At 72.4% G+C, this 57,671-nt stretch carries 40 protein-coding genes and 1 pseudogene (2 of these 41 cut by a window edge); 21 read left to right on the top strand and 20 right to left on the bottom strand.

Annotation, left to right across the window (positions count from 1 at the left end; all coding sequences use genetic code 11):
- The 5 genes in view from WME95_RS40575 to WME95_RS40555 are tightly spaced (each overlapping or abutting the next) and all read right to left on the bottom strand, a layout consistent with a single transcriptional unit that may run on beyond the window.
- Positions 1 to 2,080 carry the 5' portion of a hypothetical protein gene (locus WME95_RS40575; protein WP_437904623.1) on the bottom strand. It extends 380 nt beyond the left edge of the window, so only the first 2,080 of its 2,460 coding nucleotides appear in the window; its start codon is at positions 2,078 to 2,080; the stop codon falls past the left edge of the window.
- Entirely contained in the window at positions 2,077 to 4,617 is a 2,541-nt protein-coding gene (locus WME95_RS40570; protein WP_437904622.1) for a type VI secretion system Vgr family protein, read from the bottom strand. Before WME95_RS40570 ends, WME95_RS40575 begins: the two co-directional genes overlap by 4 nt.
- A complete protein-coding gene (locus tag WME95_RS40565) occupies positions 4,614 to 5,114 on the bottom strand; it encodes a hypothetical protein (RefSeq protein WP_437904621.1) in 501 nt (166 codons plus the stop codon). Before WME95_RS40565 ends, WME95_RS40570 begins: the two co-directional genes overlap by 4 nt.
- A complete protein-coding gene (locus WME95_RS40560) occupies positions 5,107 to 7,281 on the bottom strand; it encodes a type VI secretion system Vgr family protein (RefSeq protein WP_437904620.1) in 2,175 nt (724 codons plus the stop codon). The genes WME95_RS40565 and WME95_RS40560 overlap by 8 nt, the downstream gene beginning before the upstream one ends.
- Positions 7,278 to 9,482 carry a type VI secretion system Vgr family protein gene (locus WME95_RS40555; protein ID WP_437904619.1) on the bottom strand — a complete coding sequence of 735 codons (2,205 nt, stop codon included), beginning with the start codon at positions 9,480 to 9,482 and terminating at the stop codon, positions 7,278 to 7,280. Before WME95_RS40555 ends, WME95_RS40560 begins: the two co-directional genes overlap by 4 nt.
- Before the next feature lie 409 nt (positions 9,483 to 9,891).
- On the opposite strand from WME95_RS40555, the gene WME95_RS40550 reads away from it, so the two are divergent.
- The 5 genes from WME95_RS40550 (at position 9,892) to WME95_RS40530 (ending at position 18,773) form a co-directional block, all read left to right on the top strand.
- Positions 9,892 to 10,785, top strand: coding sequence for a hypothetical protein (locus WME95_RS40550; protein WP_437904618.1), 894 nt, complete (start codon positions 9,892 to 9,894; stop codon positions 10,783 to 10,785).
- An 859-nt stretch (positions 10,786 to 11,644) separates the two neighbouring features.
- Positions 11,645 to 12,034, top strand: coding sequence for a nuclear transport factor 2 family protein (locus tag WME95_RS40545; protein ID WP_437904617.1), 390 nt, complete (start codon positions 11,645 to 11,647; stop codon positions 12,032 to 12,034).
- Positions 12,035 to 12,128: 94 nt separating this feature from the next.
- Positions 12,129 to 16,199, top strand: a complete 4,071-nt coding sequence (locus tag WME95_RS40540) for an nSTAND1 domain-containing NTPase (protein ID WP_437904616.1) — start codon at positions 12,129 to 12,131, stop codon at positions 16,197 to 16,199.
- A 130-nt stretch (positions 16,200 to 16,329) separates the two neighbouring features.
- A complete protein-coding gene (locus WME95_RS40535) occupies positions 16,330 to 17,328 on the top strand; it encodes an ADYC domain-containing protein (RefSeq protein ID WP_437904615.1) in 999 nt (332 codons plus the stop codon).
- A 245-nt stretch (positions 17,329 to 17,573) separates the two neighbouring features.
- Complete coding sequence (locus WME95_RS40530) at positions 17,574 to 18,773, top strand: ferritin-like domain-containing protein (protein ID WP_437904614.1); 1,200 nt, start codon at positions 17,574 to 17,576, stop codon at positions 18,771 to 18,773.
- Positions 18,774 to 18,855: 82 nt separating this feature from the next.
- Here the strand turns inward: WME95_RS40530 and WME95_RS40525 are convergent, their stop codons facing one another.
- On the bottom strand, positions 18,856 to 20,250 hold the full coding sequence (locus WME95_RS40525; protein ID WP_437904613.1) for an IS1380 family transposase: 1,395 nt from the start codon (positions 20,248 to 20,250) through the stop codon (positions 18,856 to 18,858).
- Positions 20,251 to 20,557: 307 nt separating this feature from the next.
- Between WME95_RS40525 and WME95_RS40520 the strand changes: the two genes are divergently transcribed.
- Positions 20,558 to 20,992, top strand: a complete 435-nt coding sequence (locus WME95_RS40520) for a hypothetical protein (protein WP_437904612.1) — start codon at positions 20,558 to 20,560, stop codon at positions 20,990 to 20,992.
- Here the strand turns inward: WME95_RS40520 and WME95_RS40515 are convergent.
- A pseudogene (locus WME95_RS40515) lies at positions 20,955 to 21,572 on the bottom strand (IS5 family transposase); the annotation flags it as partial. The gene WME95_RS40520 and the pseudogene WME95_RS40515 sit on opposite strands and share 38 nt — an antisense overlap.
- Before the next feature lie 306 nt (positions 21,573 to 21,878).
- On the opposite strand from WME95_RS40515, the gene WME95_RS40510 reads away from it, so the two are divergent.
- The 6 genes from WME95_RS40510 (at position 21,879) to WME95_RS40485 (ending at position 30,244) form a co-directional block, all read left to right on the top strand.
- Positions 21,879 to 22,346: a hypothetical protein gene (locus WME95_RS40510; protein ID WP_437904611.1), complete on the top strand. Its 468-nt coding sequence runs from the start codon at positions 21,879 to 21,881 to the stop codon at positions 22,344 to 22,346.
- Between the two features lie 127 nt (positions 22,347 to 22,473).
- Positions 22,474 to 22,971: a hypothetical protein gene (locus WME95_RS40505; protein ID WP_437904610.1), complete on the top strand. Its 498-nt coding sequence runs from the start codon at positions 22,474 to 22,476 to the stop codon at positions 22,969 to 22,971.
- A 188-nt stretch (positions 22,972 to 23,159) separates the two neighbouring features.
- A complete protein-coding gene (ypfJ, locus tag WME95_RS40500; protein WP_437904609.1) occupies positions 23,160 to 23,993 on the top strand; it encodes a KPN_02809 family neutral zinc metallopeptidase in 834 nt (277 codons plus the stop codon).
- A 201-nt stretch (positions 23,994 to 24,194) separates the two neighbouring features.
- A complete protein-coding gene (locus WME95_RS40495; protein WP_437904608.1) occupies positions 24,195 to 28,823 on the top strand; it encodes a capsule biosynthesis protein CapB in 4,629 nt (1,542 codons plus the stop codon).
- Positions 28,824 to 28,928: 105 nt separating this feature from the next.
- Positions 28,929 to 29,516 carry a Uma2 family endonuclease gene (locus tag WME95_RS40490; RefSeq protein WP_437904607.1) on the top strand — a complete coding sequence of 196 codons (588 nt, stop codon included), beginning with the start codon at positions 28,929 to 28,931 and terminating at the stop codon, positions 29,514 to 29,516.
- Positions 29,517 to 29,638: 122 nt separating this feature from the next.
- Positions 29,639 to 30,244 (top strand): Uma2 family endonuclease, encoded by a 606-nt coding sequence (locus WME95_RS40485; RefSeq protein WP_437904606.1) that lies wholly within the window; start codon positions 29,639 to 29,641, stop codon positions 30,242 to 30,244.
- Positions 30,245 to 30,389: 145 nt separating this feature from the next.
- Here the strand turns inward: WME95_RS40485 and WME95_RS40480 are convergent, their stop codons facing one another.
- The 3 genes from WME95_RS40480 to WME95_RS40470 form a co-directional block, all read right to left on the bottom strand.
- Entirely contained in the window at positions 30,390 to 31,148 is a 759-nt protein-coding gene (locus WME95_RS40480) for an NAD-dependent deacylase (protein ID WP_437904605.1), read from the bottom strand.
- Between the two features lie 178 nt (positions 31,149 to 31,326).
- The gene (locus WME95_RS40475; protein WP_437904604.1) at positions 31,327 to 31,689 is read right to left on the bottom strand and encodes a GFA family protein; all 363 of its coding nucleotides are present in this window, start codon (positions 31,687 to 31,689) and stop codon (positions 31,327 to 31,329) included.
- A gap of 240 nt (positions 31,690 to 31,929) precedes the next feature.
- Positions 31,930 to 32,697: an SDR family NAD(P)-dependent oxidoreductase gene (locus tag WME95_RS40470; RefSeq protein ID WP_437904603.1), complete on the bottom strand. Its 768-nt coding sequence runs from the start codon at positions 32,695 to 32,697 to the stop codon at positions 31,930 to 31,932.
- A gap of 91 nt (positions 32,698 to 32,788) precedes the next feature.
- Here WME95_RS40470 and WME95_RS40465 point away from each other — a divergent pair, with 91 nt between their 5' ends.
- Entirely contained in the window at positions 32,789 to 33,742 is a 954-nt protein-coding gene (locus WME95_RS40465; protein WP_437904602.1) for an ABC transporter substrate-binding protein, read from the top strand.
- Between the two features lie 38 nt (positions 33,743 to 33,780).
- Here WME95_RS40465 and WME95_RS40460 read toward each other — a convergent pair whose 3' ends face one another.
- Entirely contained in the window at positions 33,781 to 34,620 is an 840-nt protein-coding gene (locus WME95_RS40460; protein ID WP_437904601.1) for a hypothetical protein, read from the bottom strand.
- Positions 34,621 to 34,759: 139 nt separating this feature from the next.
- Between WME95_RS40460 and WME95_RS40455 the strand changes: the two genes are divergently transcribed.
- Positions 34,760 to 35,173, top strand: coding sequence for a hypothetical protein (locus WME95_RS40455; protein WP_437904600.1), 414 nt, complete (start codon positions 34,760 to 34,762; stop codon positions 35,171 to 35,173).
- Between the two features lie 67 nt (positions 35,174 to 35,240).
- On the opposite strand, the gene WME95_RS40450 is transcribed toward WME95_RS40455, so the two are convergent.
- The 3 genes from WME95_RS40450 to WME95_RS40440 form a co-directional block, all read right to left on the bottom strand.
- The gene (locus WME95_RS40450) at positions 35,241 to 36,425 is read right to left on the bottom strand and encodes an aldo/keto reductase (protein WP_437904599.1); all 1,185 of its coding nucleotides are present in this window, start codon (positions 36,423 to 36,425) and stop codon (positions 35,241 to 35,243) included.
- A gap of 30 nt (positions 36,426 to 36,455) precedes the next feature.
- Positions 36,456 to 37,736 (bottom strand): putative metal-binding motif-containing protein, encoded by a 1,281-nt coding sequence (locus WME95_RS40445; protein WP_437904598.1) that lies wholly within the window; start codon positions 37,734 to 37,736, stop codon positions 36,456 to 36,458.
- A gap of 259 nt (positions 37,737 to 37,995) precedes the next feature.
- Positions 37,996 to 38,457, bottom strand: a complete 462-nt coding sequence (locus WME95_RS40440) for a PIN domain-containing protein (RefSeq protein WP_437904597.1) — start codon at positions 38,455 to 38,457, stop codon at positions 37,996 to 37,998.
- Between the two features lie 239 nt (positions 38,458 to 38,696).
- Between WME95_RS40440 and WME95_RS40435 the strand changes: the two genes are divergently transcribed.
- The 3 genes from WME95_RS40435 (at position 38,697) to WME95_RS40425 (ending at position 41,239) form a co-directional block, all read left to right on the top strand.
- Positions 38,697 to 40,091 (top strand): hypothetical protein, encoded by a 1,395-nt coding sequence (locus WME95_RS40435; RefSeq protein WP_437904596.1) that lies wholly within the window; start codon positions 38,697 to 38,699, stop codon positions 40,089 to 40,091.
- A 162-nt stretch (positions 40,092 to 40,253) separates the two neighbouring features.
- Positions 40,254 to 40,811, top strand: a complete 558-nt coding sequence (locus tag WME95_RS40430) for a hypothetical protein (protein ID WP_437545418.1) — start codon at positions 40,254 to 40,256, stop codon at positions 40,809 to 40,811.
- 119 nt (positions 40,812 to 40,930) lie between these two features.
- A complete protein-coding gene (locus WME95_RS40425; protein ID WP_437904595.1) occupies positions 40,931 to 41,239 on the top strand; it encodes a hypothetical protein in 309 nt (102 codons plus the stop codon).
- A gap of 54 nt (positions 41,240 to 41,293) precedes the next feature.
- Here the strand turns inward: WME95_RS40425 and WME95_RS40420 are convergent, their stop codons facing one another.
- Complete coding sequence (locus tag WME95_RS40420; protein ID WP_437904594.1) at positions 41,294 to 42,691, bottom strand: cytochrome-c peroxidase; 1,398 nt, start codon at positions 42,689 to 42,691, stop codon at positions 41,294 to 41,296.
- 473 nt (positions 42,692 to 43,164) lie between these two features.
- Here WME95_RS40420 and WME95_RS40415 point away from each other — a divergent pair, with 473 nt between their 5' ends.
- On the top strand, positions 43,165 to 45,975 hold the full coding sequence (locus WME95_RS40415; protein ID WP_437904593.1) for a protein kinase domain-containing protein: 2,811 nt from the start codon (positions 43,165 to 43,167) through the stop codon (positions 45,973 to 45,975).
- A gap of 5 nt (positions 45,976 to 45,980) precedes the next feature.
- Positions 45,981 to 47,828: a PEGA domain-containing protein gene (locus WME95_RS40410; RefSeq protein WP_437904592.1), complete on the top strand. Its 1,848-nt coding sequence runs from the start codon at positions 45,981 to 45,983 to the stop codon at positions 47,826 to 47,828.
- Positions 47,829 to 47,847: 19 nt separating this feature from the next.
- Here WME95_RS40410 and WME95_RS40405 read toward each other — a convergent pair whose 3' ends face one another.
- On the bottom strand, positions 47,848 to 48,339 hold the full coding sequence (locus WME95_RS40405; protein ID WP_437911076.1) for an FHA domain-containing protein: 492 nt from the start codon (positions 48,337 to 48,339) through the stop codon (positions 47,848 to 47,850).
- Positions 48,340 to 48,676: 337 nt separating this feature from the next.
- On the opposite strand from WME95_RS40405, the gene WME95_RS40400 reads away from it, so the two are divergent.
- Complete coding sequence (locus tag WME95_RS40400) at positions 48,677 to 50,623, top strand: ribonuclease R family protein (RefSeq protein ID WP_437904591.1); 1,947 nt, start codon at positions 48,677 to 48,679, stop codon at positions 50,621 to 50,623.
- A 19-nt stretch (positions 50,624 to 50,642) separates the two neighbouring features.
- Here WME95_RS40400 and WME95_RS40395 read toward each other — a convergent pair whose 3' ends face one another.
- The 4 genes from WME95_RS40395 to WME95_RS40380 form a co-directional block, all read right to left on the bottom strand.
- The gene (locus WME95_RS40395; protein ID WP_437904590.1) at positions 50,643 to 52,538 is read right to left on the bottom strand and encodes a hypothetical protein; all 1,896 of its coding nucleotides are present in this window, start codon (positions 52,536 to 52,538) and stop codon (positions 50,643 to 50,645) included.
- 16 nt (positions 52,539 to 52,554) lie between these two features.
- Positions 52,555 to 54,660: a protein kinase domain-containing protein gene (locus tag WME95_RS40390; protein WP_437904589.1), complete on the bottom strand. Its 2,106-nt coding sequence runs from the start codon at positions 54,658 to 54,660 to the stop codon at positions 52,555 to 52,557.
- Positions 54,661 to 54,768: 108 nt separating this feature from the next.
- Positions 54,769 to 56,160: an ABC1 kinase family protein gene (locus tag WME95_RS40385; RefSeq protein WP_437295225.1), complete on the bottom strand. Its 1,392-nt coding sequence runs from the start codon at positions 56,158 to 56,160 to the stop codon at positions 54,769 to 54,771.
- A gap of 40 nt (positions 56,161 to 56,200) precedes the next feature.
- Positions 56,201 to 56,539 carry a DUF3634 family protein gene (locus tag WME95_RS40380; protein WP_272102678.1) on the bottom strand — a complete coding sequence of 113 codons (339 nt, stop codon included), beginning with the start codon at positions 56,537 to 56,539 and terminating at the stop codon, positions 56,201 to 56,203.
- Positions 56,540 to 56,760: 221 nt separating this feature from the next.
- On the opposite strand from WME95_RS40380, the gene nadA reads away from it, so the two are divergent.
- Positions 56,761 to 57,671: the 5' portion of a quinolinate synthase NadA gene (nadA, locus tag WME95_RS40375; protein WP_012240033.1), read on the top strand. Its footprint extends 49 nt past the window's final position; the window shows 911 of its 960 coding nt (coding positions 1–911); its start codon is at positions 56,761 to 56,763; its stop codon lies off the right edge, out of view.

Below are 57,671 nucleotides of genomic sequence, written 5' to 3'. Positions count from 1 at the left end.
CGAAGCGCGCCACGGCGGAGAGCGCCGCGCGCGTCGGCCGGTGGCGGCCGAGCAGGCTCTCGAGCCGGGGCCAGTCGCCCGGCTCCCCGGCCAGCGCGAACAGCTCCGTCGCGTACGGCCCGAGCCGTGCGCACAGCGCCTCGTCGCGCACCAGCTCCACCTCGCCGCCGATCACGAGCACCCGCGCCGCCGACCAGGCCACGGCGGGAGATGCCCCTCCACACAGCTCCCGCAAGCGCTCGACGAAGCGCGCACGCTGCGCCGGCGGTACCCGCTCACAGCCCCAGATCCCGGCGCGCACCACCGCGTCGTGCTCGTCGGCGAGTGCGGCGCCGATCCCTTCGATCGGCAGCTCGCCGCGCATCGAGCGCAGGTTCACGCCGGCAGCCCGTGCGATCGGGTGCGCTGACGCCGACAGCGCCCGCGCCAGCCCCGCGAGCCCAGGCCGCTCGACCAGCGCGAGCGCCTCGGCCACGGCGATCGCATGGTCCTCGGCGTCCTGCGGGAGCAGGTGCGCCGCCCGGTGGATCGCGGCGAGCGCGTCGTCCCCCGCGAAGGCGGCGAGCGAGATCGCGCCCGCGAACGACTTCCACGGGTCGTCCATCCAGCGCTCCCAGAACGCGGCGACCTCGATCAGCGCCCGCGGCCCCGCGGCCACGATCGCGTCGATCTGCCGGAGCATCCGCGCCTCCGTCTCCGGCAGCCACGAGCGCCGCCCCTCGACGCGATCCCGAGCGAGCGCGGCCACGAGCTCCGCGCAATGGTCCACGACCGACGCGTAGAACCCCGCCAGCGTGACCTCGATCACGCGCCCCGCGTCGAGCCGCACCACCGGCGCGGGCGCGCTCTCGCGCGGCAGCTCAGGGAGCGCCGGCGCCACATCGTTCGCCGCCGCGATGCTCGCCGCCGCCGCGCCCGCCTCCCTGGCGCCCTCCTCGAGCCACGCCTCGTCTTCCGGCTCCTCCGCTTCGATCGGCGACGGGACGAACGCCTCCCGCTCCACCCCCCGCGCGATCACCGCCCCCGAGAGCGGCATCATCACCGGAAGCGCCCCCTCCGCTCCCGCCGCGACCTTGCCCGCTCCCGTGCGGTGCGCGGCGCCGAGCGCGATCCCGCGGGTGCCATCGCGGGAGATCGCCCAGGCCACGAACGACCTCCCGGCCTCGGCCGGCGCCGCGCCGTGCCGGAGCGTCGCGAAGGCGCAGGCGAGGCCCATCACGCCCGCCGCGGCGCCGAGCTCGCCGATCTCCGCCTCGAGGCAGCGATCGAAATAACTCGGCGAGAGCCGCTCCGCGCACCGCGCCGTCGTGAACTGCCACTCTCGGCACCGGAGCGCGCCAGCACGCCCCTGCCCGAAGACGGCCTGGATTGGCCCGGCAGCGGCGGGCAAGCTGCGGAGGAGCGCGGTCATCGCCGCCGCGTCAACGGGCTCGTCGTCCTCGTCGGTCGCGCGCCCCGGCGCGTGCCGGCTCGCGACGATCTCTCCCACGGCCGCCACCCCCCACCGCGACGCCTGCTCCGCGGAGGCCACGAGCAGCGCCCCCGCGCCCTCGGACGGCGGCGGCGGCGCGAGCAGCCACGGGCTCTCCGGCCGCCGCCGCCGCTCGGCGAGCGCGTCCACCCCGGCGTGCGAGTCGACGCCGACGAGGAGCGCGGCGCCGCCCGCGCCACTCGCCAGTAGCTCCGCGATCCGCGCCAGCGCCGCGAACGCGCCCGCCGCCCCGGTGAAGCGCTGCGCCGCGGGGCCGAGCGCGCGGGCCAGCTCCGAGAGCGCTCCTTCGGGCAACCCCGGCCGTGGCGCCGGCGTCACGACGAAGCGCGGGATCCCCGCAGCCTCGTTCCCGGGCACCACTGCGAGGGCCTCGCCGACGGCGCCCCGCGCGAGCGCGAGGAGGCGGCCCGCGTCGGCCTGCGAGGGCCTGATCCACGGGCAGTAGCGCGCGTCGATCCGGCGCCCGTCGGGCCCGACGAACGGCGACGGCGGGGGCGGCGGCGCCCCGGCGCGCGGGAAGAAGACGTGATCGCGCGCCGAGGCGCCGGCGGGCGAGACGAGGCCGAGGCCGAGCACGGTGAGCTTCATCGGTGCGTGAGCGAGCCCGACTGCTTCGAGCTCCCGGTGATGGTGATCGAGGGGGACTTGATCGTGACGCCCGCCGGCGTCGCCGAGATCTCGGACGCGCCGCACCGGAAGGTGATCGGGCTGCCGCCGAGCTTCAGATTCCCGCTCACCTCGAGCGTCAGCGCGCTCTTCGCGGTGAGCGTGTACGAGCCGCCCGCGCTGATCTTCAGCGCGCCCTTCACGTCCGAGGTCATGGCCCCCGCGACGCTCCGGGTGATCGCCCCCCGGCTGCCGATGTTCAGCGAGCCGAGCCACTCGCCGAGGCCGCCGCCCACCTGGAGGCCGGCGCTCGCCGCGCTGCTCGTGTGGCTCCCGTTCATCACGGTCGTCGCGGGGCCGGCGGTCACCCACGAGACGGGGCCCGGCGTGGTCAGCGCGTAGAGGGCGCCCACCGCCTCGGTGTACGAGCCGCTCGCGACGACGCTGCGGTGGCCCGGGCCGGGGCCCGCCGGGCCGCCGCCCGCGCCGCTGGCCCCCGCGGCCCCGCCGCCCGGCGCCGCCTCGCCCTGCGCGGGCCGGCCGTGATCCCACGGCATCGGGCTCGACGACCCCTTCACCGCCGCCAGGATCGCCTCGCCCCCCGGCAGCAGCGACATCGCGCTGCCCGCCGCGCTGTCCTTGATCGCGGCGAGCGCGCCCTCCGCGCCCTTCGCCTGGTAGCCCTCGTAGGCCGCGCGCGACGCGCCCATCGCGGACGCCGCGATCTGCCCGGCGGCGCCCCGCGCGCCCACCTTCGACAGCAGCGCGGACGCGGCGAGGTTGGCCGCGCCCTTCACGGGGTTGCCGGCCTGCTCCACGAGCATCCCCCCCACCACGGCCGTCTCGGCGCCGACCTCGCTCACGAAGTTGCCCCCCGCGCTCTGGCGCTGCACGGCGCCCACCGTCACGCTGCGGGAGCCGTAGCCGCCGATGTACCCGAGGTGCACCGAGGTCGACTCGTCGCCCCCGACCTCGGCCTGCAGGGCAGCGCCGACCTGGAGATCTTCGTTCTTCAGCGTCTGCGCCTCGTGATCGCCCCCGACCGTCGTCTCCTTGGCGAAGGGCGCGTGCACGAGGACGTGCTCGCGGCCGGCCGCGTCGTCCATCTGGAACACCGTCCGCGCCCCCCCGCCGGGCGAGCTGTCGGTCGCGATCGAGGTCACCGTCTTGTTCGCCGGCAGCGCGAGGGGCGGCCGCTGCTTCTCGTTGTACGAGCGCCCGAGCACCACGGGGCGATCCGGATCGCCGTCCTCGAACATCACGAAGACCTCCCAGCCCACGCGCGGCAGGAGCATCGGATCCGGCAGCTGCGGCTGCGCCACCCGCACGGGCAGGCTGCTCCGCTGGTCGCCCTCGCCGTGCAGATCCCAGTGGAAGCGGAGGTGGACGCGGCCGAGCGGGTCGGGGTGGATCTCCTGCCCGCGCTCCCCCGTGACCCAGGCCGACTGCACCCCGGCGATGCGCGGCCTCGGCGTGACCTTCGGCAGGCGGAACGGCACGCTGGCCGGGATCGCCCCGACGCTGGCGCGGAGGACCCCGTCGCCCGCGTCCCAGCGCAGCGCGACGTCGGTCACCACGCAGTCGCCCGCCGCCTGGACGACGCCGTGGTGGTCCGGCGCCTCCACGAGGCGGCAGCGCGCGCCGGGCGAGAGCGCCAGCGCGTTGCTGTCGAACGACAGGCGCGCGGCCTCGGCGCGCAGCGACTCGAGCCGGATCCGCGCGCGCGCCGCGCCCTCCGCCGGCGAGGCGAAGCCGCCGGGCGCCTCGTAGACCTCCACCTCCCGCTCCGCCTCGACGCCCCCCGAGGCCTCGGCCTCGAGCGAGAGCCGGGGCTGATCGGGGCTGTGATCGCGGACGACGACCTTGCCGGCCGCGCGCCGCAGCCGCCGCGCCGCGTCCACCGCGACGGGCCCCGGCTCGTCCAGCGTGCTGCGCGTGACCAGCGCGACGCCGCCCGGGTAGGCGTCCTCGGCGGAGGCGGAGTCGTCCTCGAGGACGAACACCTCGCCCTCGCCGTCGTCCTCGAACCGGAAATACAGCCCGTGCTCCTCGCAGATCCGCCGGACGAACGCCGCGTCGCTCTCCTGGTACTGCACGACGTAGCGGCGCTTCGGGTAGGACGCCGCGAGCCGCTTGCGCACGGTCCTGTAGCCGCCCCCTCGCACCACCTGCTCGACGATCTCCGGCGCCGTCATCTCCTGGAACGTGCGCGCCCTCCGCGTGAGCGCGAGCAACGCGAAGCGCGACGCGAGCGTGAGCCGGTAAGCCCGCAGGTGCTCGTGATCGCTCGCGATCACGGCGAACCGGGTGACGACGCCGAGGAACGTCCGGCTCCCCGTGGGCGCGTCGATGGCGAGCCGCCCCGCCTTGCGGAGCGCGCTCCCGGGCGCGACGAGCGCGTCCCTCGGTCCATGGAGATCGATCTCGAACGCCGAGGCCTCCCCGAGCCGCTCCACGCCGCGGACGCGCGACGGCGAGAGATCCGGATCGCCCTCGATCGTCAGCGCGACGCCGCTCACGGCAGCTCCACCCGCGCCGAGAAGATCCGCACGAGCGCCGCCATGTCGATCACCAGCCGGTCGCCCTCGATCCGCACAGCGCCGCCGGGCTCGATCCGGAGGCTCGATCCCGGCACCTCGAGCTCCAGCGTCTCCCTGGCGCGGAGCCGGAGGTGGCGGGCGTCGAGCGCCAGCGTGCCGTGCGCGTCCGGCGCCGGCGCCGAGGCCGTCTGGAGCGCGCCCAGGATGGCGACGCCCCCGGGCGCGTCCGCGAGCACGACGGTGCGGCCCTCGCGCATGCACTCCTCGATGAACGCGGGCGAGACGCCGGCGGCGAGCGTCGCGAGGAGCCGGCGCCCGTCGCTCGAGCGCACCTGGAACGCGGGGCGCGCGTCGCTCTCCTGGCCGCGCGCGGCGATCATCTCCACGACCCCCGGGTGGAGCCCGGGGCCGAGGGGCTTCGCCTCGCCCCGCGCGGGGCGGGCGGCCGATTGCTGGACCGTGCGCGACCTAGCCATAGCGATGAACCCCTTCCTCCACGCTCGAGGTCGGGCCCTCGAGCTTGCCCGAGATGGTGATGGATCCGGGGGTCATGGTGATCGTCACCCCCTGCGCCTTGATCGTCAGCTTCGCGGCCGCCTCGACGGCGATCTCGGCGCCGGCGATGTCGGCGGCGCCCCGCGAGGTGGTCGTGACCTTGCCGAAGCTCTCCGCGACGTCGCCTCCCGCGGTGACGCTGCGCGAGCCGAAGCTCTCCGCGTAGAGCCCCCGCACGGTGAGGCCGTAGGAGCCGGCGTCGATGGTCTGCGCGCCCGAGACCTTCACGATCGCCGCGCCGGCCACGCCCACCGACTCCGACGGGCCGGCGGTGGTGCTCACCGAGCCGCCGACGAGCAGCGTCGAGGCGCCCTTGACGAACACGCTCTGGTGCTCGACGCCGACCTCCTGCTTCGCGCCGCCCACCATCCGGACGAAGCTCGGCGTCACGGTGAGGTAGTCGCCGCCGGCGCGGATCACGCGGGCGCCCCCCACGGTGATCGCCTCGGAGGCCGCCTTCAGCCCGTAGTTCGAGTCGACCGCCACCTTGCGCTCGCCGCCTACCTCGAGCGACAGCGCGCCCGCCACCTTCTCGACCCGCCGCTCCTTGACCTCGACCGTCCGGGCGCCGCCGACCACGCGCTCGGATCGCCCGGCGATCTCGGTCCGCTTGTCGTTCTCGGTCCGCTCCCGGTAGTCGCCCGACGTGTCGAGCCCGAGGCGCTCGTCCCCGGCCTCGTCGCTGATCCCGACGCCGCTGCCGCCCGAGCCGCCGGGGGTCGCCCGCGTGCCAAGGCGGGTCTCGACCTTCTTCGCGGGCAGCGCGGCGGGCGGCGCCTGGACGGCGTTGTACAACCGGCCGAGGATCACGGGGATCTCCCCGCCCCGGTCGCTGAAGCCGACGAGCTCCTCCCAGCCGACCCGCGGGTTCAGCATCGCGCCCGAGAGCTGCGGCTGGGTCACGCGGGCGAAGCCGGAGCTCCGGTGGTCTGACGTCTCGCACGTCTCGCGCATGTCGCGGCGATCCCAGCGGAGCTGGAGGCGGCTGCGGCCGTGCTCGTCGAGGGCGATCTCCTTGCCCGGCGGCCCGGTGACCACCGCGGTCCCGGCGCCGCCGCGAGGCTCGGGGGCCCGGCGCGCCGGGCGGAAGCCGTCGTGCGCCGGGACCGCCTGGAAGCGAGCGCGGTAAGCGAGCTCCTCCAGACCCGGCTCGGCCCTCGCCTCGTGCGCGACGGCGAGCACGAGCCAGCGCGCGTCGCCGAGCTCCTCGGGCGGGTCGGTCACCTCGACGATCTCGCCGGCGCGGAGCTCCGGCGCCGTGGCCTCGCCCTCGAGCGAGATCGCCCCGGCCCGGCGCTCGGCGAGGCGGATCGCCGCGAGCTCGCGGCCCGCGTCCGGATCGTCGAGGCCGCCCGGGACCTCGTACCACTCGAGCGCGCCCTCGCCCGAGGCGCCGCTCAGATCGAGCATCGGCCGCGTGAAATCGTACGCCTTGAGCGCGACCTTCTCGACCGCCACCCGCCTGCGGATCCGCGCCGCGGTGAGGGCTCGCCCGGGGACGAGCCCCGCCTCGTCGCGCCACGGGATCGCCGCGCCCGTGTCGAGGAACGTCTCGGGCGCGTCGGCGACGTGGAGGAGCGCGGGATCGCCGTCGTCCGGGAACCAGCTCATGCCCTCCTCGGCGAGGAGGCGAGCGCAGAAGCCGAGGTCGCTCTCGAAGACCTGCGCGCAGTGGGGCCGCTTCGCCGCCGCGCGGCGGGCGCGGAGGTCGAGGCGGACGCCGTGATCGCCGAGGACGCGCGCCGCGATCTCGGTTGCGCTCTCGTCGACGAAGACCCGGTAGTCGCGCGTCTCGTCGAGCCGGGCGACCGGCGAGGCGAGGGTCACGCGCGCGTGGGCGTCGCGCTCCTCGACGGCCTCCACCGCGAGCGCGAAGCGCCGCTCGACGCCGTGGAAGCGCAGCGTGAGCGTCGCGGCGCGCCCGATCAGATCGAGCGCCGCGAGCTCGGCGGGCTCGCCGCCCACGAAGGCGGCGCAGCGCGCGTGGGCCACCGTCGGGGCGCAGGCGCGCTCCTCGACCTGGCACGCGTGGACGCGGAGCTCGGCGTCCACGCCGGGGATCTCGAGCAGGATCGGTCGCTCGCTCACTTGCCCGCCTTTCCGCTGGCGCGCCGGGTCGTGCCGCCGTCCACGTGGGTGACGCCGCCGGTCGTCTTCAGCTTGCCGCCGCCCAGGCTCATCGTGCCCGCCGCGATGCTGCCGCTGGCCTGGATCGTCACCACCGGCGCGCTGATCGACACCTTCCCGCCCGCGCCGATCGACACCTTCCCGGCCGTGATCGTCCCGATCGACGCCTTGACGCCGACGTTCCCCGCGGCCCGCTCGTGCACCGCGCCCGCCTGGCTCCGCTTGCCGCCGTTGATCGACTCGGCGTAGCTGCTGCAGCGGATCGTCCGGGAGCCGCGGCAGGCGTAGGTGCGCGCCCCCGCGACCGACTCCGTGACGCCGAGGCCGCTCGCGATCGACGTCGTCCCGAGCACCACCCGGGCGCAGCCGCCGCTCACGTTGACGTTCGACTGGTTGCAGAGCAGCGCGTAGCCGGCGCCCACGACCTCGACGCACGACCCGCTCGCCAGCACGGCGCGGTTGCCGGTGACGTCGACGAGCTCCGCCCCGCCGACGAGCTCGGAGCTCGCCCCCTCGACCGAGAGGAGCATCTCCTGCCCCACGTCGACGCGCTGGGTCGCCCCGACGCGCGCGGCGTGGCTCCCGAGCACGTTGCTGGTGAGCGACAGGCCGACGACCTGCGCGTCGTCGCCGTCGATCCGCGTCGTCTCCGGGCCGCCGACCTTGACCGAGAGATCCCGCGAGGCGTGGATCGAGAGCGCCTCCGCGCCCGCGTCGTCGACCATCGTGATCCCCTGGGTCTCGCCGCTCCTCGGCGTGGTCCACGACTGGAGCGCGGTCGTCGCCGACGCCGCGGGGAGCGGGAACGGCGCGACGGCGGTCGCGTTGTAGGCGCGCCCGAGGACGAAGGGGCGATCCGGCGAGCCGTCGAGGTAGCCGACGTGGACCTCCCAGCCCACGCGGGGCAGGAACATCGAGGCGCCGAGCGGGTGCTGGAGGCAGCGGATCCAGTGCGAGGCGCGGTCGTCCGCGATCCCGGAGCGATCCCAGAGGAAGCGCAGCTTGATCCGGCCGAGATCGTCGACGTGGATCTCCTCGCCGGGCGGCCCCGTGATCACCGCGCCGTCGATGTGCTCCACCGCGGGCGCCGGGCGGATCGCGGGTCGGAAGGGCGGGTGATCTCCGCCGTCCGCGGCCTTCGTCGGCCTGAGCGCGATCCGGTTTCCGTAGGGCGTGGCCGCGCCGCCGTCGCGGCTCGGCCTCGCGTAGCGGTGGGAGAGCTCGGCGACGAGCATCCGCTGCTCGAAGAGGTCCGCCCCCGCGCCCGTGATCTCCACGAGGCGCCCTGGCCCGAGGCGGATGCAGTCGCTCTCCCCCGTGACGGTGACCTTGTCGCGCTGCAGCTGCTCCAGCCGCCGCCTGGCCCGCGCCTTCGCGGCCTCGGCCGTGGGGACGCCGGCCGGCACCTCGAGCCACGCGAGCTCACCCTCGCCGGCGTGGCCGTCGACGTAAACGTCCGGGTGCCGCACGTCGAAGTCACGCACGGTGACCCGATCGACCACGGCCTGCTCCTCCCACTCGAGCGACGAGAGGGCGCGCGCGCCGAGCTTCGCCCCCCGGGCCCCGGCGTAGGGGAGCGCCGCGCCGCCCTCGATCCCGTCGTGGGAGCCGTTGCCGTCGCCGAGGACGATGCGGTGCTCGCCCTCGGCCGTCGTGTCGAACCAGTACGAGATCCCCTCGTCGGCCAGCAGGCGCTCGATGAACGCCCACTCCGCCTCGGCGTACTGGACGCACTGGGTCCGCACCGGGTACGCGCCCGCGAGCCGCGGCTCGATCGCCGCCGCCGGGATGCCCGCGCCCGCCATCACCTCGGTCACGACCTGCTCGGTGGTCTTCTCCACGAAGACCCGGTAGCCGCCGCGCAGCGTGAGGAGCCATGGCGGATCCGAGAGGCGGAGCGCGTAGATCCGCTCCCGGCCGCGGCGGAGATCGCAGCTCGCCTCGACGACGAGGAGGCGGACGAGCCGCTCGGAGCCCTCGGCGGGATCGACGAGCGCGAGCGTCGCCGGGGCGCGGAGGAGCGCCGCGAGATCCACCTCGCCGGGGACGGCGACGCGCACCTCCCAGGACGAGAGGGCATCCATGGCCTCGCGCCCCGCGAGCTCCAGCACGACGCACTCACCGAGCGGCTCGCAGGCGAGCCGGACGTCGACGTCGCTCATGGCTCCCAGGTCCGTGAGCCACGGGGGAGGCCGGCGTCGTTCCGCGGGGATCTGCGCATGTTCGCTGCCACCTCGAGATCGCTCCTGGCCACGCGAGGTCGCCGTGGCCGGTGTAGACAAGAGCCGCAACACCGTAACAGAGCAGATCTGCGCGCCCCTTGGCCAGCCCGTCGCGCGGCGTCGGGCGGCGGACCGCCCGGGGAACGCCCGGATCGGTTCGAGGATGCACGCGGAGCTCGTCCTCGGAGGGCGGCACGACCATGCCCGCCGGCCGTCCTGAGTCTCCGGGTCCCCGGCGCACCCAGGCTCACGCAATTACGCGTGTTCTGCCGGAATCATCTCTCTATTTCTGCCCTGCAGAGTGGTTATTTCAAGTGCGCTTGTGCCCGAGCATCGATATCAGAGCCATGTGGGAAAGCTGGACCGGTTCGCGAAGCAGACGTTCGCGGAGGAAGCGGCGCGGGTCACGGGCGGCGCCGCCGCGTGGCAGGAGGCGCCCGAGGTTCGCCTCGATCGGGTGCAGGCCGACGGCTACCTCCGGGTGCTGCGGCCCGACGGCCTGGCTCCCCTGGCTGCGCCATGGCCGGAGGCTCGGGGACATGAGGAAACGCTCGTCGAGCTGAAGATGCCCGGCGATCACGTGGACGTGGTGGAGCTCAAGCGGGCGCTGCTGCGCCGCCAGGCGCGGGAGGTCGAGCGGGTCGAGGAACGCATGCCGCCGTGGATGGGGGAGGAGCCGCTGTGGTTCGTCGCTCCCCACGTACCGTCGTGGCTGCACGGCGTGCGGGCGCTGGAGCGGTTTGCGCCAGGCTGTTACCGCATCGGCCCCTCGCCGTTTCAGTTTCTCTGGATCGCGGCCAACGAGCTGCCGTTGCGGGACGAGCTGGTGCCGTTCCTGGTGGCGCGCTCGGGACGGGCCCTGGACGAGTTCGCCCGGTGGGTAGCACCGCGGCGGGAAGTGGAATGGGTGCTCTCCATGCTACAGTACATGCCGATGTCACAGTGGACCCAGGAGGAATTGAAGCGGCGGTTCGCTCGCTCCGATGATCCGGAGATCGAGGCGCGCCGGCAGGGGATCCTGCGCACCTTGCTCGCGGATAGCCCGGAGGTGAAGGAGGAGCTCATCGAGGAGGGCCAGCTGACCGAGGCGCGCGCCGCGCTGCGCACGGTGCTGGCGCGGCGTGGGCTCGCGCTCCGTCCCGCGCTGGAGGCGCAGATCGACGGCTGCGTCGACATGCCCACGTTGCACCGATGGCTTGAGCAGGCCGTGACCGCGGCCGGTGCAGAGGAAGCGCTGACGTAGATCGCGAGACCTCGCGGCAGCCGCCTCCTCCAGCTTGGCGAGGGAAACACCGACTGCCCTGTGGCGCGGGACAGCAATTGGGCCTTGCGACGCAGCGCCGCGCCGTGGAACTTGTCGTCGGGGCGTTCACGAGAGGCGACGATCCGGAGAGACCTGGTCCGGCGGCTTCGGTTGACCAATCGATGGATAGTTCGGTGGGCGAGGCACCCATGAAGCGACGGTTTCGGGAGGAATACGACCACAGCCCGAGACCGATCACGCCGGGGTCGGTGACGATCCTCCTCGTCGCATGTCCGCGCTGCTGTGAACGTGCCGAGTTGGCCCGCCGCCACGAGCCGCCCCAGGAGGTGCTGAGCTGCTCGCGATGCGGGCACATCGAGCAGAACCCGAGCGGGTATCGGTACTGGCTCCGGGTCGCGTGCTGCGGCCACACCCTCTGTGCGATCAACAGCCACCACCTCGCCCTCCTGGAGACCTACATCGCCTGTCCCCTGCGCGAGCGCCTGCGGATGCATTGGGCCGACCGCGATTACCTGGCCACGCTACCCCGGTGGATGTGCCTTGCCAGGAACCGCAAGAGGGTTCTCCGCAGTCTACGGGTCTTGCGGAACAAAATCGTTGATTCATGATCGGGTCGATGGCCACGCGGTTGACGCGGCCTCATGGACCGAATTGAACGATGCGCCTGTTCGCGCGCTCCGCGATGCGCCCCAAGGCCTTCGGATCCCCCCAGGCCGCCGCCGTCCGATGCCCGCGATCCTGCCGGCGCCGTCCGCCACGCCACACCTCGTCGCGGCCTGACTTCGCCGTCGACGGCGTCGGGGCGCACGGGTAACACTGCGTGGAGCCGCGGACCTCCATGACCGACGAACACCCCGCCTTCGGGCAAGCCATCCGTGACGTCATGGAACGCCGCGCCCGCGCCCTGGTGACGCGCGACCTCGCCGAGCTCGCGCTTCTCCTCGCAGACGACTTCTCTTACGTCAATTCCCAGGGGGCCCTCTGGGGGAAGGCCGAGTACCTGGCGGCGGTCGAGGGGGGCGCGCTGCGCTGGAGCGCGCAGGCCGCGGAGGAGGTCAGCGCGCGCAGCTACGGCGAGCTCGCCGTTGTGACCTGCGTGGTGCGCGACGAAGGGACCTGGCGTGGCGAGCCGTTCAGCGCGCGGTTCCGCTCCACGCAGATCTATGCGCGCCGCGAGGGCGTGTGGCGCTACATAGCGGGCCAGTCGACGGGTCTGGGCCAGGGTTGAGCGCGGGTGGACTGCGCGGCGTCGGGCGGTGGACCCCACGGGGAACGCTCGGCTCGAGTATAGTCCCCGGGCGCTTGGCGCGAGGCGGGCCCTCGTGAAAGAGAAGATTGCTCCAACCCTCTCGCAGGCCATCCTGCGCCCCGGCGGCGCGGAGACGCGGCCGCAGGCGGGCGACCCCCTGCCGCCGTCGAGCGTAGGCCCGGAGAGCCTCGCCCCGTCGAGCTTCGGCCCGGACAGCCCCGGCCCGTCGAGCTTCCACCCGCCGAGACGGTTCGAGGAGTACCGGCTCCTCCAGAAGCTCGGCAGCGGCGGCATGGGCGACGTCTACCTCGCGCACGACACGCTGCTCGACCGCATGGTCGCGATGAAGTTCATCCGCGCGGCGACCGCGGACGCCGAGGTGCGCGCGCGGCTGCTCGCCGAGGCGCGCGCGGCCGCCCGCATCCAGCACCCGAACGTCGTCGCCATCTTCCGCGTGGGCGAGCTCCGGGGGCGGCTGTTCGTCGTCTCGGAGTTCGTCCGCGGCCAGAGCCTCGACCGCGTCGACATCCCGATGCCCTCGCGCCGCGTGCTCGAGCTCGGGGCGGGCCTTGCGCGGGGCCTCGCGGCCGCCCACCGCCGGGGGGTGCTGCACCTCGACATCAAGCCGGCCAACGCGGTGCTCACCGCGGAGGGCGAGGCGAAGCTCCTCGACTTCGGCCTCGCAAAGCTCCTCGAGCCGGCCGCGCGGCCCGACGCGCGCGGGGCGCGATCCGACATCCACGGAGGGCGATCCGACGTCCCTGGAGGGCGATCGGACATGCCCGGAGGGCGATCCGACGCGCTCGGCGCGGACGCGCTCTCCGGCGGCGAGGCGCTGCGAGGAGCGCAGGGCGACGCCGACGCGGCGATCGCGCCCGGCGATGAGCCGCTCGAGGGCGAGTTCCGCGAGGCGGCCGAGATGGCGGCGCGCCTCCTCGACGTGACGACGAGCGTCGGCGGCGGCACGCCCCACTACCTGCCGCCCGAGCTGTGGCGCGACGAGCTCGCGACGCGCCGCTCCGACGTGTACTCGCTCGGCGCGCTGCTCTTCGAGCTCTGCGCCGGCGTCCCGCCGCACGACGACGTGCCGATGACCGAGCTGCCGCTCGTCGTCCAGACCGAGGCGCCCCGGCCCCTCGCCGCCCTCGCGCCGGGCGTCGATCCGCGGCTCGCGGCCGTCATCGAGCGCTGCCTCGAGATCGACCCGGCCGACCGCTTCGCCTCGGGCGACGAGCTGCGCGACGCGCTCGAACAGCTGCTCGCCAGGAACCGCCACGCCTCCGTCGCCCCGGAGGGCAACCCCTACCGCGGGCTCCTCGTCTTCGATCTCGAGCACCGCGCGGTGTTCTACGGGCGCAGCTCCGAGACGGGGACGATCCTCGACCGGCTCCGCTCCGAGCCCATGATCGTCGTGGCCGGCGACTCGGGCTCGGGCAAGTCCTCGCTCTGCCGCGCCGGCGTGCTCTCGCTCGTGCTCGAGGGCGCCCTCGGCGGCGGGCGCGCGTTCCAGGCGGCCATGATGGTGCCCGGCCGGCACCCGCTCGCCGCGCTGGCCGCCGCGCTCGAGCCGGTCCTCGGCGCGCCCGCCGAGCGCATCGCCGAGGCCGTGCGCGCCGCGCCGGGCTCCCTCGCCCGCGACCTGCGCGCGCGGCTCGGCGAGCGCGGCGGGCTCGTGCTGTTCATCGACCAGATGGAGGAGCTCGCGACGCTGAGCAGCCCGGGCGAGGCGGCGCTCGTCGGCGAGGTGCTCAGCGCCTTCGCGGCGCGCTCGCCCTCCCTGCGCCTGCTCGCCACGGTGCGCGGCGACTTCCTCGCGCGCGTCGCCGGCATCTCCGGCCTGGGCGACGACATCGAGCGCGCGCTCTACCTGCTCCGCCCGATGTCGGCGGACAAGCTCCGCGAGGCCATCACCGGGCCGGCGCTGGCCAAGGGCGTCGCGTTCGAGTCCGACGCGGTCGTCGACGCGCTCGTCGAGTCCACCGCGCGCGCCGAGGGCGGGCTGCCGCTCCTCCAGTTCGCGCTCGCCGAGCTCTGGGACGCCCGCGCCGCGCCCGACGCGCCGCTCAGCAGCGCCGATCTCGCGCAGATCGGCGGGGTCGAGGGCGCGCTCGCCCGCCACGCCGATCGCGTGCTCGGCCGCATGCCGCCCGACGTCCACGCGGCCGCGCGGCGGCTGCTCGGCGCGCTCATCACCCCGCAGGGCACGCGGGCGCGGCGCGCCGAGGGCGAGCTCGCGGAGAAGGGCGGCGACGGGGCGGCGCGCGCGGCGCTCGACGCGCTCGTGCAGGGCCGCCTCCTGTTCGCCCGCGAAGGCGAGCAGGGGACGGTCTACGAGATCGCCCACGAGGCCCTGATCCACGGCTGGGGGACGCTGCGCCACTGGCTCGAGGAGCAGCGCGAGCAGCGCGCGACGCGCCAGCGCCTCGACGCCTCGGCCGCCGAGTGGGAGCGGCTCGGCCGGCGCCGCGACGCGCTCTTCAGCGCACGTCAGCTCAAGGAGGCGAAGGGCCTCGACCCGGCCGACCTGCCGCCGCGCGAGGCGGCGTTCCTGAGGGCGTCGCGGCGCGCCGTCCTGACGCAGCGCGCGGTCCGGTGGGCCCTCGTCGTGGGCGTCCCGCTCGTCGCCGCGCTGCTCTACGGCACGCTGGAGCTCAGGGCGGCGCGCCAGCTCGCCGCCCGGGCGGACAGGAAGATCCACGAGGCCGCGCTCACCTCGGCCGCCGCGGCGCTCGAGAGCGCCCAGGCCGACGTGCTCCGCGTGGAGGCGCTCTCGGCCTTCGATCGCCGGCGCCGCGACGAGGGGGAGGCGCTCTGGGAGCTCACGCGCAGGCGCGCCGCCGAGGCCGAGCGGCTGCAGCTGCAGGTGAGCCAGAAGCTGGAGGCGGCGCTCACGCTCGACGGCGCCCGCAACGACGCGCGCGAGCGGCTCGGCGACGTGCTCTACGAGCGCGCGCTCGCCGCGGACGCGCGCGGCCACGCCTCGCTGCGCGACGAGCTGCTCCAGCGCATGACGACGTACGATCCCGACGGCGCGCGCCGGCAGCGATGGAATGCGCCCGCGGAGGTCGCCATCGAGACCGATCCCCCCGGCGCGGACATCACGCTGGAGCGGTACGAGAGCGACGCGGAGGGGCGCCGGCAGCTGACCGGCCAGCGCCTCCTCGGGACGACGCCCTTCGCGAGCATCGCGCTCGCGCAGGGCTCCTACCTGCTCACCTGCGAGGCGCGGAATCGCACCATCGTGCGTTATCCGTTCCTGGTCCAACGCGGAGAGTCATTGAAGCTCTCCATCCCGCTGCCGCACGCCGGGGACGTTCCTCCCGGGTACATCTACATCCCGCCGGGCCGGTTCCTCTTCGGCGCCGCCCTCGACGACATGTACCGGTGGGCGTTCCTCTCCACCGTTCCTCTCCACGAGATCCGCACAGGCGCGTACCTGATTGCGCGGCACGAGACGACGTTCCAGGAGTGGCTCGACTACATCCAGGAGCTCCCCAAGGAGTCCCGCGGCAGCTCGTCCATCCAGGCGGGCAACGGCGCCATGACAGGCGCCCTGGGGCTGCGCCGCCTGCCAAACGGTGTGTGGCAGCTCACGATCCAGCCCACGATCCAGGCGTATACCGCGCGGGCGGGAGAGCCGCTCGTGTACCCATCGCGGGCGGTCCGCGCGCAGCAGGACTGGCTTCGTTTCCCTGTCACGGGCATCTCCTTCGCTCAGGCCACCGAGTATGCCGCGTGGCTCCACAGGACAGGCCGCGTGCGCGGAGCCCGCCTCTGCACCGACTACGAGTGGGAGCGCGCGGCGCGGGGCGCCGACAGCCGCATCTTCCCGCATGGGGACAGGCTGTCTCCCGGCGACGCCAACTTCGATGAGACCTACGGCAAGGAGAGCTCCACGATGGGGCCGGATGAGGTGGGCTCGCACCCCGCCTCACGTAGTCCGTTCGGGGTCGATGACATGGCGGGGAACGTGCTGGAGTGGGCCATTTCTTCGATCGAGACCGACAAAGTGCTGTTGCGAGGTGGTGCTTATATCTATGATCAAACCTCGGTCCGAAGTGACAACCGGACCGTCGTTGATGGCACCTTCCTCGACCCGGTGATCGGGCTCCGCATCTGCGCCTCGTTCCCTCCACCACCGTGAAGGCGACGAGGCCTGCGGCGCTCGCGCCGACGCGGGCTTCCTCGCTCGCGTGATCGGGGCCCGACCGCCCGAGGGAAGACCGTCGATGCGCAAGGCGTCACGGCTTTAGCGGCAGCGTTCGGAGGAGATCATGTTGAAGCGAGGGTTCCTGGTAGGGGCTATGGTCGGGCTCAACTCCCTCGGCGCCGGTTGCGCCGCGGAGATCGACGGCGGCGAGGACGAGGAAGCGGTGGCGGAGAGCTCGTTCGCGATGAGCAGGCTCAACGGCATGAACCTCAACGGGGTCCGCTTCAACGGGGTTCGCTTCAACGGGGTCCGCTTCAACGGGGTCCGCTTCAACGGCGTCTCGCTGGACGCGACGACGCTGGTCGGCACGCGCGAGGGCGACGGCGCGCCGGTCGCCGGGGCCGACTTCATCGGCGCGGACGTCGAGGCGGTCCTGGACGATGGGTCGTCGGTGTCCGTCCGCGTCACGAACGTCGTCGAGCGCGACGGGATCCAGTACTACACGGTGAAGTACAACGCCGGCCCCGGGGTCTGGGTGAACATCTGCGGCGAGGGCCTCGACGCGATCCCGGTGAAGGGGACGTGGGACGCGGTGACGGGGGCCCACTCGGACGACGGGGGCATGTTCACGTTCGCCTGTCAGGGCGCGGCGATCGGGAAGTGCGCCGAGTGGGGCTACAGGGAATGGGTGGCCGAGGCGGAGTGCAATGCGAGCGGCTGCGAGGACAGGGATCTCTCGTACTTCCATCAAGCGTGCATCCGCATGGTGCGCGCGGACTACTGCGGCGACGGCGTGCCGCACACCCAGAACGGGACGGCGATCGACGTCTGGGATGCGCTCGGCATCCAGACCGAAACGGTGGGCTCTGGCATGAGCCTCGAGGCCGAGTGGACGGTGGACGGCGCCGCCTGCATCAAGCACACCCGGTGGAACGGCCTCGGCGGCAGCAACTCGGATCGCGACTACATCCTGGCGCATTGCCCGGAGCGGTGGGCCGGGGACGATCCGAGCTGCGGCGGGAGCACCTCGACCTTCCACAAGGAGAACGGCTTCACGACGCCGCTCGGCCAGCGGCGCATCCTGCGGAACGCGTCGTTCACGACCAACGTGAGCCCCCTGTAGGCGGCGCCGTCGCGCAGGTCCGGGCGCGGTCACGCCCGCGCCGGGGAGTGCCGGAGTGTGTCAGCGCTGCGGCGCGACGATCGAGGGGGGGGGACCGCGCTCTCGGCAAGAACCGCGGGTCTCGACGCGATCGAGCCCTGGCCGGCGGTGGACCATGTCTTGCGACAGAGCAGGTCACAAGCCGCCCTGTTTCGAGCTCCTCGCCGCGCGCACGAGGCAGCAGGCATGGGCTGGAGGTGCACGTCATGCTGCTCGACCGATCCTTTCGACGAACGCTCATCGCCCGTCTCCTGCAGAGCGCTGGCCCCTCGGCGGCCGCGGCGCTCCTCGTCGCAGCGCAGGGCTGCGGGGAGGCCGCGGCCGAGGCCGAGGCTGGAAGCGCCCAGGAGCTCCGTTGCTTCGATTGGTTCGACGAGCTCGGGGCTTGCCTGGACCGCGACGCCGCGCTGGATGAGTTCAGGACCATCCACCAGCCCTGCGACGGCAAGGACGTGGAGCTGGAGAAAGTCACGATCGTGTCGGTGGAGAGCGACGCGACCCGCCGTGACGGCGCGTGCTGTTACGAGGTGATCGTCGAGGAGAACACCCTCGACTGCGCCGCGGTGGGACGGCCCTTTTCCCTGGAGGGGCACCACGTCACGGCCGCTCCGCGGCCGGCCGAGGCGGGGTGGCTCGCGCGTGCGACGGCGAGCGGCGCCGGTGGGCAGCAGCCTTCGCTGGCGGATCTGACGGACGAGGAGCGGGAGACGCTCGCCGGCGGCTGGCTGCGGAGCGCGCTGGAGGAGCACGCGTCGGTGGCGTCGTTCGCGCGCTTCGCGCTGGATCTCATGGCGCACGGCGCGCCGTCGTCGCTCGTCGAGGCCGCGCACATCGCCGCGCTCGACGAGGTCGGTCACGCCCGCCTCGGGTTCTCGCTCGCGGCAGCGTACCGGGGCGGCCCTGTCGGCCCGGCGGCCTTCCCCATGCCGCCGGCGGTGCCGATCGCCGCGGATCTCGCGGCGCTGGCGCGCGCCGCCGCGGAGGAGGGCTGCGTGGGCGAGACCGTTGCCGCGGTGATCGCGGCGGAGCAGCGCGCCCGAGCCGAGGACCCCGCGGTGCGGGCGGCGCTCGAGGTGATCGCGGAGGACGAGGCGCGGCATGCCGAGCTCGCCTGGCTGACGGTGGCGTGGGCGATCGGGGCCGGCGGCGAGCCGGTGCGCCGCGCCGTGGCCGAGGTGTTCGAGGCCGCCGCGGCGTCGCTCGGGCGCCCGCCCCCGCCGGGGGCCGAGCCGGGCGGCGGCCGCGCCGCGGCGCTCGCGGCGCACGGCCACCTCGGCGTGGCCGAGGCGCGCGCGCTGCAGGGCGCGGCGCTCGCCCAGGTGGTGCTGCCGAGTGCGCGCGCGCTGGGGCTGTGGAAGGCCTCGGCTGCTCAAGGGTCAGGTCGGCCGGCGGCGAGCGCGTCGTAGGAGCGCGCCGGCCAAGGTCGTGCCGGGCTCTAGTTCCGCGGATCAGAAATCCCGCCCGGGGATCGCAATGCTGGTCTGCCGATCAGTTGAGCCAGCGTGCGAGCAACGACAGCTCCGGTATGCGGAGGATGCGCTCACGCCCCGGGCTTCGTAGCAGGCGGCCTGGAACGAGGATCAGCTCGCGGCGAAGCCATGGCGCGGTCCAGCGCGAGAGCTCAGGGAAGCGCCGGAGCACGTAACGGCGCATCAGGTTGTGGGCGAGGAGCTTCAGCAGGAGCATCGCGTGGTTCGCGGCAAAGATGTGGCTCGGCACCTGACCACAGCCCCAGCCGTGCTTGAGGTCTCGGATCAGCCCCTCGATGCCAGCCCGAGGGTCGTAGCGGGCGGCGACGTCCTCCGGCGCTTCGACCCTCTCGTTGGTGAGGTAGACCTGCACGGTGTAGTCGAGCTCGTCCCAGAGATAGATGTGCTTGGCGTAGGTCCGGTCGAGCGTCCGGACGGCGATGACGCGAGCCTGGAGATCTCCCCATTCGCGGCGTCGAAAAGGGACTTCCGCGACCTGGCGGCGAGGCCGGCCGTCGGCGTCCCAGTCCACGGTCTTCCAGCGGGTGACCAGCGAGATCGCACCCGCGAGATCGCGCGTCAGCCTGGGCTTGGTCAGGAAGAAGGCCCCCTTGTCGGCGATGGCCCGGAGCATCTGGGTGCAATCGCCGGCGGCGTCGAAGCGCACATAGACGGCGGCCTCGGGCGCTGCCGCGCGGACGCGATCGATGCAGCGCTCGACGAACGGGACGTCATCGTTGCCGAAGCCCGTGTCGCCCGGGCGGAGAAGAGCGCCGATGACAGTGTTGGTTTCGGCGACGCGGGCGAGCAACGGGTGATAGCTGGGCCTGCCGTGGTAGCGAGGGTTGGGTCCCGGTCGGGCTCCTTGCTGCGAGCCGAACAGCGGCTCGACGGTGGTGTCCACGTCCAGATGGACGATCTCGGGCGGCGCTTGCGCCAGCGGAGCGAACCCGTGGTCGGCGAGCATCGTATCGAGCGCGGCGAGCGCCTTGTCGTCGAAGCGGCAGAGGTCACGGTAAACCGTGTCGATGCTGGGCACGACGCCGCCGGCCAGGTGCACGAAGAGCGGGTCGTTCGCCAGGGCCTCCAGGCCGAAGACCCGCGCTTCCCCGGCCGCGGCAGCGTCTAGGAGCAGCCGCATCTGAGCGGTCATGGAGTAGAGAACGCGGCTGTCCGGCTTGAGTCGACCGAAGGTGCGCCGGAGCTCGGCGTCGACATCGAGCTCGCGGAGGAACACACCGAAGCCGACCAACCTCGCCACGCCCGTGAGGGTCGTCTCCGTCGCGCGGAGGTGCACGGCGCGCGGGTCGGGGCGGCGGACGCGGGTGCGTCGCAGCGGGGTCGATTTGGACTTGATCCGGCGGGTGCGCTGTCGCACCTTCAAGGTGCTCGGTGTGCGCTTGCGTTGGGTCATAGCAAACGCAACGACTGCGCACGCCGGGCCTGCTTTTCAAGGCATTCCTTTTTGCGCCGTCAGTTTGCCACTATTTCTGAATGGCGCAGCACGCGCGAAATCCAGGTTTAATCTAGAAGGTCATAAAACCACGAACGAAGGACCGCGCGTTAAAGTGCAGGTTGCGGTGCCCGATCCGAAGGGCAAAGGTGGTTCGGAAACGGTGCAGAAGGCGTTTATTGAAGGGTGGGAGAATTATGAGCCTGATCATAGGTAGTGGCTCGGTGCTATGTAATGTATGTTAGCAGGCGTCGCGAAAGAGAGAGCAATGAACATAGTTGATTTGGGCGTGGTCGCGCGACAGATTGAGTCGATGATCGGAACGAGACTTCCGTCGATCGTTCCAGGTGCAATTGACGATGCGCTCGGTACTCTTCAGTGGACACGCATCCCAACGGGTATCGAAGATGATGACACCATGGCGAAGCTCCTCGGGCTCTCTTCGTTGTCACCGGACACCGAGCTGGTCGTGGTTACAGATGTTTCATTCAAAGAGGGAAGCGGCGCGTTTGCAATATCTGCGTCTCAATTTGAAGAGTTCCAGGCGTGGTACTCTGACCAATTCTCTGAGCGAGTCTTTTCGGGGTGCGATGTCATCATTTGCGCTCCGGTGGACAGGCGACTGTGGATCGTGCACCATGAGGGTGTATACGCTACGGCGCAGCTTAGAGCACCTGACAAAAGCCAGTCCGGACGTAACTGAGGCAGATCAGGCAGACGGAGAGCTTGAGGAACCCACGGTGGATGTCGGCCCGCCGCTCGTAGCGTACGGTCAGGCGCCGGAAGCGACGCAGCCATGCGATCGTCCGTTCGACGACCCATCGATAACGGCCGAGTTTCTCCGACGACTCGATACCCTTGCGATCAATGCGGGGTACGATGTGGCGCAGATGACAAACCAAGCGCAGGGCCGGGTCGTCGTATGTCGGCGTGCAGCTTCTTGGGGCGGCGACGCGGTCGGCCGCAAGGACGCGCGATCGGCGGCACCGCATCGACCATGGGGGTGAACATCTTCGAGTCATGGACGTTGGCCGGCGTCATCTCGACGGCGAGGGGGATGCCACTCTGATCGACCAGGAGGTGATATTTCGAGCCCGCCCGGCCGCGATCCGTGGGGTTCGGGCCGGTCTCTTGGCCCCCCTTTTTGCCGGAACCAACGAGGCATCCAGCGCAGCACGATTCCAGTTGATTTTGTCGGCCCCGCCGAGTTCATCAAGCAATGCCTCGTGGAGCCGATCCCACACGCCGGCCTGCTGCCAACAGCGAGGCCATCGCGTCGCACCCAGCGTCAGCGATGAAAATCGGATGTTACGCCCGTGATACACCGCGTTGCAGCGCGGAAACCCCGCTGCACAGGTCCCCCCGTCACAGGGTTGGGCGCCCCGCCGTTACGCCGCGCAGCTCGGCACCTCCCCTCCATGGGATCCCCGTCGAGGAGATCGCGCTCCTTTCAGGGGGCGGGCGCAGGTCCTGCTCGTCAGCGATGCCCCCGATCCGCGCCGGTGCGCGCAGGCCCGCGCCTTGCTGGATACGAGCGCGCGGCCCGATGGACGGCCGCGCTGACGAAACGAAAACGACAAGGCATCACCATGAAGACGATGAACAAGACCCTGGGCGCGATTGCATGTCTCTGCGCGGGCTCGCTCGTGATGCTCGACTCCGGCGACGCCTCGGCGGCGTTCCGGCGGCTCGGCGTCGGCTACTGCGGGTACGAGGGCCCGGCCGTGGTCAACTCCAGCCTCTCCGGCACCAACAAGATCACCTGCACGCTGCCGCCGGACAGCACGCTGGAGCACTCCGACATCGTGACCCTGAAGGTGTACGTCCTCAACCCCTTGGGGAGCCTCTCGAGCGCGAGCGCGTGCGTCAGGACCCCGACGGGCACGAGCTTCGTATGCGGCGGCGACGATGATTCGAACGACGCCAGCGCCATTCTGCAGCCCGCCGTCACCTCCAGCGTCCTGCTGAACCCGAGCTACGCGAGCTGGTTCCCCTACGTCAACGTGACCCTCGGCGCCATGAGCTCCCTCAACGGTATCAAGGTCACCGACTACTGAGCCGCGCGCCCGCATCCGCGGGCCGCGCCCGCTGGCCTCGCGGGCCGGCGGACGCGGCCCCGGCTGCGTCATTCCCTCTGCATCGATTCCAGCTCGCGACCTCCGGCACGAAGGGAGAGGAACGAAGATGAACGACGAACGAACCCGCCTGCGCTCCTCGCGGACGAGCCTCGCCGTGATGGGGATCTCCACGGCGGCGCTCTCCGAGGCCGCCCCGAGCGAGGGGCACGAGGGCGCGGAGCCGCTCGACCCCGAGGCGATGCGCCGCGAGGAGGCCGCCTGGTGGACGGGCGTCATCGACGCGCACGCGCAGCAGCGCCGCGACCCCGGATGGGCCGGGAGGGCGGAGGAGAGCTTCCAGGCGGACCTCGGCGCGATCGCGCCGGGCCGGACGCTCGAGGTCGTGGGCGTGGACTGCCGCTCGACCTCCTGCGCGGCCACGATAAGGTGGCCCGCCTACACACCCGAGGTGATGAAAGACGCGGGCTCCCTCGCCGGGCATCCCTATCGGGAGAGGTGCACGAAGAGCATCTCGGTGCCTCCCCCCGAGGACCCCTCCGCGCCCTATCTGGCGCAGATCGTGTTCGACTGCGCGACGCAGCGCGCCGGTCTCGCCCGCCGCTGAAGAAGTGTCTTCTCGGGAGACGCCGAGAGAGACCTCGTGTCCTTCGTGGCAAAGCGCGGGCGGCGATTCGCTCGCTCGCGCGCCGCGCGACCAGGCCGGCGCCATCACCAGGCGGGCAATACCCGCACGTCCCGACCGAAAGCTAAGGTACCACCCGATGCGCAGTCCACGCTATACATGCGCTGGCCATGCGCTGGACACCTGGGAAACGCAGTGAAAACCTCCGAGACCTCCGCGGCGCGTCCGGCGGAGCGAAGCTCGGTGTGGGCGGGACGGTGATCCTGCTCGTGCTCTCGCTGGTCTTCGGGAAGGATCTCCTCTCGGGGCTCGGTCAGGGGTCCGCGATCCCCGGCGCGCAGAGCGGGCGCGCGAGCTCGCCCGAGGAGGAGCGGCTCGTCGATTTCGTCTCCTTCGTCCTCGATGACACCGAGGCCGTGTGGACGCAGGTGTTCAGCCGGACGGGGCAGCGCTATCCGGCGCCCACGCTGACGGTGTTCACCGACTCCGTGAGGTCGGGCTGCGGTGTCGGCGAGGCGGCGATGGGCCCGTTCTACTGCCCCTCGGACCGGACGGCGTACATCGACCTCGGCTTCTACCGCGAGCTCAAGGCGCGGTTCGGCGCGCCGGGCGACTTCGCCCAGGCGTACGTGCTCGCCCACGAGATCGGCCACCACGTGCAGAACGTGCTCGGGACCGAGCGCCGCCTGCGCCAGCTGCAGGCCGCGCGTCCGGGCGAGAAGAACGCGCTCTCCGTGAAGATGGAGCTCCAGGCGGACTGCTTCGCCGGCGTGTGGGCCCACTCCACGCAGAAGCGCGACCTGCTCGAGGCGGGCGACGTCGAGGAGGCCCTCCGGGCCGCGTCCGCGATCGGCGACGACCGGCTGCAGAAGGCCGCGACCGGCAGGGTCAACCCGGAGACGTGGACGCACGGCTCGTCGGCGCAGCGGGTCGCCTGGTTCAAGCGCGGCATGCAGGGCGGCCGCGTCGAGGACTGCGACACGTTCGCGGACGCCTCGCCCTGAACAGGCGGCGCAGGCCGAGCCGTCCGCGCGCGGGAAGGCGAAGGGTCGCGCAGATCGCACGAGCGGCGGCTCGCGACAGCTCCGCGCGACGGTGTACGCTGCTCGCCCGCCGATGGTCTCGCCGCACGGTGCCCCTCGCTCCCCGACGCAAGGCCGCCTCCGCCCTCGTGCGCGTCATCTTCGCACGCCCGCGGAGGCGCCGTGAGCTCGCGCGAGTCGCCTGACTCCTGGACCGCCGCGCCGCGACCGATCGCGGAGGTCATCGAGGACAGCCTCCCCCAGATCGAGGTGCGCCTGCGCCCGCGCGCCATCGCCGCCGTCGTCGCGCGCGTCACGGCCGACCTGGGCGACGAGGAGCACCCGAGGCCCGCGCTGCTCGCCGCGCTCGCCCGGTGCGCCGACGGCGCGGCCGCCGAGGTCGACCGGCTGCGCAGCGCCGAGTCCGCGCTCGTGCTCGCCTACCAGTCGGCCGCCACCCCCGCCGAGCGGCGCGAGCTCCTCGCCCGGCAGCTCCGCGTCTGGGCGCGAGAGCGCGAGCAGCGCGAGAGGAGCGGCGCCGCCTCCCTGCTCGGCTGGGTCGCCGCGCGCTTCGAGCGGGCCGGCGACCTCTCGGCGCTCGGCCGCAACCTCGACCTCGAGGCGGCCCAGGAGCGCTTCGCCACCGCCATCGCCGACCGCCTCGACGAGATCGAGGTCGCCTACCACGCCCTCACCCACCTCGCGCAGCACCTCGACGACCCGTCCGACGCGGTGCACGTCGCCCGCGACGGCGGCGTCCTCCGGCTCGCCATGGCGCACGCCGAGCCGAGCCGCCCCGCGCCCGTCCGCCGGGCCGCGCTGCTCGCCGCCGTCGCCCTCCTGCACCGCCTCCCGGCGCGCGAGCGGCTCGGCCACCTCGGGCTCGACGCGGCCCGCTCCGTGCTGGCGTGGTCGCGCGGGGTCAACGCGTCCCGCTGGGTGCAGATCGCCGCCCTCGAGATCGGCGTCCTCCTGTTCCCCGACGAGGCGTTCTCCCTGCTGGCCGAGCGCCTCCGCGCGCGCGACGCCGCCGACAAGGACGGCCCCATCCTCCGCCGCAACGCCCTGCGCCTCCTCGGCGCGGCGGCGCGCCCGTCCGCCCCGGTGATCCCGCTCGACCGCGCGGCGCGCCTCGCCGGCGCCCCGCGGGACCCGCGCCGCTGGAACGGCGCGCAGGCCAGCCGCGCCAGCCGGTCGAGCATCGCGCCGGAGGCCGCCGCCGCCTCTGGAGGCGGCGGCGAGGGCGAAGGGCCGCCCGACACGCCCGCGCCCGACTCGGCGCCCCGGCTCAGCGCCGATCCCGCCGCCGGCGCGCCGCCTGCCCGTGTGGCGCCCGCGAGCGCGGACCCGCTCGCCATCGCGCTGCTCGCCCGCGACGACCCGAGCGAGCACGTCCGCCAAGAGCTCGTGCGCCAGCTCGTCGAGCTCGGCGGCGCGGAGGCCCTCACGGCGCTCGTCGAGCTCGCCGAGGGCGACGGGTCGCCCCGCGTCCGCGGGTACGCGCTGCGGGAGCTCTCGCGGCACGCGGCCGACCACGCGGACGCCGCCCCGTTCGCCGAGCGCGCCGTCCGGTTCGCCCTGGCGAAGCCAGGCCCGCCGCTCGCGTCCCGCGCGGCCCTCGAGGCGGTGCGCACGCTCTGCGCCGGGCCCTACGCCCCGCTGCCGCCGGGGACCTTCGTCGAGCTGCTCGCCGAGTTCGCGAGCCGCCCGGCGATCTCGCCGGACCTGTCGGACGACGCCGCCGCCGCGCTGCGGCTGCTCGAGGTCGAGAGCCGCCCGGTCGCCGAGCACATCCGCCAGGCGCTCCTCGCCGCGGCGTCGGAGCTCCTGGAGGGCGAGAGCGCGCCGGTCGAGCTCCCGGCCGACGCCGAGCCCAGGGACGTCGAGCGCGCGCTCGTCGTCGCGTCGCGCGGCGACATGACGTACACGCTGCGGCGCCGCGGCCGGGGACGGTACCTGCTCACGCGCGGCGAGCCGCGCGGCTTCCGCCTCTGGCGGCTCATCCACGAGATGCGCACGCCGATGCCGGACAAGCGCAAGGGGTGGATCCACACGAGCGGCCGCCTGTTCGCGGGCGAGCTCGTCGCGCCGCCGGTCGGCATGGCGGAGGTCACGCCGACGCGCGTGCCGGGAGAGCGCCACGTCTACCCGCCCGTCGGCGGCTGGGGGCAGTTCGTCCCGCGCATCGACGACCTGCTCGCCGCCGCCAGCCTGAGCCAGCGTGAGATCCGCCTCATCACGGCGCGCGGCACGGTCACGGTGCGCGGCCCGGCCAAGCTCGCGCACCGACTGCGCGCCCGCGCCCTGCTCACGCTGCGCTACGACCGCTACGCCCAGGCCCGCATGCGCGCGCTCGTGGCGCAGGAGCCGGCCGAGCAGAAGAAGTTCACGCTGATGACGGGCGAGCTCGGCTTCACGGTCGCGCTCGGCGACACCGGCGGCGAGGTCGAGGGCCGCCCGTACGCGATCGAGCCGCACCTGCCGGGCAAGTACCTCGCGGTCGCGCTGCCGCCTTTGCTCCAGAGCGGCCGCGACTGGCTCGCCGGCCCGTCGGTGCCCGTCTGGGTCGACGGCTTCTTCTCGTACCTCGTCTCGCCGGCGGGCAACGTCCCGACGCAGCTCGCGTGGATCGTGTTCCTCGTCCTCGCGTACATGGTGCTGCGGGCCGCGTGGATCGCGGCGCAGATCGAGCGCGCCCGCCGGGGCATCCCGCTCACGATCGGCGGCTGGGGGACGCGCGGCAAGAGCGGCTCGGAGCGGCTCAAGGCCGCGCTGTTCCACGCGCTCCGCTACGACGTCGTCGTGAAGACGACCGGCTGCGAGGCGATGTTCATCCACGCCATGCGCGACCTGCCGGCCCAGGAGATCTTCATCTACCGCCCGTACGACAAGGCCACGATCTGGGAGCAGCGGAACATCCTCACGGCCGGGCGCAACCTCCGCGCCCAGGTGTTCCTGTGGGAGTGCATGGCGCTCCAGCCGCTCTTCGTGGACACGCTCTGCTCCGAGTGGATGCGCGACGAGATCACGACCCTGACGAACGCCTACCCGGATCACGAGGACATCCAGGGCCCGGGGGGCGAGGACGTCGCCCGGGTGATCGCGCGCTTCATGCCCACGGACGGGCTGTCGTTCACGACGGAGGAGCAGATGCTCCCGCTGCTCAAGGACCAGGCGCAGCGGAAGGGGACGAACCTCGTCGCGATCCCGCCGATCGACGCGGACCTCCTGCCGGTCGATCTCCTCGATCGGCTCCCGTACCAGGAGCACCCGCGCAACGTGGCGCTGGTGCTGGCGCTCGCGGACCATTTCGGCGTCGATCGCGAGTTCGCGCTTGTCGAGATCGCGGATCACGTGATCCTCGATCTCGGCGTCCTGAAGACGTACCCGACGGTGCAGTACCGGGGGCGGAAGCTCACGTTCTCGAACGGGATGAGCGCGAACGAGCGCGCCGGGTTCATGTCGAACTGGACGCGGCTCGCGTTCGACAAGCACGACATGGACGCGACGCCCGGCAAGGCGACGGTGATGGTGGTGAACAACCGCGCGGACCGGGTCGCGCGGTCGCGCGTGTTCGCGCAGATCATCGTGGAGGACATCGGGGTCGATCACGTGGTGCTGATCAACTCGAACCTCGGCGGGATGATGCAGTTCATCACCGAGGGGCTCGACGCGCGGCTCCGGGACATGGTGATCACGGGCGACGGGGGCAAGGAGCGCGCGCTCGAGCGCTTCGACGAGCAGATGAAGAAGCTGGGCGTCCCGGCGCGGGTGGGCGCCTTCGAGGAGGATCTCACCCGGATGCTGCGCGCGCTGCCCGCGATCGACGAGGCCGCGGCGGCGGCGATCGTGGGCGGCCCCGGGGTCGCGGGGAAGAAGGGGGAGCCCGAGGCGATCGAGGCGGCGGTGAAGCAGGCGCTGGAGGCGCACGCGCCGCCGGCGGGCGAGGACGACATCCGCCCGGACATCGTCCACCACGCGGCGCGGCTGTCGCGGCGGCTCGCCCGCCGCGACAAGGCGCGCGCGGAGGTGGAGGCGGCGCTGTCGCGGGGCGCGGACGCCGAGGCCAACCAGGCGTTCCGCGCGGCGTTCCGCGAGCTGTGCCTCGATCGCATCGCGGTGCTGTGGAACGCCGACGCGAAGGGCGACAAGGTGATCGACTTCATCACGCGCGAGATCCCGCCGGGGTTCGACGCGCGGCTGATGGGGTCGCAGAACATCAAGGGGACCGGGCTCGACTTCGTCTACCGGTGGCTCTCGATGGATCGCGTGAGGACCGCGATCGAGCGGATGCAGAGCAACGCGTCGGCGCGGCGCGAGGTGCTGACGTTCTTCCTCTCGTACTCGGATTTCGGCCTGATCGATCTGCGCGAGGCGCTCGCCGCGACGCGCGCGGCGAAGGAGCAGGGCGGCGCCGGGTGGGCGGAGCACGCGAACCTGATCGACGGGGCGATCCGCAGGCTCGAGGCGCTCGACAAGGAGAAGACGGCGGCGCTCGTGGTGACGGGCAAGACGGGGGTCGGGACGAAGGTGCTGCTCCGGGTAGAGCAGTTCGTCGATCACATGGACTCGGTGCGCCGGACGCGGTGGGCGAAGATCGTGATGGACGACCTGTTCGCGATGCGCATCGGCCACGGCCAGGCCGCGCTGCTGCTGCGGGAGATCGTGGGGCGGCAGAAGGGCGGCTGGCTGGCGAAGGATCTCGCCAAGTGGGTGGAGAAGCGCAGGGCGTGGCTGGAGAGCCGCCGGAAGAAGCAGCCGAAGAAGGCCGAGCCGGCCGCGCCGCCGGGGGCGGCGGCGGAATCAGGATAGGGGGCGTAGGGGGGTAGGGGAGGGCGCGCCGGGGGCGCGTTGCGGGCGGCAGGCGGGGCGCCTCGCCCCCGGGGGGCGGATACCCTAAGCTGTCCGTCAGATCAGATGGGACATCCTGCCAGGCGCACCGGCCTCTCGCCCGCGGAGTACCTCGCGTTCGAGCGGGCTTCCGAGCAGAAGCACGAGTACGCGAACGGCGAGATCTTCGCGATGTCGGGCTGCACCCGGGCGCACAGCCTGCTGGCCGGGAACCTCCAACGCGAGCTTGGCAATGCGCTGCTCGAGCGCGCCTGCGAGGTCCACACCTCCGACATGCGCGTCAAGATCACGCCCACGGGGCGCTACGTGGTTCCCGATGCGTCCGTCGTCTGTGGCGATCCCGTGTTCGAGGACGCGGAGATCGACACGCTCCTCAACCCGAACGTCATCGTCGAGGTGCTCTCCGATTCGTCGGAGGCCTACGATCGCGGCGACAAGTTCGCGCAGTACCGGAGCGTCCCCTCGATCGCGGAGTATGTGCTCGTCTCCCAGAAGGAGGTGCGCATCGAGCACTTCCAGCGGCAGCCGGACGGCCGGTGGCTGCTGTCCATCCTGGGTCCCGGCACGCAGCTCGAGCTCGAGTCGGTCGGCGTCGTCATCGACGTCGATCGCGTCTACCTCAAGGTGCCGCTCGCGCCCTCCGCGAGCGATTGAGCTGTGCGCCTCGAGAGGCGCCGGGCGCATTCTCGATCTCCGCGAGGCGCTCGCCGCTGTGCGGGCGGCCAGGGAGCAGGGCGGCGCCGTGGGGTGGAAGCGTGCTATCCTCACAAGCCGTGATGGCTGGCGCCGCCGTTGCTCGGGACAGCTCGGACCGCCTCAGCGATGAGGCGTGGCTGGAGCTCGCCGAGGACGAGCCGGGCGAGCTCGTCGGCGGCGTGCTCGTGGAGGAAGAGGTGCCGGACTGGATCCACGAGACCGCCGTCATGTGGCTCATCCGGGTGCTCGGCGCGTGGGCGGCGGCCCGCGGCGGCTTCGTGGCCGGCTCGGAGCTCAAGTACCTCCTCTGCAAGGGCAGCGGGCGCAAGCCGGACGTCTCCATGGTGCTGCCCGGGCAGAGGCCCCCGCCGCGGCGCGGGCCCATGCGGCGCCCGCCGGACGTGATGATCGAGGTGGTCTCGCCGCGGCCGCGCGATGTCCACCGCGACCGCATCGAGAAGCTGCGCGAGTATGCGGCGTTCGGCGTGCGCTGGTACTGGCTGCTCGATCCGGCGACGAGGATGCTGGAGATCTACGAGCTCGGCCCGGACGGGCGCTACGTGTGGGCGCAGGGGGCCGCGAGCGGGCGCGTCGAGGCGGTGCCAGGGTGCGACGGGCTGGTGGTCGACCTGGATGAGCTCTGGGGCGAGCTCGACCGGCTGGGGGACGAGGAGCCGGCCGAGTGACCTCAGCCACCGGCCGGGTCGTTCCACGAACCAGGGACGAGTTCGGGCGAAACATCGACTCGACGGGCAATCCCAGCTGAACAATGCGGCCCTTGCCGTCGCCTGGTGGCAGGCCGAGCAGCTGCCATGCAGCGCGCGGAAAAGGTCAGCTGGCGGGCTCGATGCGGGACAGAATCCCCTCCAGCGCCTCGACAGCGAGCATCGGGAGCCGCACCGAAACGGCGGAGGAGATCGCGGTGAGCGCCGGGTTGATCTCGATGGTCGGAATCCCGGAGTGCGCGGCCTCCAGGACCGGCCTCGTGATGTAGGGGAACAGGCTCGATGTCCCGATCGAGACGACCACGTCGAAGCCCCGCGCGAGCTCCCGCCGGAGGATCTCGACCTTCTCCAGGGGGAGCATCTCCCCGAAGAGGACGACATCGGGCCTGAGCACCGCGGCGCATGCCGGGCAGCGCGGGCACGGGGCGAGCTCCGCGTAATCGTCGACGTGCGCCTCGTAGGGGCAGCGCGTGCAGAGGATGCGGTGGAGATCTCCGTGGATGTCGATGACGTTCGTGGAGCCTGCGCCGCGGTGAAACCCGTCGACGTTCTGGGTGAGCACCCAGCAGCGCGCGAGGCGGCGCTCGATCCGGGCGATCGCCGCGTGCGCTGCGTTGAGCCGCGCGCCGCGGCACGCGCGCTCGATCTGGTGGACGTACTTCCACGTGACCTCGGGGCGCCGCTGGAACATCTCGCCCGAGAGCGCCTCCTCGATGGCGAGCCCCTCGTCGGTCGCCTTCTCGCCGTAGAGCCCTCCGATCCCGCGGTAGGTGGGGATGCCAGAGGCCGCGGAGACCCCCGCGCCGGTGATGAAGAGGGCTGAGCGGGCCGAGGCCAGGAGCGCGCTTGCTCGTTCGATCGACATCGGGCGCCCAGTCTACCCGTGTCGCCCGGGCTCGCGCCTGCGGATTGGCCAGGGGCGCGAGCGGGGGGTGCGCGAGCGCGGGCGCGGGGCCGGCGGTGGTCGGCCGCGGCACCGCCCTCCGGCCCGTGGCCCGGTGCGCTGGCCGCGGCCGCCGCGGACCCGGCCAGCCGGGGCGCGACTACAGGCTCTTCCCGTCGACTTTCATGGTCTTGAGCGCGTCGATATCGACGTCGTCCAGACAGCGGACGTTGATGGCGCACATCTCCTGTCCGTTGGGAGCGACTCCCCGCGCGAACGACTCGACGCCGCAGACCGAGCAGAACACATGGTGAATGACCTTCTTGTTGAACTGATAGTCGGTGAGAACGTCGCCGCCCTGCTTGAGCGTGAGCTGGTCCACCGGCGCGAAGGCCAGCATCGCGCCCAGCTTCGAACAGCGCGAGCAGTTGCACATGATCACGGGACTGCTCAGGTCCACCTTGACCTCGTAGCGAACCTTCCCGCAGTGACAGCCACCTGTATAGGTCTTGAGCTCCGTCATGCGCGCATGGTGCCACAAGGAGCTGGCCGCGTGACGCAAAAATGCGATGTGTCGTGGCGGGCCACGCGGGTTACGCGGGTCACGCGGGCTACGTATGCGCAAAAGATGTTCCGCGCCGAGGCATCGCAGCGGCAGGTCGCCGGCGCCGGTCTCGGCCGCGCTGCATTGCATTCTGTCGGAAACTTTTCTCGGCTCAGGCTGTCCAACGACGCCGCTTCTCGGCGAAAGGCCGTGCCCCGCCTACTGCTCCTCGTAGTTCCACGTCAGCCCGCCATCGACGAAGTACGTCGAGCCGGTCACGTAATCGGCGTCTGCCGAGGCGAGGAACACGGCGAGCCCGGCCACGTCCTCCGGCTTTCCCAGGCGGCCCAGCGGGATCTGCTCGAGCAGCGCGCTCAGCTTGTCGCGATCCTTGAGCAGAGCGGCGTTGATCTCCGTCTCGATCGCGCCCGGCGCGATGGCATTCACGGTGATCCCGGTGCTGCGCAGCTCCACGGCGAGCGTGCGCGTGAGCATGCGGACACCGCCCTTGCTGGCGCAGTACGACGCGAAGTGGGGAAACGGGAGATCCTCGTGGACCGAGCTGATGTTGATGATCTTGCCGGGCCGCCCCGCCTCGCGCAGGTGACGGACCATCGCCTGGCTCCCGAAGAACACCGCTTTGAGGTTGGTGTTCATGACCGCATCGTAGTCCTCCTCGGTCACCTCCCAGAACGGCGCTCGCTTCTCCAGCCCGGCATTGTTGACCAGCACGTCCAGCCGGCCGAAGCGCTCGATGGCCTCCTGGATGAGCCCCTGCACGCTCTGGACGGAGGCGACGTCGACGGCGAACAGATGACCTCGCCTTCCTGCGGCCTCGACCTCTGCGAGGGCTTCCTCGGCGCCCTCTTTGCTTTTGTGGTACGTGAGCGCCACGTCGGCGCCTTCCCGGGCGAACCGGACAGCGATGCTGCGGCCGATGCCCCGGCTGCTCCCTGTGACCAGCGCGATCTTGCCTTGCAGTCTCATGGGGACCTCCTGTCTTCACGAGCATTGTGTCCACCACGAGCCGTGTGCGCATCGCGCCCCACGTGGATCGCAAGGAGATAGAATACCGCGCATGCGCATCGCCTCCCTGCTGCCGTCCGCGACCGAGATCGTCTGCGCGCTGGGCGCGCAGAGCGAGCTCGTCGGTGTCTCTCACGAGTGCGACTTCCCCGAGGGCCTGACCGGCCTCCCGGTGCTCACGCGCCCCCGGCTCAGGCCGGCGCGCTCCAGCCGGGAGATCGACGCCGCGGTCCGCGACGTCCTCCGGGACGCGCTCGCGGTCTACGACATCGACATGGACGCCCTCCGGGAGGCGCGGCCGGACGTGATCGTGACGCAGGACCTCTGCGACGTCTGCGCGGTCTCGTTCGATGACGTCCGCGCGGCCGTCGCCCGCCTTGCGCGGCAGGACGTGCGCATCATCAACCTGCACCCGACGCGGCTCGACGACATCTGGGCCGACATTCGCCGCGTCGCGGAGGGGATCGGCCGCGCGGCGGGCGGCGAGGCGCTCGTCGAGCGGCTGCGCGCGCGCGTCGCCGCCGTCGCCGCGCGCGCGGCCGTGGCGCCGGGCAGGCCGCGCGTGCTCGCGGTCGAGTGGATCGAGCCTGTCATGATCGGCGGCACGTGGATGCCGGAGCTCATCACCCTCGCGGGCGGGGAACCCCTCGTGACGCGACCCGGCGAGCACGCGCCCACGCTCTCGCCGGCTGCGCTCGCCGCGCTCGATCCCGACGTGGTGATGATCAAGCCGTGCGGCTTCACCCTCGAGCGCACGCTCGATGAACTCGAGCTCCTCCCCCGTGTGCTGCCCTGGGGGACGTACCGGGCCGTGGCGCAGGGCCGCGTGTACCTTGCTGACGGCAACGCGTTCTTCAATCGCCCTGGTCCCCGCATCGTGGAGTCGCTCGAGATCCTCGCGGCCTGCGCTCATCCGGCCCTGTTCGCCGACGCGCGCCGCGCGCATGCCCGGTCGGTGGTGCGGATCGACGCGGAGCTCCGGCGGCACGCCTTCGAAGACGAGTGACCCCGGAGCGCGACGCCTGCGGCTGCTCTACCGTGTTTCTATCGTGTGGCTCGACCGGCCGCCCTGGACGCCGGCGGGCGCGCCGCTTGCCGCGCCGAGTCGAGCTCCTTGCGGAGCGCCGCGAGCTCACGCTCGAGGGCGGCGATCTGCTTCTGCTGCATCTGGATCGCTGCCACGGCCATGCTCGTGTACCCGTACAGGTCGACGTGGTCGCCGTCGCTCGCGACCGCCGGGCTCGCCGGATTGTCGTCGATGATGAACCCGAGACGCTCGCGGCCGTGCTCGCCCTCGTGGTTGTAACGCCAGGTCGCGAGCGGCGTGGCGACGAGCTCATCGCGCACGCGCGCGAGCTCGGTCTCCTGCAGGTACTGGATATCGTGCTTGTACCGGGCGCGGGATCTCGGGCAACCCTCCGGCCGCTGCCTCGGATCGTCGCTCGTGCAGAGCAGCTGGGCGTTGCAATCGTTCGCGGGATCGCACGTCGCGTCCGGCGCGGCGCACGGCTCCCCCTCCTTCTCGTCGGTGCATGGCTTCACCCCGTCGCGGGGCCGGTGCCCGCTGCATACCGGATCGCCGCACGTGAGATACCACCTCAGCTCCTCCGCCCCGCCGCCGGTGCCAGCGCCTGCGCCGCCGCTGCCATCCCCCGTACCGCCGGTGCCGGCGCCCGCTCCGCCGCTGCCATCCCCCGCGCCGCCGGTGCCGGCGCCCGCTCCGCCGGTGCCAGCGCCCGAGCCGCCGGTGCCAGCGCCCGCGCCGCCGCTGCCCGCGTTCGCACCGCCGCTTCCGCTGTCCCCTCCGCCCGAATTGCAGCCCGCCGCTGCGGCGAACGCGAGCGCGCAGAGGAGCGCCATCGTCCCTGTACCGTGAATGCGCATGAGAGACCTCCTTGGAACGACTGTCCCTGACCCACCAGGGAGGATGTCGAACAAGGGCAGGAGGCGGCAAGAACCGTGCGCTGTCCGCCGTCTCCGCTTTCGCAGCGCGGGGGTTCGCTCCTCGGGTACCCTGGGCGGCATGTCTCCACGTCCCGCGCTGGCGTCTTTCGCTCTCGTGACGGGCATCGTGCTGCTCCTGGGCGGCACCGCGCACGCGGCCTGCGTCCTTGCCGGCGTCGCGAAGAAGGGCGATATTCCGCACGCGGATCGGGCTGCTCATCTCGCCTTCATCAGCCTCGCCCAGTGGACCGCAGGCGCGCTCGATGTGCTCGCCGCCCGCGGGCTGCGGCGAGGCGAGCCGTGGACGCGCGGGCCGCTGACGATCTCGGGGCTCCTCGTGATCGGCTGGGCAGGCGTAGCGCTTCCGCTGCTCCTCGATGCCTCGCTGACATTGCGGGCGATGCTCGCCCTCTACGCGGCAGCGCACCTCGGCATGCTGGTGGCTCTGTGGGGCTGGCGAGGAGCCCGCCTGGACGTCTGCGCGCCTCCGTGACCGACAGCGGCGCGCGCCCGGCTCACCCGCCGAGGCGCCGCTCGCCGGGCCGGCGCGAGGCCCAGACTCAGTGTTTGCCGAGGCGCCTCACCTCTTGCCCTGCGAGCAGCGCGTGCGCCTCCGCCAGCACCTCGGGGATGCGGTGCCGCTGCGGCGCGCCCGCGAGGGCCTGCGCGAGGTCGAGCTCCCGCACGCGATCGGCGCGGTTCCCAGGGAACCAGTGGTCGCCGCTGCCGAGGAGGTTGTACCGCATCTTGCCGTAAGCCGTCATGTCGAGCGCGCGGGCGAAGTTGTACAGCCGCAGGATCTCGCGGATGTTGACGTGCCCGGGGACGGCTTCCCAGTCGGGGAGGCCGACGTGCCATGTGTCGCGCCACGCGCGGCCGAGCACCCGCTCGAGCTCTTCGTCGATCCTGCGCAGGATCGGCGCCAGCGCGGCCTGCGCGGCGCCCTCGCGGTCGAGCAGCGGCAAGACCTTCATGTGCTCGTCGAAGTCGGACGGGCGCGCCGCCCCGACGCTGATCGTGTGGACCTCGGGGCGAGCGAGGCAGAAGAGGTCGTTGAACACGATGGGCGAGAGCGGGTCGCAGAGCCGCACGAGCTTGTCGCTCGGCTCGTACAGCTTGCCCCCCTTGTCGGTGGGGCTGATGATGAAGACCCCCATGTCCTGCTCTGCCGCAGCCTGGATGGCAGGCCAGGCGAGCTGATTCACGTAGTACCAGTGCAGGTTGACGTAATCGCAGCGGCCGTCCTGCACCATGGCGGTGATCACGCGCGGCGCCGCGTGCGTCGAGAACCCCACCGCGCGCACGCGGCCTTGCCGCTTCAGCTCGAGCGCGGCGTCCAGGCAGCCACCTTTGCGCAGCGACCACGAGAGGCGCGTCTCGTCGTTGACGCCGTGGAGGGCGAACAGGTCGACGTGATCGAGGCGGAGGAGCTTCATCGACCGCTCGAACGTCGCAAGGAACTTCGCTGGATCCGCCTCGGGGCTGACCTTCGTCTGGACGATGAGCCGCTCGCGCGGCAGCGTCGGCAGGATCTTCCCGAGCTGCTCCTCGCTCGTGCCGTACCCTCGCGCGGTCTCGATATGATAGATGCCGAGCTCGAGCGCCCGCTCGATGCACGCCTCGAGGTTGCGCTGGCTCGCGGGCGAGACGGGGTCCTTGTCGTTCCAGGATTGCTGGTACCGCATCCCTCCGCACGAAAGGACAGGCATCTTGATCTCGGTGCGACCGAAGCGGCGGTAGAGCATGCGTGCTGACCTCAGGCCTGGAAGGAAGGCTTACCGTAAGGTGCCACTCTTCCAGAGGCGCCGCAACGCGAGGAGGGCGAACGGCGAGGCGAGCGTCAGCAGCCGCCACGGAGACCCGCCGCGGTGGTCGCCGGCGTCGACGGCGCAACCGCCGCTGTCCGCTCCTCCCTCGTCCGGCGCGCCGCCGCCCGCGGATCCCGCGGAGGCAACGGCGCCGCCGGCGCTTCCCGCGCTTGCCGCGCTGCCAGCGCTCACGGCCGTGCCGGCGCCCGTCCCGCTGCTGCACGTGCCGCTCGGGCAGCCCTCGCCGGGCGCGCAGAGGCCTGGGTCCTCGTCGACCTCGCCGTCGCAGTCGTCGTCGAGCGCGTTGCACACCTCGGCGCTCGGCTCACCGGGCGTGCACGACCCGGGGGCGCACGCGGTCGCTTCGCGCGCGCACATCCCGACGCCGCACACCTCCCGCACGCCCTCGTCGATGCGGCCATCGCAGTCGTCGTCGGCGAGATTGCATGTCTCGGTCGCGTCCGGGTGGACGTCAGGGGACCTGTCGTTGCAGTCGTTGGAGCTCGGCGCGTACCCCTCGGGGGGGCACTTCGCCGTGACCGTCGCGCCGAAGAACGAGCCATAGCCGTCGCCGTCGGCGTCTTCATACTGCGTGGTGATCTCGAGCTCCTCGTCGATCTCTCCATCGCAGTCGTCGTCGGTCTCGTTGCAGGCTTCATCCTGATCGGGATGGATGTTGACGCTGTAGTCGTCGCAATCGCCGCCTCGCTCGGCGTGATCGGCCGGCCGGGTGCAATCGACCCTGGGCACGCTGGAGTCGCCGTATCCGTCGGCGTCGCGATCGAGGTAATACGTCGTCCCGGCGCATCCGTAGGCAAACGCCGTGTCGGCGGACGAAGCGCCGTCTCCGCGCGGGCCGTTGTCGCCGTTGGCCGCGAGGGCCCACACCCGGACGACGACCCCGCCCGGCGCGCCCGGCGCGATCCACTGCGCGTCGAAGCGGACGGCCCCGCCGCTCGCCCGCTTCGGCGCGTCGTGGACGAGCTGGTGCTCGTCGATGAGCTTGGTGCCTTGACCGTTGATGGGCGAGAGCCGACCTGTCTCGGTGAGGAGATAGATGCCCCCGGCGTTGATGTTGGCAGACCGGATCTGCACCTGCAGAGTCACCGTCTCGCCGGCCGCCGGGTTCTTGGGGCTATAGTCGATGGTGATATCTGGCTCCGCGCCGCCGGTGTGGCAGCCGTTGCACCCCTCCACCGCGAGCCCGGCGCGGCGGGCGTGGGCCTGCGGCGCAGCCAGGGTGGTCAAGAGGGCCAAGCTCACCGGGAGGACCGGTGAAATAAGCGATGTACTTCGCATGCGCCTCGCCGCGCAGCCCAGGCTCGCGAGCTCCGCGCGCTCCGCTGCGACGCTCAGGGATAGCTGCCCTCGCCGGGTGCGACAAGTGCATTTGCACGGAGTGTAAACTTGCGCCGTGACCATCCAGAGATGCTGTTTTTCGACGTTTCTCGGACGGCGGTTGTCGCAAAGCGCGTCGCGAAGTGCATTCGCCGCTCGCTGCGGCGCGTTATCCGGATTCGAGCCGAACGTGCTGCGGCCTTGTCACATCGCAGACGACACCGTGGTACTTGAGGAGCCCTTCGTCGAGCGTCACCACGGTCGCATCCGCGCGGCGGGCGGCCCACAGATACACGAGGTCGGTCGCGTTGGCGAAGGGCCTGCGGCCGCGCATGCGCCTCGTCAGCTGGTCGAGGAACTCCGTGATGGCGCCGGCGTCCTCGGGCGCGACCAGCTCGATCTCGAGGCCTCCCAGCGGGCTCGCGGCCGCGGGCGCGGCCCGCCGCGACATCGCGAGCCGTTGCTCGGCGACGTACACCTCCAGCCATAGCTCGGGCGGCGCGAGCACGCGCGCCGCGCCCGCGGCCACGGCGGCGCGAGCGCGCTCGAGAAAGGCGTGCGCGTCCGCGTGCCCGGGCTCTTGGGGCTTCATCGAGGCGATGGCGACGGAGCTATCGAGAACGATCCGCATGAGGCCTCCTCGGGACGGACGCACCATCGCACCGCTCCAGATCTGCCCGGCGGTCCGGGTGCTTTGGTGACATCGAGACCCGGTATCCAGGGCCGCGGCCGGAGGGAAGGTCCACCGGCAGCATCGGCCGATGCCGCGTGGAGGACGGCAGGGCGATGGCACATGCTGGCACGGCGCTGCTCTCCCGGCGGCCGGAAACACGTGTGTTTGCCCGGTACATGCCTTGCTTGTCGCCGTCCATGCGAAACTTCCTGCTTCGAATCCTGGTCGCATCCCAGTGGGGCGCGAGCCTTGCGCTGGTGTCGGGCTGCGGCACGCACATCGAGTCCGGCTCCAGCTCGAGCTCGCCTGAAGGCGCGACGTCGGGGCCGGGCTCCAGCTCGAGCTCGACGGCAGGCGCGACATCGGGGCCGAGCTCGAGCTCGACGGCAGGCGCGACATCGGGGGCCGGCGGAGGCGGCGAGGTCGATCCTCCCGACGCCTCTGCGCCGCTCGATCCCTATCCGGATCCGACCTGCGTCGGGCCGTTTCATGACGGCGGGTATTACGGCCAGTGTTGCTACGAGGTGCACTGCACGGCGCCGGTCGGCGGCGCCTGCCCTGCGGCCTCCGAGGCCGCGCCGCACCTCGATGACCTGCCGCCCGGCTCGGGGACGTGTACATGCAGCGCCGAGGGCGAGGGCGCGGCCGGGTGGATCCAGGGCCCCTACGCGAACCGGACGGCGTCGGATCCGGCGAGCTGCTGCTACCTCGTCGGTTCCATCTCCTGTGAAGGGCGCCCCCTCCTGGTCCGGGGCGAGCCCCGCGTCGCGCCGCTCGCGCGCGCCCCGAGCGCGTGGTCGCAGACCGACGTGCGGCGCTTCGAGCGCGCGCTCGCCGACACCGATCTGAGCGCGCTCGCGCCCGCGGAGCGCCGCGAGCTCGCCCGGCGCTGGGCCGAGCGTGGCCAGAACGAGCACGCCTCGGTCGCCTCCTTCGGCCGCTTCGCGCTCGCGCTGATGGCGCAGGGCGCGCCTCCCCAGCTGCTCGAAGCGGCGCACCGCGCGGCGCTCGACGAGGTGCGGCACGCGCGCCTCGCGCTCGCGATCGCCTCGGCGTACGCGGGGGAGCCGGTGGGCGTCGGCCCGCTGCCGCTGCACGGCGCGCTCGACGACCTCGGCTCGCTCGAGGCCCTCACCCTGGCGACCGTCGTGGAGGGCTGTGTCGGAGAGACCCTCTCGGCCATCGAAGCGGAGGTCGCCGCGCAGGCGGCGGAGCCGCCGGCGGTGCGCATGGCGCTCCAGGCGATCGCGCGCGACGAGGCCCGCCACGCGGAGCTCGCCTGGGCGTTCGTCCGCTGGGCCGTCACGACGGGCGGCGCGCGCCTTCGAGAGCGCGTCGCCGCGGCCTTCGCGCGCGCGCTCGACCAGGTGGGCAGCGGAGCGCCGGGCATGGCGGACCGCGATCTCCCGACCTCCCACGGGTTCCTCGCCGAAGGCGAGCTCCACCGGCTGCGGCAGCAGGCCGTGGCCGACGTGCTCCGCCCCGCCGCCGCCGCGCTCGTCGACGAGCGTGGTTCGTCCGCAGGACGAGAGTTCAGCGGCGCTCGCGGGAATGCCGTGCTGCGCGGCGGCCCGGCGTACCTCTCGACGTGACCTGGCGCCCGGCAAACGCCGTTCTCGTCGGGGTCGCGCCGGGCCCGACCTCGCCGTCGCAGGCGCGCTGCCGAGGCGGCGCGCCTGCGACGGCCTGGTTCCTGGCGCGCAGTCAAGCCCTGGGCACGATCTTGCTTGTGCGTCGCGGCGAGGTGGAACGACATGGCTACACTCTCGACGTCTGCATGGGTGCTGCATGAGCTCGGTCTGGCCGCGGGGTTCGGTGGCCCCCTCTTTGGCCGGCTGGCGTTGCGCCAGGCGGTCAAGGACATCCATTCCGAGGCCGAGCGGGGCAAGGTGCTCTCTGACGCGTGGCAGCGGTACAACCTCGTCAGCGCGATCTCGCTCGGCACCGCCGCGGCCACCTGGTTCATCGGGCGGACGGTGATCTCGGGGCGATCAATCGACCGTGAGACCCGCGATCTGGTGCGCTTGAAGGACATCCTCCTGGGCGCGACGCTCGCCACGAGCGTCGCCAGCATGCTGGGCGGACAGCAGATGCGCGAAGAGGCGCCCGACGGCGGGGTGCCCCTCCTCAAGGAGGGTGAAGCGCCGGCGCCGCGCCCGCCCGCGAAGGCCGCGGCGCTGCACCGGCTCCTCGGCGTCATGGGGCCGCTCAACATCGCCCTCACGGCGGGGGTGATCGGCGTGACCACGGTCCTCGCCATGAAGTCCGGTCGTTCGGCGAAGTGGAGCCTCCTCTCCCGGCTGCTGCCTTGAGCTGCGCCCTCCCGGGAGCGGTCGCCGCAGAGAGCCGGCGCGCCGCCCTCGGTGCTGCCCACTGGCGCCGACCTGGGCCGCGCCGGCGCGCGGCGTCGCGCTCGTGATACGGTGGGCCGATGAAGGTGATGACAATCCTGGTGATCGCCCTCGTCGCCCTGGGCTGCGGCGACGAGCACGGCGAGGAGGGGTGCCCCGAGCTCTGCGAGCGAGCCGTGGAGTGCCCGGGGGACGCCGCGACGGAGCAGAGCTGCCTCGCGATGTGCAGCGCCGATACGGAGGCCGCCGAGGAGGCCGGTTGTCACGACGCGTGGGAGTCGTACCTGGAGTGTCGCAACCACGCCGAGGACAACTGCGATCCCGCGAAGTACGACGAGGAGTGCAGCATCCAGAAGGAATCGCTCAGCAGCTGCCTGGACCGCAGCTGAGCCGGGGTGCCGGCGGGCGCTCGACCGCGTGAGCGCCGCCCGCCCGGCCCGCGGCTACTCGAAGCGGTGGACCTCGCGCCCGCTCGGGAGCTCCTCCGGGATGAGCGCCTCGAGCCGCTCCGGCGTCGCGCGCGGGTCGAGCAGCGCCTCTCCCACGAAGGCGCAGAGCCAGCTGATCTCCTCCTCCGTGAGGTCGATCGGCTCCTGCAGCAGCGGGTCGACGGCGGCGAGGACCGGCGCGAGCGGGCCCATCTCACCCCGCAGATCGCGATCGAGGTGCTTGTTCGTGTACTCCGTGGCCGACGTGGTGACGTCGAGGTGGTGGCGGATGGCGCCTTCCAGCGACGTGAACGAGCCGTTGTGGAAGAACGTGGGCTGGAGGGCGACGTTGCGCAGCGGCGAGGTCCTGAACTTGTACCGATCGGCCGGATCGCCCGTGACCTGCTCCAGGCCGAAGTCCTCATCGGCGTTCGGGCCGTCGAAGACCACGTTCGAGTATGCCGGATCGTCGGTCGGCGCGATCTGCGGCACGCCGATCGCGTGCTGCTGGAAGTCGCTGAACATCTCGTTCGACTCCCCCGACACCGCGTGGCACCTGACGCACCCCGCCTCGCCGAAGAAGAGCAGCGCGCCGCGCTTCTGCTCCAGCGTCATCGCGTGCCGGCGGCCGCGGGCGAACCTGTCGATGGGCGCGTCGGCGAACGTGAGCGACATCTCGAACTCGGCGATGGCGGCCGCGATCATCTCGTAGGTGACGTCGTCCCCTCGCTTCACCGCCCGGAAGCTCTTGGCGAACCGCTTCCGGTACGCCTTCACGTCGTTCACGCGCTCCGCGACCTCCTCCCGCACGACATCGTGCGATGACGGCGCCTCGTACCCGGTCATCTCCGTGATCTCGGTCGGCGGGATGAAGGCCTGGGCGTTGAGCAGGTGCGGCAGGGAAGAGAGCGACATCCCCTCCGGCGCGGTGAACGAGAACCCCTGGCTGTTGTCGAAGGGGTCGCCGGACACGGCGAAGAACCGAGAGTTCCACATCAGCGTGGGATAGAAGGCCGTGTTGATGATGGTGGGCGTGCGGCGCTGGTTGCGCGGCCCGGTGCGGCGCGGCCCGACGACGCCGTTGTTGTCGATGCCGATGGCGATCGACTGCGTGTCGGCGAAGCCCGCGGTCGGCGCGTGGCAGCCCGAGCACGAGTTGTCGTCGTTCAGGCCGAGGAGGCTGTCGAAGAAGAGGTCACGCCCGAGCTTCGCGAGCTTCTTGTCGAGCTTCCGCCCGAGCCGCGACTCCAGCGTCGACTCGATCTCTCCGGTGAACCCGTGTCGTGCGAGCACCTTGGCGAGCCGCTCATCGACGGAAGAGCCCTTGGCGCGCGCCGGCCGCGCCAGGACGAGCGTGAGGACGAGAAAGGCCGTCAGGGCGGCGAGCGCGCGCCCGAGGGATCGCAGGGTCATGGTGCCTCCAGGTCCCCCGGCGGGGGAGGCGCACATCGGGGTGCGCGCTTGAGATCAACCAGTCCTGCCCAGATCCTGACCGAGCGGCGGTGAATGGGATGATGGGAATCTAATGCCGTGAGCTTTCGGTCGGCAAGACAAATGAGACAAATATTCCATGATTCAAAGGGCTTACTGCGTGTCCTCGCGTATCACCGCGTATTCATGCGTATCCCCTCGTATCCTGCCGTGCTATTCCGTGTCCCCGCGTATCCGCTCGTATCCAGCCGTGCTCTTGCGTATACGGCGGTCCGTTCACCGCGTTATCTGCGGTTGTCGCGCCTACATTCGGCGGGCGCGCCGCGCCGCGGTGCGGCGGGCTTGGCGTCGTTGTAGGTGCGTGGCCGGCGCTCCGCGACGGTGCGGCGCCCGCGCGCAGCGCGCCTCCGAGGTCGCGTGACACTCATGCTTTGTGGGGCGCGAGGGGCCGTCGTATGCTTGAGGACATGGGCCGGACAGCACCTCTGGCGGATCCGACGGCGCTCGTGGGGGGCGCGCTCACCGGCGGATATCGGATCGTCCGCGTCCTCTCCGCGCAGGGCTTCGGTGTCGTGTTCGAGGCCCGGGGCCCCTCGGGTCGCCGCGTCGCGCTCAAGGTCTTGCGGCCCGAGGTCGTCACCGAGGACACGCTGTCACGGCTCACCCGCGAGGCGAGCGTCACCGCGAAGCTCGACAACGCGCATGTCGTCCCGATCGTCGATGCCGGCCACGACCTCGAGCGCGATCTCGCCTACCTCGTGATGCCGCTGCTCGACGGGACCGACGTCGCCGCCCTGCTCGCCGAGACGGGGCCGCTCGCGCCCGAGGTCGCCGTGCGGATCGCGCTCCAGGTCGCCGCGGGGCTCTCGGCGGTGCACGCCGCGGGCCTCGTCTACCGCGACGTGCGGCCGCCGCGCATCTTCCTGGAGCACCTCGCGGGCGGAGAGATCCTCGTCCGCGTCTTTGGCTTCGGGCTCTCGAAGGGCTGTGACACGGCCACCTCCGCCCCTGGCAAGGCGGCGAGGAGCACCGATCCTCTGCGCGACGAGTCGGGGCCGCGGGACCGCACGGCGGACGTGCGGGGTGACGTGTTCGGCCTGGCGGCGACGCTCTACGAGATGCTCTGCGGCGTCTCGCCGTGGGCCGAGCTCGACGTCACGGCGGACACGGCCGAGCTCGGCCCCGCGGACACGGCGGCGGACGCGCCGGCGTCGTCCCTTGCGCCTCTTGCGCAGCTCCCGTCGATCCAGGATCGCGCCCCGTGGATCGAGGCGCGCCTCGCGGCCGCGCTCTCGCTCGCGCTGCACAGCGACGTGGACCGGCGCTATCCGTCGATCGAGGCGTTCGCCGAGGCGCTGCGCGCCGCGTCGGGCAGCGAGGAGCGCATCACCATCGACATGCTGAGGCCGCTCGATCCCGAGCTGCGCGAGGCCATCGCCGAGCGCGCCGGCGCCGAGACCGATCCGCTGGTCGGCCGCGAGCTCGGCGGCCGGTACGCGGTGCGCCGGCTGATCGGGCGCGGCGGGATGGGCGCCGTCTACGAGGCGGAGTCGCCCGAAGGGCGGCGGGTGGCGGCCAAGGTCATCTTCAAGAGCGCCGTCGGGCAGGACGACCACGCCGTGCGCCGCTTCATCCGCGAGGCGCGCGCGGTGACCGCGATCCAGAGCCCGCACGTCGTCAAGACGTTCGAGCTGGGCATGGATCTCACGCTCGCGACGCCGTTCATCATCATGGAGCTCCTGCACGGCGTCGACCTCGCCAAGCTCCTCAGGATGCGCGGGCCGCTGGAGCCGGAGCCCGTCGTGCGCGTGTTCATCCAGGCGGCGCGCGGGCTCGCGGCGGCGCACGCCGAGGGGATCGTGCACCGCGACATCAAGCCGGCGAACCTCTTCCTGCACGCGCCGTTCGAGGGCGCGGCCCAGAGGCCGTCGACCTCGATCGCGCCGCCGTCGACCCGGCGCGGCCCGCTCGCTTCGGGGCCGCCGTCCACCCGGCGCGGCTCGCTCGCTTCGGCGCCGCCGTCCACCCAGCGCGGCTCGCTCGCGGCGGGGCCCCCGTCGGTGCGGCGCCCGTCCGGCTCGGTCCGCCCGCCGCCCTCGGGGCGTCGCCCGTCCGGATCCATCCGCCCGCCGTCGTCGAGCGATCGCAGGATCGTGGTCAAGGTGTGCGATTTCGGCATCGCGAAGCGCACGGGGGATGGCGCCTCGCACGAGCTCACGCGCGCCGGCGGCGTGCTCGGGTCGCCCATCTACATGTCTCCCGAGCAGGCGAAGATGGCGAAGGACGTCGATCACCGCTCCGACATCTGGAGCCTCTCGGTCTCGCTCTACCAGGCGCTCTGCGGGAGCTGCCCCTGGGATCCCGACGCCTCGCTCGCCGAGCTCCTGCTCGCGATCTGCACCGAGCGCGTGCCGCCGCTCTCCGGGGCCGCGCCGTGGGTCTCCCCGGCGCTCGCGGCCGTCGTGCACCGCGGCCTCCTGCGGGATCCCGCGGAGCGCTGGCAGAGCATGGAGGAGCTCATCGCCGCGCTCGAGCCGCACGCGGAGGGCACCGGCGTCGTCACGCTGGATCAGCTGCGGGGCATCGACCCCGAGCGGCGCGCCGGCGCCACCCCCATCTCCGCGCTGCGCGAGTCCGGGCTCTCGCGATCGGCCGAGGGGGAGGAGCGATCCATCGGCGGCAGCTCCTTCACCGCGGTGAAGGAGCCCTCCGGCGCGGCACGGCGGCGCTTCGTCGGGGCGGCGGTCACCGTGGTCGCCCTGGCCGCGATCGGCGGCGGTCTCGCGCTGCGCGCCTCGACGGGCAACGAGCCGCCCGCGTCGCCCGCCGCGCCGAGCGAGCCCGCGCTGCCCGTCACGCCCGCGCCTGCGCCTGCGCCTGCGTCCTTCACCGCCGTCGTGACGCTCCCGAAGGAGGCGACGGCGCGGGTCAACGGCGCGGCGCGTCCGGTGAGCGATGGCCGGCTCGACCTGACGGGCAAGGCCGGCGACACGTTCGAGATCGAGGTGACCCGCGGCGGCGCGACCACGAAGGAGACGGTGTTCCTGCTGAGCGACGGCACGATCCGCCCCGATCGCATCGATCTCCAGCCGCCCGCGCCGGCCTCTGCGTCGGTCGCGGCCTCCGAGCCTGCCCCGCGCCGTGACAGGAAGAGCCGCGCCCCGCGCGGCGCTCTTCCCGTGGCCGAGCCTGCCACGCCCTCCGCCACGGGGGCGCCTGCGGCTCCGCCGGCTCCGACCGCGGTGGTTCCGGTCGACCGGTGGTGAGACCGATGCCGCGCGCCCGTCGCGCCCTGCGGCGCTGCTTTGCGGCGTGCGCGCTCGCCGTGGCGAGCGCGGCGCCTGCGCCTCCGGCCCGCGCGCAGCCCCCGCCGGCGGCGGCTGTCCCGGGCGTGCCACCCGAGCCGCCTGCCTCGGCGCCCGCGGCGCCCGCATCGACGGACGAGGCGCTCGCCCGGGCCAAGGCGCTCTTTCAGGAAGGGAACGAGCTGCGCAAGATCGGCGACTTCCAGCGCGCGCTCGAGCTCTACCTGAGGTCGCGTCAGATCGTCGCGTCGGTGCCCAACACGCTCAACGCCGCGTTCTGCCTCGATCAGCTCGGGCGTTACGACGAGGCGCTCGAGCTCTACGAGGCGCTGCTCACCGAGCTCCGCGCGGAGCTCGGCGAGCCGGAGCGCCGGAGCGTCGCGTCCGCGATCGCCACGCTGCGAGCGCGGATCGGCAGCGTCGTCGTCTCGTCGAACGTCGATGGCCTGGTGCTCATCGACGGGAGGCAGCGCGGCCGGCTCCCCCTCGCCGGCCCGATCCGGCTGCTCCCCGGGGATCACACGCTCCGCGTGGTCAAGGACGGCTGGCACACGTTCGAGCGGATCGTGACCGTCGGGGTCGCCGAGACCAGGTCGGTGGACGCGAAGCTCGATCCGCTCGCCAGCACGGGCCGGCTGAAGGTCGAGGACGAGCGGCTCGTCGGCGCCGATCTCACCATCGACGGCGCGCTGATCGGCCAGCTGCCGTGGGAGGGCGCGCTCGCGCCCGGCCCGCATTTCTACTCGGTGCGCAAGGGCAATTTCGGCTCTGCGCCCCGCGAGGCGAACGTCATCGCGGGGCAGCTCGCCGTCGCCACGGTCGAGGCGGGGCCGCTCGGCGAGGAGGTCCGCGTCGTCGCCCAGCCGCTGAGCGCGGATCTGACCATCAACAGCGTCCCGGTCGGCAAGGGGCAGTGGCGCGGCGCGCTGCCGCTCGGGCGCCACACCTTCGAGGCGCACGAGCCGGGCTATTTCTCGCGCACGCTCCGCGCGACCGTCGACAGGACGACGAGGGGCGACATCATCCTGCCGCTCGCCATCGACGACGCGCACCCGCGCTGGGGTCGGAGGGTCGGCGTCTTCCGGCTGGAGGCGACCGGCGGCTATGCCTTCGCCTCGTCGCTCGAGAGCGACGCCGAGCGGAGCTGCGGCAGCTACAGCTGCTCGGGCATCTCGCGCCCGTCCGGCGTCCTGGCCGGCGTGCGCGGCAGCTACGAGTTCCCGATCGGCGCCGCCATCGAGCTCACGGCCGGGTACCTGAGCCTCCACACGACGCTCGATCGCTCGCTCGACGCGACGTATGCCGATCCGCGCGGGGGCAACGAGAGGCTCCCCATCCGCTACAGCTTCCACGACGACATCGGCATGGCCGGCGTGACGGTGATCGTCGGCGGCAGCTATCATTACGGGCTGTCGTCATGGCTCGACGTCGGCGGCGCGCTCGGGCTCGGCGTGGTGCTGGCCGAGATGAGCGACGAGGTGACCGGCACGGCGTCCGACGCGGAGAGGACCGTCAGCGTGGCCGTGCAGAACGCGGGCAGGGCCGTCCGCGCCGCCGCCCCGTTCGCGATGCCCGAGCTGAGGCTCCGGCTGAAGCTCGGGCGCCTCAGCGCCAGCGCGGGCCTCGGCGTCGGCTTCTTCCTCGTCGACGGCCCGCCGCTCGAGACGGGCAACACCTACGTGGTCGGGGCCGAGTGCGACGAGGCGCGCCCCACGGTCGACTGCGCGCCGGGAAAGAAGGTCGTGTTCGAGGAGCTCGCCCACGGCACGTTCACGATGTTCTTTCCGAACGTCTCCGCGGGGTACCGGTTCTGAGCGCCGCCGCGCGGGGCGCTCACCGGTTCGCCTGGTCCCTCGCGAGGCGCGCCTGCTCGCGCACGAGGTCGAAGAGGGCCGCTGCATCGAGCAGCGACGTCGTGAGCCGGCCGAACTGGATCACGTCGCCCACCGAGACCTCCTGCGGCTCGCTCTCGGAGAGCACCTTGCCGTTCACGCGGGTCCCGTTCTGCGAGCCGTTGTCGACGAGCACGAGCTGCCCCTGCTCATTCCGCCGGAAGTGCGCGTGCAGCTTGGACACCGAGGGGTGGCGCAGCACCACGTCGCAATTGCGCGTGCGGCCCACCGAGATCTGGTCGAGATAGGGATTGCCCTTCGCCTTGACGAGCTGGAACACCTCGCTCGCTGGGCCGGGCGGAGGCGGCGGTTTCCGGTGCGCCGCCGGCGATGCGGCGACCGTCCGGAACGCGATCTGCTGGTTGTCCGGACCCGCCTCGGACACCACGAGGAGCAGGTTCGTCACCTGGCGGACGAAGCGGTCCCGAGGCATCACACGCGCTAGCTCGATGATGTCCCCTGAGTCTTCCACGATGTGTCGAGTATAAGCCGATCCGGCGCCGCGAACCGTCGAGGGAGGCACTTTTGCCCTGGCGTCCCGCCCATGCACGGGGCCCCGGCGCACGTGGAACCGCGATGCCGCCCGCACGTCATCGCAGCGCAGCGCGAGGCACCCCGGGCCCCCCGAGCGCATCTCGGCATGCAGCGCGCGATGCCGCGACCTCACGCGCTGCTTTGTTACCGTGTTGCAGTAATTCTCTGGCGTTGGTGCGAGCTCAACGGGCAGCTTGTGCTCGAACGCGCCGGGATCTGGCGTACCTTCCGCGCCTATGCACGCACCCGTTCGTGGACGCATCTCGGTCAACCCCCGTGGCTTCGGGTTCCTGAACATCGAGGCCTCTCCGGAGAAGGCGGGGGGGCCGGGCAGGCCGGGCTTGGCTGCCCTCGGGCCGGCGACCGCCTTCATCGCGCCGCCCGATCTGAACCCGTTCCTCGACGGCGACGTCGTCGACGCGGTGGTCATCGAGGCGGAGCCGGGCCGCTTCAGCGCGTCGCAGCTCGCCCTCGTCCAGCGCGATCGCTCCGAGCTCTTCGGGACGGTCGTATCGCACGCGAAGCGGCCGCACCTCCGGGTCGATCGCCTCGTCTCCAACACGGACTGGCCGTTCAAGCCGGGCAGCGCCGACGACCTCCCCGAGGGCGCCGCGGTGGTCGCCACCATCGAGGGCGCGGCGGTCGTCCCTGCGCGCGTCGTCGCGTCGGAGGCCGACCTCGGCATCGAGCGTTGCCTCGCCCGCAACGGCGTGCGCGCCGTGTTCTCGGGCGAGGTCCTCGAGGCGTCGCGCGCGGCGGTCGCCGCGGTGTCGGTCGAGCGCGAGCTCGCGCGCGGCCGCCGCGACCTGCGCGACGTCATCACCGTCACGATCGACGCGCCCGTCACCACGGACATCGACGACGCCGTCTCCGTGCTGCCGGCCGGGCCCGACGGGGCGCTCCGCGTCCTCGTCTCGATCGCCGACGTGGACGTGTTCGTCCCCGAGGGCTCGCCGCTCGATCTCGAGGCCCGCGCCCGGGGCACGAGCGTCTACCTGGCTGGCCGCGTCATCCCGATGCTCCCCGACACGATCTCCAGCGAGGCGGCGAGCCTGCTCCCGGGGGTCGATCGGCTCGCGGTCACGGTCGAGCTGCGCATCGACCCCGAGGGGGGCATCACGTCGATCGACCTGCACGAGAGCGTGATCCGCTCGCACGCCCGCCTCTCCTACGACGCCGTCGAGGAGTTCCTGACGACGGGCCGCTCCGCCGGCATCCCCGAGGCCGCCCGGCCGGTCGTGCGCTGGCTCCGCACCGCGGCCGCGCGGCTGTCGACGGTCCGCGCGGCGCGCGGCGGCGTCGAGCTCGATCGCGAGGAGGCGTACGTGACGCTGGACGCCGAGACGCGCGAGCCGACCGCCGTCTCGCCGCGCTCCGACACGGGCGCGCACCGCCTCATCGAGCGGCTGATGGTGGCGGCGAACGAGGCGGTGGCCAGCTGGCTCGTGGCGCGCGGGCTCCCCTGCGTCTTTCGTGTCCATGACGAGCCGACCGAGGAGCGCGTCCGCGCGCTCGAGCAGTTCGCGCACAACTTCGGCGTCGAGGCCGGCTTCGGCGCGCGCCTGAGCCCCCTCGGCCTCGCCGCGTTCGAGGCGCAGTACAGGGGCTCCGAGCTCGCGCCGGCCATCCGCACCGTGCTCGGCAAGGCGCTCGGCCCTGCCCGGTACACGGGCGCCGGAGGCCTGCATTTCGGCCTGGGGGCGCCGCTGTACCTGCACTTCACGTCCCCGATCCGCCGCTACGCCGACCTCGCGGTGCACCGTGTGGTCAAGCGGTACCTCCAGGGCCGCCGCGACCAGCGCGTCGACTCCGAGGCGCTCACGTCGCTCGCCCACCACCTGAACGCGCGCGCGCGCAACGCCGCCAAGGCCGAGACGGAGCGGCACCGCATGCTCGTGGCGCGCCTCTTCGCCTCGCGCGTCGGCGAGGAGATCGATGGCTACATCGTATCCATCAAGCCGTTCGGCCTCGTCGTCCAGATGGTCGAGTCCGGCGCGACGGGCACGATCGCGCTGGAGGCGCTGCCGGGCGGCCCGTATCGGATCGACGTCGCCGCGCAGGCGCTGGTCGGCGCGAGCCGTCGCTACGGCATCGGCGAGCCGATCCGCGCCGCCATCGCGGCGACCAACGAGGAGCTCGGCCGCGTCGACCTCGTCCCTGCGGGCGCTCGCGGCGCCGCGTGACCGGGGCCGCGGCTCCGGTCTACGGCGACAGGAGCACGACGAACGCGTCGGTGCCGTTCGCCTCGCGCTCGCCGAGGCCGAAGTCGATCTTCCCCTCGGCGGTGCCAGAGAGCGCGATGACCCCCGTGCTCGGCGCGGTGGCCGCCGCGTTCGACTTCTGGTTGCCGGCGGCGCCGAGCACCTTCCCCCAGAGGTGGTTGCCGTCGGCGTCGAGCTTCGCCACGAAGGCGTCGAAGCCGCCGCCGCTGGGCAGCGGCCCGCCGCCGAGGTCGACGACGCCCTGGACCGAGCCGGTCACCACCACGCCGTTCTCCGCGTCCGCGACGATCGACGTGCTCTCCTGCATGCCGTCTCCGGCGAACCACCGCGCCCACACGGGCGCGCCGTCGGGGGCGAGCGACGCCACGAACGCCGTCTGCACATCGTTGGCGGGGAGCGTGCCGGCCGCTCCGAAGTTGAGCGCGCCCATGTACGTCCCGGTCACGAGCACCGCGCCCGAGGGCGCGACGGCGATCCCGGTGCCTGCCTGCGACGCCGTGTCTCCATAGTCCGAGAGCCAGACGCCGTTCCCGCTGCTGTCGAGCTTCAGGACGAACAGGTTCGGCCCGAGCCCGGTGTTCCTCACCTGTCGGGGGCCGACGGTCAGGGTGCCGTTGTACCGGCCGGTGACGAGCACGCTGCCGTCGTTGCCGACGGCGGCGCCCATGGCGAACTGGTTCTTGTCGTCTCCGTAGATCCTCGTCCACTGGGGGGCGCCGAGCGGATCGTACTTCCGCACGAAGATGTCGGTGCCGCCTGCGCTGGTGGCGCAGATGGGGTTGCCGCCGGGGACGGGCGACGCCGCGCAGAGCAACGATCCGCTGAAGTAGCCGGCGATCACGATGTTTCCGGTCGGGTCGACCGCGATCGAGCGCAGCGTTTGATCGGCCGCGTCGCCGAGCTGGCGTGCCCAGCCTTGCTCGCCCTTCTCTCCGGTCATCGTGACCACGAAGGTGTCGAGCGCGTTGACGCTGCTCAGCGTCGTGCCGCCGAACGTGAACGAGCCGTAGAACGTCCCGCCGAGCACGAGGTTGCCTTCGGGCGTCACCGCGAGCCCGTTGAGCGTCTCGGCGCCGCTGCCGCCGAACCTCACGCTCCAGCGGTGCTGTCCGGAGGGGTCGAAGCTCGCGACGTACACGTCGGAGGTGCCGATGCTGACGAGGGCGCCCGTCTCCTTGCCGGTCAGGTTGATGGTCCCCGAGAAGGTGCCGCCGATGTAGACGTTTCCCTGCGCGTCGACGCCGACGCTGGTCGCGCTCTGGGTGTTCTGATCACCGTAGAGGGCGGCCCAGAGCGGCGCGCTGCAGGCGAAGCCGTCGCAGTCCTCGTCGGTGTCGTCCGTGCACGTCTCTCGTTGCGGGGTGACCTGGCCGGCGCACGGCCGCCACGACGTGCCCGAGAGATCGCACATCTGCAGCCCCACCGCGCAGAGCCCCACGCCGCTCGTCCCCTCGGGGCCGCTGTAGCAAGTCTTGATCTGGCCCGGGGTACACACGCACTCCGCGTCGGGCTCGTTCGTCGCGCCGTCGCAGTCGTCGTCCACGGTGCTGCTGCAGTCCTCGGGCCTCGGGACCACGGCGCCTTCGCACTCGCCGAAGCTCTGGCCGTCTGGCTGGCACCTCCGCACGCCCGCCGCGCACACGCCGACACCCTCGGTGTCTGCCGGGCCGGGATAGCAGGGTTGCACGTCGCCGACGCTGCAGAGCGGCGGCGCGCCTCCGCTGCCGCCTCCACCGTCGCCGCCGGCGTCGGGACGTGGGCCGATCGGCACCGGGTCCGAGCACGCTCCCGAGAGCGTGAGCGCCAGCGCAGACCCGACGAGCATCGATCGCGCGCGCGGGGTTGTCCTCGTCACCATGAGGGGGCGGAGCTCCATGTTCGGCGATCTGGCTTCAGTCCTGGCGTGATTTTCTCGTCCGCTGATTCTTCTTGGTCAAGTCGATGATGAACGTGCTCGCGGGCGGTGCGCTCGCCGGAGCGTTCGGCGCGTCCGGGCGCGTCGTCTCTGGCTCCTTCACGTTGCTCCGCGATCCTGGGTCGTTCACGTTGCTCCGCGATCCTGGATCGTTCACGTTGCTCCGCGATTCGTCGGTGCTCTCCGAGGACGGGGAGAGCTGGGTCGGCCCGGCGCTCGCGCTCTGGGCCGGCAGCAGATCGTGCTGGACCGCGTCGCTCTGGGGTTCGTCGCGGAGCGCCATCCAGACCGCGAGCACGCTCACGATCATGAGCGCCACGCCGCCGAGCGCGAGCGGGACCACGAGCTTCGGCGGCAGCCTCGGCTGAGCGTGGCGCGGCGCCCACGCGGCGGCCGGCTGCTCGCCGTAGGGCGCGCTGGCGCTGTGCGGCGGCGCGGGCGCGCCGTAGGTCGAGCCGGTGGTGTGCAGCGACGAGCCGGTGTTGTGGAGCGACGCGGGCGCGCCGTGCGGTACGCCGGCGCTGTGCCGCGGGGCGGGCGCGCCGTAGGCCGGGCCGGCGTTGTGCAGGCCCGAGCCTGTGTTGTGGAGCGAGACGGGCGGGCCGTGGGGCGCGCTCGCGCCGTGCGCCGAGGCGGGCGCGCCGTAAGCCGGGCCGGCGTTGTGCAGGCCGGAGCCTGTGTTGTGGAGCGAGACGGGTGCGCTGTGGGGCGCGCTTGCGCCGTGCGCCGGGGCAGGCGCGCCGTAGGCCGGACCGGTGTTGTGCAAGCCCGAGCCTGTGTTGTGGAGCGAGGCCGGCGCGCTGTGGGGCGCGCCGCCGCCCTGCCACGATGGCGGCGCGCCGTGCGCCCCGGCGTGGCCGGCGCCGGTGTTGTGCAGGGCCGACGGCGGTCCATTCGGAGCGCCGGGGGCGGCCTGCGCCATGCCGGGGTGGCCTCCGTGCGCCTGGGCCGCATCCATGGCGCTCCCGCGCGGAGCTCCGGGCGCCGCCATCGTGGCGGCTTCCCACGAGGACGCCCCGCTGTTGCCTGGGCCGAGCTCCGACCCGATCGCGGGCGCCGAGCCCATCTCGTTCCACCTCGCGCCCGACGGGGCCGCGGGCCGCGGCGGAGGCTCGGCCTGCGCGTCCGCCGAGGCGGCCGCCGACAGGAGCATCGGGGAGAGCGGCGGCGCGCCCGCCGACGGCACGTCGCCCGCCGCGAGGCGCGCCGACGCGTGCGGCGGCGCCGCTCCATGCAGGAGCGCGCGCACGTCGGCCTGCATCGTGCGGGCGTCCGGGTAGCGCCGGTCGCGATCGAACGCGAGCGCCCTGTCCACGACGAGGCACAGCCCGTGCGGCGTCTCCGGCGCGACGCTCGCGAGCGGCGGCGCCGCCATGGTCGCCATCTTCACGAGCAGCTCGGACTCCGTGCGCGCCTCGTGGATGCGCCGCTTCGCGATCACCCGGAACATGGTCGCGCCGACGGCGAACAGGTCCGCCCTGTGGTCGACCGAGATGCCGCGCACCTGCTCCGGGGCCATGTACGACACCGTCCCGAGCGTCGCGCCCGTGCGGGTCCGCATCGCCGTCTTCACGCCGTCGCGCATGCGCGCGATGCCGAAGTCGAGCACCTTGAGGCGCCCGGTCTTCTCGACGAAGAGGTTGTCGAGCTTGATGTCGCGGTGGATGATCCCCTGCCCGTGCGCGGCGCCGAGCACGTCGAGCAGCTCATCCATGAGCCGCAGCATCTCGCCCGGTTCGATGCTGCCGAGCCGCTGGATCCGGTCGGCGAGCGACTCGCCGTCGAGGAGCTCCATCACGAGGAACGGCGCGCCGTCCTCGGTCACGTCGATGTCGCGGATCTCGACCACGCCGGGGTGCTGGAAGCGATTGACGGCCTGCGCCTCGCGCTCGAACCGGGCGCGCAGGTCCTTCGAGCGCGCCACCTCGGGGTGGAGGATCTTGATCGCCTCGCGCCGCCCGATCTTGTGGGTCGCGGCATAGACGGCGGCCATCCCGCCGATCCCGACGAGGCGATCGATCGTCCATTTGCCCCGCAGGGTCGTTCCTACGCGCCTTTCGCAGGCCGCCCTCTCGTCGTCCATGCCCCGATCGAATGTCACAGCGTGCGGGATCGAGGTCAAGGTGAGAGCCGCGGCGGAAGCGACCTCGGCGCGCCTCTCCGCGCCGACGAGCCTACCAGCGATCCTCGCTCAATCGGGGACGGGGTGCACCCCGTCGCGCACCCAGGGATCGATGGTCCGCCGGAACGCCGCCTCGGTCCGGAGCCCCGCCAGCACGGACGCGAGCCCCCACTGCAGGCGATTCACGAACGTGAAGTCCTGCGGCATCTTCGGCACGTGGGGGATGGTGGGCATCTTCTCTCCCTCCTTGAGGGCGAGCCCCCGGATACCCCGGGTCAGGTACGCCACGGTCTCGCGCGCCTTCTCCGGGGAGCACTTCCAGGTCCCGTGCGTGCACAGCGGGACCATGAGCTCCATCGTGTAGCTCCGGTAGAGATCCCAGCTCTCGTCGGCCGGGTCGTAGCCGAGCACCTCCACGCACGCCCGGTCGAACTCCTTCCAGTCCGCGTCCATGGCCGCGCGCATGTAGCGCTTCATGCCCGCCACGAGGTCGGGCGGGAGCTGCTTCACGCAGCCGAAATCGAGGATCGTGACGCGGCCATCCTCGTGGAAGCGGTAGTTGCCCGGGTGCGGGTCGGCGTAGAGCCAGCCGTACCGGAGCATCGAGCGGAAGGTGAAGCGCCAGATGGAGAGGCCCGCGCGGTTCTTCGCCTCCTGGCTGCCGCGCTCGCAGAACTCGGCGTAGCTCATGCCGTCGACGAGCTCGAGCGTGAGGACGCGCCTCGTGGTGAGGCTGTGGTGGATGCGCGGGATAGAGACGTCCTCGTCCCCGGCGTTCATGCGGCGGAACAGGTCCGCCATCTCGGCCTCGCGCGCATAGTCGAGCTCGGACAGGAAGACCTTGCGGAGCTCGTCGACGGTCTGCCGGGCGTTCAGCTTCTTGGCGAGGGGCGCCATCATCGCCTCGAGCATCGAGACGCTCTTCAGGTCGTTCTCGATGGCCCTGTCCATGCCGGGGTACTGCACCTTCACCGCGACCCGCTCCCCCGACCTCGTCGTGGCCCGGTGCACCTGTCCGATGCTCGCCGCCGCGAACGGCTCGCGCTCCCAGGCCGCGAACACGTGCTCGGGCGGGGCGCCGAGCTCCTCGCGGATCATCTGCTCCGCGGCCTCCGGCGACAGGGGCGGCGCCTTGTCGAGCAGCTTCTTCAGCGTGGCCTGGAACTTCTCCTCGTATCCCGGCGGCGCGAGCCCGTCGATGTAGCTCGCCATCTGGCCGAACTTGAGCGGCAGGCCCTTCATCTCGCCGAGCGTCTTCAGCATCGCCTCGGCGGTCTTCTTGACCTCCTGGGCCATCCTCCGCCGCGCCTCGGCCTCCTCCTCCTCGGTCCGGGTCGCGCCGAGGACGCGCTTCGCGCCCTCGATGGCGAACGGGATCGTGCGGGGCGCGAGGCCGGCGAGGCGCGCGAGGCGCCCCAGCTTGGAGGTCGGCGGATTGTCTCGGGGTTTGTCGTCGGCCATGCGGGACTGACTCGCTAGGGTGGAAATGTCGGCGGCGGGGTCATGCGCCCGCGCGGCGCTTCGGGGCTGCGCGGATCTTCGGAACCGGCCACATGGAGACGGTGTTCCTCAGCTGCTGAGCCTGCTCGGGAGAGATATCCCCTTCCACGTGGACCCGGGCGCGCCGGTCCTCGACAACGACCCGCACCGCGCCCCGCCCGACCGGCGCTGCGCGGAGGACGTCCGTGATGTCGTCGAGCAGCCGCTGCGGCATCCGGCCCCGGAGCAGCCGGACGTTGCGCCCCTCGACGCGCACGCAAAATAGCTCATTTGCGCGCAGGAGCGCCACGACGAGCGGCACGACGAGGGCGAGCAGGGCGACGGGGATCAGGAGGGACATGGGTGGCCGCCCACGACGAGAGCTCCTCCCCAGGCCCACCGCGGGCCCCGATCGTGAACCGGTGCCGGCCGTTGTCAACGAGGGAGACGCGGCGGGCTGCGCGGCTGGAGCGCCGGCGAACGCCGCACCGGCTGCGTGGCCGTGGCGGGAGCGCGCCCGAGTTCGCCGCGCGGCTCGGGGGCCCTGGCCAGCGCGCCGCGCGGTGCCTACCTTAGCTAGCCATGACGAGCGCCGCGCCCCAGCCTGCCGCCATCGATCCGCGCCTGGATCTGCACGACGAGATCAGCCGCCTGAAGCGGGAGAGGAACGCCGTCCTCCTAGCCCACTACTACCAGGACGGCGACATCCAGGATCTCGCAGACTTCCTCGGCGACTCGCTGCAGCTCGCCCAGCAGGCGAAGAAGACGACCGCGGACGTCATCCTGTTCGCCGGCGTGCATTTCATGGCCGAGACGGCGAAGATCCTGAACCCCGAGCGCATCGTCGTGGTCCCCGACCTCGCTGCGGGCTGCTCGCTCGCCGACGGCTGCCCCGTCGACCGCTTCCGCGCCTGGCGCGCCCGGTACCCCGGCGCGGCCGCGATCTCGTACATCAACTGCTCCGCCGAGGTGAAGGCCGAGAGCGACTACATCTGCACGTCGTCGAACGCGGAGAAGATCGTCCGCGCGATCCCCGAGGGGCAGGAGATCCTCTTCGCGCCCGACAAGAACCTCGGGCGCTGGCTCGTCGAGCGGACGGGCCGCCCGATGCGCCTGTGGCAGGGCAGCTGCGTCGTTCACGAGACCTTCAGCCTGCGCAAGATCGTCGCGCTGCGCGAGCGCCACCCGGACGCGAAGCTCATCGCGCACCCGGAGTGCGAGGAGCCGATCCTGCGGATGTCCGACTACATCGGCTCGACGACCGCGCTGCTCAAGTACACGACCGCGGACGACGCGCTGAAGTACATCGTCGCGACGGAGAGCGGCATCGTGCACCAGATGCGCAAGGCCTCGCCGCACAAGGAGTTCATCGAGGGGCCGCCGGAGGGCAACTGCGCTTGCAACGAGTGCCCCTTCATGCGGCTCAACACGCTCGAGAAGGTCTATCTCGCGCTGCGCGATCTCGCCCCGCGCCTCGAGATGGCGCCCGAGCT

It is taken from the genome of Sorangium sp. So ce327, from assembly GCF_051530205.1.
Lineage (GTDB): Bacteria > Myxococcota_A > Polyangia > Polyangiales > Polyangiaceae > Sorangium > Sorangium cellulosum_B.
This window is presented reverse-complemented; position numbering and strand designations above follow the sequence as displayed.

Bases quoted from the DNA above. Each gene is read 5' to 3' on its own strand.
- WME95_RS40475 (WP_437904604.1), bottom strand. From the start codon at position 31,689: ATGACGGAGCTCAAGACCTATACAGGTGGCTGTCACTGCGGGAAGGTT.
- WME95_RS40460 (WP_437904601.1), bottom strand. From the start codon at position 34,620: ATGCGCATTCACGGTACAGGGACGATGGCGCTCCTCTGCGCGCTCGCG.
- WME95_RS40555 (WP_437904619.1), bottom strand. From the start codon at position 9,482: ATGAGCGACGTCGACGTCCGGCTCGCCTGCGAGCCGCTCGGTGAGTGC.
- WME95_RS40395 (WP_437904590.1), bottom strand. From the start codon at position 52,538: ATGGAGCTCCGCCCCCTCATGGTGACGAGGACAACCCCGCGCGCGCGA.
- WME95_RS40490 (WP_437904607.1), top strand. From the start codon at position 28,929: ATGGGACATCCTGCCAGGCGCACCGGCCTCTCGCCCGCGGAGTACCTC.
- WME95_RS40440 (WP_437904597.1), bottom strand. From the start codon at position 38,457: ATGCGGATCGTTCTCGATAGCTCCGTCGCCATCGCCTCGATGAAGCCC.
- WME95_RS40480 (WP_437904605.1), bottom strand. From the start codon at position 31,148: ATGTCGATCGAACGAGCAAGCGCGCTCCTGGCCTCGGCCCGCTCAGCC.
- WME95_RS40545 (WP_437904617.1), top strand. From the start codon at position 11,645: ATGACCGACGAACACCCCGCCTTCGGGCAAGCCATCCGTGACGTCATG.
- WME95_RS40450 (WP_437904599.1), bottom strand. From the start codon at position 36,425: ATGCTCTACCGCCGCTTCGGTCGCACCGAGATCAAGATGCCTGTCCTT.
- WME95_RS40420 (WP_437904594.1), bottom strand. From the start codon at position 42,691: ATGACCCTGCGATCCCTCGGGCGCGCGCTCGCCGCCCTGACGGCCTTT.
- WME95_RS40525 (WP_437904613.1), bottom strand. From the start codon at position 20,250: ATGACCCAACGCAAGCGCACACCGAGCACCTTGAAGGTGCGACAGCGC.
- WME95_RS40470 (WP_437904603.1), bottom strand. From the start codon at position 32,697: ATGAGACTGCAAGGCAAGATCGCGCTGGTCACAGGGAGCAGCCGGGGC.
- WME95_RS40410 (WP_437904592.1), top strand. From the start codon at position 45,981: ATGCCGCGCGCCCGTCGCGCCCTGCGGCGCTGCTTTGCGGCGTGCGCG.
- WME95_RS40415 (WP_437904593.1), top strand. From the start codon at position 43,165: ATGCTTGAGGACATGGGCCGGACAGCACCTCTGGCGGATCCGACGGCG.
- WME95_RS40505 (WP_437904610.1), top strand. From the start codon at position 22,474: ATGAACGACGAACGAACCCGCCTGCGCTCCTCGCGGACGAGCCTCGCC.
- WME95_RS40435 (WP_437904596.1), top strand. From the start codon at position 38,697: ATGCGAAACTTCCTGCTTCGAATCCTGGTCGCATCCCAGTGGGGCGCG.
- WME95_RS40520 (WP_437904612.1), top strand. From the start codon at position 20,558: ATGAACATAGTTGATTTGGGCGTGGTCGCGCGACAGATTGAGTCGATG.
- WME95_RS40430 (WP_437545418.1), top strand. From the start codon at position 40,254: ATGGCTACACTCTCGACGTCTGCATGGGTGCTGCATGAGCTCGGTCTG.
- WME95_RS40455 (WP_437904600.1), top strand. From the start codon at position 34,760: ATGTCTCCACGTCCCGCGCTGGCGTCTTTCGCTCTCGTGACGGGCATC.
- WME95_RS40510 (WP_437904611.1), top strand. From the start codon at position 21,879: ATGAAGACGATGAACAAGACCCTGGGCGCGATTGCATGTCTCTGCGCG.
- WME95_RS40385 (WP_437295225.1), bottom strand. From the start codon at position 56,160: ATGGCCGACGACAAACCCCGAGACAATCCGCCGACCTCCAAGCTGGGG.
- WME95_RS40405 (WP_437911076.1), bottom strand. From the start codon at position 48,339: ATGCCTCGGGACCGCTTCGTCCGCCAGGTGACGAACCTGCTCCTCGTG.
- WME95_RS40565 (WP_437904621.1), bottom strand. From the start codon at position 5,114: ATGGCTAGGTCGCGCACGGTCCAGCAATCGGCCGCCCGCCCCGCGCGG.
- WME95_RS40485 (WP_437904606.1), top strand. From the start codon at position 29,639: ATGGCTGGCGCCGCCGTTGCTCGGGACAGCTCGGACCGCCTCAGCGAT.
- WME95_RS40530 (WP_437904614.1), top strand. From the start codon at position 17,574: ATGCTGCTCGACCGATCCTTTCGACGAACGCTCATCGCCCGTCTCCTG.
- WME95_RS40465 (WP_437904602.1), top strand. From the start codon at position 32,789: ATGCGCATCGCCTCCCTGCTGCCGTCCGCGACCGAGATCGTCTGCGCG.
- WME95_RS40400 (WP_437904591.1), top strand. From the start codon at position 48,677: ATGCACGCACCCGTTCGTGGACGCATCTCGGTCAACCCCCGTGGCTTC.
- WME95_RS40425 (WP_437904595.1), top strand. From the start codon at position 40,931: ATGAAGGTGATGACAATCCTGGTGATCGCCCTCGTCGCCCTGGGCTGC.
- WME95_RS40535 (WP_437904615.1), top strand. From the start codon at position 16,330: ATGTTGAAGCGAGGGTTCCTGGTAGGGGCTATGGTCGGGCTCAACTCC.
- WME95_RS40390 (WP_437904589.1), bottom strand. From the start codon at position 54,660: ATGGACGACGAGAGGGCGGCCTGCGAAAGGCGCGTAGGAACGACCCTG.
- WME95_RS40380 (WP_272102678.1), bottom strand. From the start codon at position 56,539: ATGTCCCTCCTGATCCCCGTCGCCCTGCTCGCCCTCGTCGTGCCGCTC.
- ypfJ (WP_437904609.1), top strand. From the start codon at position 23,160: ATGCGCTGGACACCTGGGAAACGCAGTGAAAACCTCCGAGACCTCCGC.